Below are 57,671 nucleotides of genomic sequence, written 5' to 3'. Positions count from 1 at the left end.
GAAGCGCGGATAGAGATGCAGGTTTCGGCCGATTATGTCGAGGGGCTGACCGGCATCCGCCCCGATACGATCGCTTATCCCTACGGCACGCCGCAGGCTGCCACCGTTCGCGAGGCGCGGATTGCCGGCGATCTCGGCTTTTCGGTCGCCGTCACCACGCAGCCCGGCCTGCCGGCAGCCGCCAGCACCGCCTATCTGCCGCGCATGTCGCTGAACGGCTTCTACCAGAAGCGACGCTACGTCTCGGCGCTTGCCTCCGGCATACCGCTGAAGCTCATGGGCAGGTAGGGTTCTCAAGGATACATCCGCACCTTTTCCCACGCCCCGACCGGCGTGGGTCGGCGGAATTCGATGCGGTCGTGCAGGCGGAATGCCTGATCCTTCCAGAATTCGATCGAGGTCGGCCGAATGCGGAAGCCCGACCAGTGGGAGGGCCGCGGAATATCGCCGATGGCATATCTGGCGGTATATTCGGCCACCGCCTTCTCGAGCGCGAATCGGCTTTCGAGCGGGCGGGATTGTTTGGAAGCCCAGGCGCCGATGCGGCTACCGCGCGCCCGTGTTTGGAAATAGGCGTCGGCCTCGGCGTCGCTGACGATCTCGACCGGGCCGCGCAGCCTGACCTGCCGGCGCAGGCTTTTCCAGTGGAAACACATGGCGGCTTTCTTCTGACCCAAGATTTCGTGACCTTTCCGGCTCTCGAAATTGGTGTAGAAGACGAAACCGTCGTCATCGAATCCCTTCAGGAGAACCATGCGGACATTGGGAAGACCATCCTCGTCGACCGTCGCCAGCGCCACGGCATTCGGATCGTTCGGCTCCGAGGCCTCCGCCTCCTTCAGCCATTCGGCAAAGAGCTTGAAGGGCTCGCCACTTTCGGTAAAGTCACCGCTTGTTAACTCGTTTGCCGACATATTGGTTCAAATGCCCCGGATTGTTCAAAACTCGCCCAGCTTTTCATAACTGGACAGGATGCAGGGTGGAAGTCATAGCAAAGTCATATCGCCATACAAAGGGTCTGCGGCAACGCAGCAGCGCCTTCCTGATCCTCGGCGTCGCAATGCTGTCGCTTTCCGGTTGCGTTGGCGGCGGCATGGATTTCTTGAGCGAAGCCAAGGTCGATCGGTCGGTGGCAACAGGCACGGTGCCGCAGACGCCGCCGAGCACCGACACGCTCTCGGACGAGATGACGGTGCGCAACGCCGTAACTTCGGCAGATGTGAACAGGCTCGAAGGCCAGCCGCTTCCCTGGGCGAATGCATCGACCGGCAGCGCCGGCGTCATCGATACGATCGTCGAGAATAACGAATCCGGCCAGGTCTGCCGGCAGTTCCGCACCACCCGGCATTCTTATGTCGGCATTGCCAAATTCTACGGCAAGACCTGCCTCGTCGGCGGCGGCAATTGGCAACTCCTGAGCTTCCAGCCGGAAAGCTGACGCTAATCCGGCGGGAAAGCTGACACTAATCCGGCGCGCCGACAGGTTAACGCCTGCCGGCTTTCCGCCGAATGCTTAGCAAAGAGCTAACCATTTCCGGCAAAACACTCCCAATCCCTCCACAGAAATAAGAAGTGATTAGCAACTCGGCCGCACGATCGGCGTTGAGAGTGGCTCCCCTGCCTTTGCGGCCGGTGGCGCCTCACGGCGTTGATATTGGACTTTGATATTGGGCGGGGATGCCGGGCAAGGACAGGCGCCCGCATCGCAACACCGGCGGTTTTGACATGCGCGATCCTTACAAAATTCTGGGCGTCAAGCGCGACGCGGCGGCGGACGAGATCAAGGCGGCCTGGCGCAACATGGCCAAGGCTGCCCATCCCGACCACAACCAGGATGATCCGACGGCGACGGCCCGGTTCGCCGAGATCGGCCGCGCCTATGAAACGCTGAGGGATCCGCGCAAACGCAGCCTGTTCGACAATGCCGTGCGCATGGCGGAAGCCAAGAAGCAAGAACAGACGATCATGCAGCAGCGCCAGGCCGCACGTGAGGCCGCGGCCCGCGCCAGGGCGGCGCAGGCCAATGCCGAGCGGGTGATGGAAGAGCTTGCCCGGGCTGCCCAGAAGACCGCGGCCGAAGGCTCCAGGCAGCAGGCGGCCGCCGGCGAAGGCGCCGAAGAGATGGTGGAACGCATTTTCGGCGCGCAGGCCCGCGCTGCGGCGGGCGGCCAGGCGCAGGGTCGCGCCCAGCATGCCCAGAATCAGCAAACCCAGCATCAGCAGACTTACAATCAGCAGACGCAGGGCCAGACACAGGCCGAAGCGGGCAAGCGCGCCGAGGGCGACGCCGCCGAAGCCGAGGAGGAAGCCGGCGAGGCGGCCAACAATGCCGGCGCCAACCTGCCGCTGCCGCTCAGCATACTGACATCGCTGGTGCGCCGTTTCACCGGCGCCAAGGATACCGGCCTCGAAAAAGCGCCCGACGAGGTGACGACGGCGACGGTGACGATCGACGATGTGCTGAAGAGCGGCTGGATCACCGCATCGCTGCCGGAGGGTCGCGAAATCGGCTTTGCATTGCCGGCGGGCACGACGGATGGTCACGAGATCCGGCTCAAGGGACAGGGCTTCAAGCTGCCGGGCATGCAGCGCGGCGACGCCGTCGTCAATATCCGCATCGCCCCCGACCCGCGCTTCACCGTCGACGGTTTCGACCTGCACGCCGTGCTGCCGCTCAGCATCGAAAATGCCGTGCTCGGCACCGAAGCGCGCATCGACGGACCGGCTGGGCCGCTTGATATCACCGTTCCAGCCTGGTCGGGCTCGGACAAGACGATCCGGATTCCTGCTCAGGGATTGCCGCGGGAAGACGGCAGCAGAGGCGATCTCGTCGTCGAATTGCGCATTATCCTGTGGGAAAAACCAGACGACAAAGTCACCGATCTCATGCGCAGCATGCGCGAAGGTCTGTTTCTATGAAATTTTTATGACTTTCGCACCCTTTGTTACGATCCCTAACAGTTGATGATCCAGGCCAAGCTTGAACCGATTAACGGCCTATGCCATAGGCAGGATCGATCAGAATCCTAGGGAGCGAAATATGGCTCAAGCATCCGGCCTCATGGCAGGCAAACGCGGCGTCATCATGGGTGTCGCCAACAATCGTTCGATTGCGTGGGGTATTGCCAAGGCCATTCATGCGCAGGGCGGAGAAGTTGCGCTCACCTATCAGGGCGATGCGCTGAAGAAGCGTGTCGAGCCGCTCGCCGCCGAAATCGAAGCGACGCTCGTCGGCCACTGCGACGTCGCCGATGAAGCCACCATCGACGCGGTCTTCGAGAATGTCGAAAAGCTCTGGGGCAAGATCGATTTCCTCGTGCATGCGATCGGCTTTTCCGACAAGGACGAGCTGACCGGCCGCTACATCGACACATCGCCCGACAATTTCAACAAGACGATGCAGATCTCCGTCTATTCCTTCACCTCGGTCGCACGCCGCGCCGAGAAGCTGATGACGGAAGGCGGCTCGATGCTGACGCTGACCTATTACGGCGCCGAGAAGGTGATGCCGAACTATAACGTCATGGGTGTCGCCAAGGCCGCGCTCGAAGCCAGCGTCAAATATCTCGCCGTCGACCTCGGGCCGCAAAACATCCGCGTCAACGCCGTTTCGGCCGGACCGATCAAGACACTTGCCGCCTCCGGCATCGGCGATTTCCGCTACATTCTGAAGTGGAACGAATATAACGCCCCGCTGCGGCGCACCGTCACCATCGAAGAAGTCGGCGATGTCGGCCTCTATCTGCTGTCCGACCTGTCGCGCTCGGTCACCGGTGAAGTGCACCACGCCGACAGCGGCTATCATGTCATCGGCATGAAGGCGGTCGACGCGCCGGACATTTCGGTCGTCAAGGACTAAATGCCGCCGGAGTCTTGACCGTGCTTATCTATGTGATCAGACACGGTCAGACGGACTGGAATGCCGAGCGCCGCCTGCAGGGCCAGAAGGACATTCCGATGAACGCCATCGGCCTGGAACAGGCCCGGCGGAACGGCATTGCTCTGGCGGAGATTCTCGGCGATACGGTCGGCTCGTTCGATTTCGTCGCCAGCCCGCTTGGGCGCACGCGCGCGACCATGGAGATCATGCGCACCGCCATGGGCCTGCCGCCGCTTGCCTATCGCACCGATCCGCGGCTGGTGGAGATTTCCTTCGGCGATTGGGAGGGTTCGACGCTCAAGGAGCTGAAGGCGACGCAGGCCGAGCGGGTGGCCGAACGCAATGCCTCGAAATGGGATTTCATCCCGCCCGGCGACGATGCGGAAAGCTATGAGATTCTCTCCTGGCGCACCGGCGCATGGCTGCGCTCCGTCGATCGCCCAACCGTCTGCGTCACCCATGGCGGCGTCATCCGCACGCTTTTCCAGATGATCGCCGACCTGCCGAAGAGCAGCGCGGCCGAAGGCGGCATTCCGCAGGACCAGATCGTCAGGATCGACACCAATGACCGGACGATCGTCTGGCTGTAGGCCGTCACCAGCCAGCTTTCGCTCAGTAGGTCGGCTTGCGTTACGAGCAAGTTGTTAGGCCCAAGAGATCGCCGATATGTGCCCCTCATCCGGCTGCCGCCACCTTCTCCCCGCGCGCGGGGCGAAGGGACATGCCGCACTCTCTCGCTCCCCTCGACCTCTCGCAGGGCACGTCCCCTCGCCCCGTTTACGGGAAGAGGGTTAGGGTGAGGGGCCGCGATCGGCGCGAACCTCGCCGGATCATTCGCCAGAAACCTCTTACTTGACGATGTCGAGATCGTTGATGACGCGCTTGCCGTCGACTTCGGTGTAGAAGACGATCACTTTGACGCCGGCTTCGAGGCCGTCGAAGTTGAATTCCTCAGGCGCCTGATAGGTCTTGCCGTCGTCGAGCATCAGCACGAGATTGGCCGTGTCGACCTTCTTGATCGTCGCCTCGACGTCGGCGCTCTCGGCAAAGCCGCTCATCGGCGACAGGAAACTTGCTGTGGCCAAAAGCGTGGCGACGACGAAACGCATGGCAACAATCCTTTTGAAACGCTGCACGAGAAGACTGGCCACAGATAAGCTCCTGAATATGGCGAAAATTGCCCGTAAGAATGGCTTTTCCCGCCTCATTGATGAATAGGATTTTAAATATAATCAAGACGCCGCGTTTATCATGGCGGCCGGCGTCGTGGCGGCCATCCCTGTTGCAGCACGGAACAGGATTTCGGCAGCGGCCGGATTGACGCAAAGAAAGGCTTTTGCCTCAGCAGCTTTTTGGCCTATGAGTGTCGCGCCTTTTCAAGCAATGGCGCGGCCGGCGGCGACCGGCCCTGGCGCCGCCGTGGGAACACATGTCGCACAATACATTCGGTCACCTTTTCCGCGTAACCACCTGGGGTGAAAGTCATGGTCCGGCGCTCGGCTGCGTCGTCGACGGCTGCCCTCCGGGGCTGCGCTTCAAGCTTGAAGATCTCCAGGTCTGGCTCGACAAGCGCAAGCCCGGCCAATCCCGCTTCGTCACGCAGCGCCGCGAGGACGATCTGGTGAAGGTGCTCTCAGGCGTCATGCTCGATGCCGACGGCGAGACGATGACGACAACAGGCACGCCGATCTCGATGCTGATCGAAAACACCGACCAGCGCTCCAAGGATTACGGCGAGATCGCCCGACAATACCGCCCCGGCCACGCCGATTTTACCTATGATCTGAAATACGGCATCCGCGATTATCGCGGCGGCGGCCGCTCCTCGGCGCGCGAGACCGCCGCACGCGTAGCCGCCGGCGGCATCGCCCGCCTCGTCGTGCCGGGTGTGACGGTGCGCGGCGCCTTGGTGCAGATCGGCAAGCACAAGATCGACCGGCGCAACTGGGATTGGGACCAGGTCGGGCAGAACCCGTTCTTTTCCCCCGATGCGGCGATCGTGCCGGTCTGGGAGGAATATCTCGACGGCATCCGAAAGGCCGGCTCGTCGATCGGCGCGGTCATCGAAGTGATCGCCGAGGGCGTGCCGGCCGGCCTCGGCGCGCCGATCTATGCCAAGCTCGACCAGGACATCGCCTCGCTGCTGATGTCGATCAATGCCGTCAAGGGCGTGGAGATCGGCAATGGTTTTGCCGCTGCCGAGACCTCGGGCGAAGATAATGCCGACGAGATGCGCATGGGCAATGACGGTACGCCGATCTTCCTTTCCAACAATGCCGGCGGTATTCTTGGCGGGATATCGACCGGGCAGCCTGTCGTGGCGCGGTTCGCCGTCAAGCCGACTTCCTCGATCCTGACCGAACGCCAGTCGATCGACGCCGACGGCAAGAATGTCGATGTCCGCACCAAGGGCCGGCACGACCCCTGCGTCGGCATTCGCGCCGTGCCGATCGGCGAGGCGATGGTCGCCTGCGCCATCGCCGATCATTATCTTCGCGACCGCGGCCAGACCGGCCGTCTGAAATAGGAGCGTCCATGTCTTACGATCAGAAACGCGTCGTCGACGCCATCAGGGCCTTCGAGGCCGGCGAAATCGTCGTCGTCATGGACGACGATGACCGCGAGAACGAGGGCGATCTGATCGTCGCCGCCGTGCACACCACGCCGGAAAAGATGGCCTTCATCGTCCGCCACACCTCCGGCATCGTCTGCGCGCCGATGCCGAAGGAAGAGGCCAAACGCCTCAACCTCAACGCCATGGTGGCGGAAAACGATTCGGCCCACACGACCGCCTTCACCGTCTCGGTCGATTTCAAGCACGGTACGACGACCGGCATTTCCGCCGACGACCGGACGCTGACGGTGCGCAACCTCGCCAACCCGAATGTCGGGGCCGCCGATTTCGTCCGTCCCGGCCACATCTTCCCGCTGGTTTCGCGCGAAGGTGGGGTGCTGATGCGCTCCGGCCATACGGAAGCCGCCGTCGACCTCTGCCGGCTCGCCGGCCTGCCGCCGATCGGCGTCATCTCCGAACTCGTCAACGATGACGGCACCGTCACGCGCGGGCCGCAGGTGGTCGATTTCGCCGAAAAGCACGGCCTGAAGCTCGTCTCCGTCGCCGACCTCATCGCCTATCGCCAGCGCAAGGAAACGCTGGTCGAGCATGGCGCGAGCTTCGACATCGACACGGCCTTCGGCAGGGCCAGGGCCCATACCTATGCCCTGCCCTGGGATCCGATGCAGCATCTCGCCGTCGTCTTCGGCGACATCCGCGACGGCATCGATATCCCGGTGCGCCTGCATCCGGAAAATGTGGCGGAAGACCTGTTCGGCAGGAAGAGCCCGGTCGATTTCTACATGGAGAAGATCGCAGCGGAGGGGCGCGGCGTCATCGTTTATCTCCGCGAGGGCTCCGTCGGCGTCGGCCACTACGACAATGGCCGCAAGGCCCGCAACCAGGGCCGAGAAGCCCATGCCGAAGCGCAGAGCCGCGAAAGCGAATGGCTGGAAATCGGCCTCGGCGCCCAGATCCTCAAGGACCTCGGCGTCAGCTCGATCAAGCTGCTGACCAGCCGCGAGCGCCACTATGTCGGCCTGGAAGGTTTCGGGATCAAGATCAGCAAGACGGAGATCTGCTAGTCCAGGCCGTGCCCCCATAAACGCGAGCGGCTGAGATCGGTGGAAACTGACCCACCGATCGTCGCCAGCGAAGGACAATTAGCTAAAAACTCTCTTTGCCCGAGCGAGGTGCAGCCTCCTTAGCCCGTGTGACGACGACCGGCGGCTCGCGCTGTGAGTTGTGTTGGTTCGCTGCAAGCTCGCGCGGCACCCAGCCCGCGACCGCGTCGATGAAAGCGCGCACTTGAGGCGGCAGGAACGCGCGCTCGGGGTAGACGAGCGCGATCTGCATTTCGGCGCCGACGACGCCGGCAAGCACCTGCACGAGCGCGCCGCTTTCGAGGTGCGGCGACACGAGACCACGCGGGAGGAGCGCGATGCCAAGTCCGCTTATGGCGGCGTCGCACAACAGGGCGATGTCGTTCGAAAAGAACGCGCCGTCGACGTGGAGCTTACCGCCAGAGGCCAGTGGCCAGTGGGTCTCCGGCAGCTCGCCGCGCGCAAAGCCAAGAAGGCAGCGATGGGTCCGCAGATCGCGTTGCGTACGCGGCGTTCCGCGACCGGCCAGATAGGCGGGCGCCGCGACAGCGATCATCGGGTCGCGGAAAAGCGTGCGCGCGATGAGGCCCGGCTGGAGCTGGCTGCTGGCACGAAGCGCGACGTCGTAGCCGCCGTGGAGGATATCAACGAGCTGGTTCGAGATGTGAACATGGACGCGCAGCTCGGGGTAGCGGCTGGCGAATTCGCAGAGCATCGCATGGAAGCTCACGCTCATCATCGGCGGCACCGAGACGCGTAGATCGCCGCGAATGACATCGTCGGTCATCCGCACGCTCTGTTCGGCGTGCCGCACGGCCTCAAGCGCGATGCAGGCCTGCCGATAGAACACCTCTCCGATATCCGTGAGGACAAGGCTGCGCGTGGTGCGGCGCAGCAGCCGCGCGCCCAGACGCTCCTCGAGGCGAGCGAGACGGCGGCTCACGGTCGCGCGGGGAACGCGCAGTTCGGCGGCGGCACGAGAGAGGGACTTGGCGTCGACCGTCTTGGTGAAGGCGACGAGTTCGGCGGTTTCCACGGGATCGCTCATATGGATCAAATCCTGGCAAATGATGTCAACTGTTGAAGCATTGTTACGAATTTCGATCCGCCGCAAGATGGTGCCGCAGATGATCGAGAAGGCCGGTTCCGCATCAGCGCGGCGCGCCTCAAGCTGAAAGTGAAAGAGCTACAGATGGTATCCAACGGAAAGAAACTGATCGCCGTGTTCGGTGCTACGGGTAACCAGGGCGGCGGCGTTGTGCGGGCCCTGAAGACGAGCGGCCAGTTCAATGTGCGCGCGCTCTCGCGCGACCCGGGAAAGTACAAGGGCGTCGCAGACGAAGTCGTCGCGGCAGATCTGGACCGGCCGGAGACGCTTGCTGCGGCCCTCGAAGGCGCGCACGGCGTCTTTCTCGTCACCAACTTCTGGCAAGACGGCACCGACGAGATCAAGCAGGCAACAGTGGCAATTCAGGCCGCGAAAGCTGCAGGCGTCAACCATCTCATCTGGTCGACCCTTCCAAACGTCGAGTCGATCAGCGATGGCAAGTTCAACGTTCCCCAGTTCACTGGGAAGGCTAAGGTTGACTCGTTTGTGAAGAATGCTGGATTTCCACGGCATACCTTTGTCATACCGCCCGCCTACTATCAGAACTTCGCGGGACCATACGGTCCGCAAGTGCAGCAGGATGGAAGCTTGGGTTGGACGCTGCCTATCGATCCGACGGTACGTTGCCTTCACACTGGTGACATCAACGAACTGGGCAACATCGTGGCTGGTGCATTCGCACATCCGGAAGAAACCGGCAACGGCGCGTATCTGCCGCTGTTCGGCGCCTTCCTGAGCTTCAATGAACTCGTAGAAACGTTGAATCAGTTGGGCCACAAGGTCTCGTTCACACAGGTTCCTCGGGAGGTATACGCAGGCTTCTTCCCCGGGGCTGACGCGTTAGGTGATACGCTGGCCTACTACGAGACCTACACCTATCTTGGACCGGGCTCACACGACGATCAGATCGCGCTCGCGAACAGGGTAGCAGGCAAGACGCCGACTACATTTGCATCATGGGCTCGGGACAATTTCCGGCTCGGCGCAGCCTCCCCGGCTTGAACATCACGTCACTTAAAACCGGGCACTAGAGCATTTCTGAACCGCGCGTCTGCGCCGTGAATGGTCTCTCCTGCCTACCCACCTTCGGTCATGCTCGGCCTTGAGCCGAGCATCCACGCCGCATCCACCGGCAGTCGTGGCATGGATCCCAGGCTCAAGGCCTGGGATGACGGAGAGTGTGGTTGGCGTTGTTGCCAAACTCGCCGTCGGCGTACAGAGGCGCACCGCTGCTGGCGTTACATTCGGCCGGCACTTATTACGGCTTCGCTTGCGAGGGCGCTGTAACGGGCAGCGGATAATTCACTTACCCTCTCCACCCGTCGAGCAACACCACCTTTTCCACACCCGCGAACCGCGCCACCCGATCGAGCTCCGCTTCCAGCCGCTCCAGCCGTCCTGCCGATGGCTTGACGCCCGGTTCCAGCCAGAGCCGCCTGACATCGAGGGTCGATTTCTTCCGGTCCGCCTTCATGTCGATGCGGCCGACCAGTCGGTCGCCTTCGAGCAGCGGGAAGACGTAATAGCCATATTCGCGCTTCGGCTCGGGCACGAAAACCTCGATGCGGTAGAAGAAGCCGAACAGGCGTTCGGTGCGGTTGCGGTCGCGGATCATCGGGTCGAAGGGGCTGAGCACGCGGATGCGGGGCGGTGCGTCGGGATGGCTGTCGAGCGTCGAGAAGAAATCGGCAAAGGCCCAGGAGGCGCGCGCCTTGTCGCCGGTCGCCGGCTCGATCAGCACTTCGGTCAGTTCATCGCGATGGGCCGATACCCAGGCCTTGGCTTCATCGGGCGAGACAAGGTTCCAGAAGGCCGATATTTCGCCATGGGTGGCAAAGCCGAGGCGGGTGAGCGCGCTGCGGCAGGCCCAGTCGACGAAGTCTTCGCGGCCGACCTCCTGCTCGCGGAATTCCGCCGGAATGACCCGCTCCGTGAGATCATAGATCTTCTGGAAGTTCGAGCGGCCGGCGATGGCGAGCTTGCCGGTGTGCCAGAAATATTCGAGCGCCGTCTTGTTCGGATGCCAGTTCCACCAGCCGCCGGAGACATGGCCGTCGGCCTTGACGTCGCGCGCCAGCATCGCCCCATCGCGACGCACACGCTCATAGGTCTCCTCGAAGGCCGCCTCGAAACCCTCGCCGCGCCATTTGCGCCAGCGCTCAATCAAGACCTTTTCCTGGTGGCGGAACTTGTGCTTCCAATAGACGAAGAAGGCGCTCGGCAGGATCGAGGCATCGTGCGTCCAGTGCTCGAACAGCGCACGTTCCTTTTCGAGCAGCGCCGTCAGGTGCTCGCGCCTGTAGGTCTGGTTGCGGGAAAACAGGATCTGGTGATGCGCCCGCTCCACCGTCTGGATGCTGTCCACCTGGACGAAACCCAGCTCATGGATGAGCTGCAGCAGGCCCTGCTTGGTCAAGGCGCGGTTCGGCGGGGCGCTGAGGCCCTGCTTGGCGAGGAAGACCCGGCGGGCGTCGGCATTGGAGAGCAGATTCGTCATGGATGCATCATACCGCGGAAAATCTTCCTAGCCACCCGATATAGCGATTTGCTCTTCATCACCCTGGATTACCCGTATAGAAGCGCTGCTGTCAGGTTGGCGCGAATGGCTGCCCCTCACCCTAACCCTCTCCCCGCTCGCGGGGAGAGGGGACGTGCCAAACGCAGCGTCGAGATAGAGGGAGACGGTGCGGCGAGCGGGGGTCCGAAAGGACGGGTCGAGACGCGTGGCTCGACCCAGGCAGGGTGCCGGCAGGCGGATGAGGGGCTGGTGCGGCAGCACGATCGCATGGATGCGAGGAACTGAGTTGGACATACAATTCGAAGGCGCCGGGGTCAGTTTCGGAACGCGGGTAGCGCTGGAACCACTAACGCTTGGCGTCAGCGGCAAACGCATCGGCGTCATCGGGCTCAACGGTTCGGGCAAGACCACCTTCGCAAGGCTGATCAACGGGCTGACCAAGCCGACGGTCGGGCGCGTCATCGTCAACGGCCGCGACACGGCTGACGAAAAGGCGGCGGCGGCCGATGTCGGTTTCATCTTCCAATCGCCGCAGAACCAGATCATCCTGCCGATCGTCCGCGACGACATCGCCTTCGGGCTGAAGCGGCGCGGCTTCAGCAAGGCGGAGATCGAGGCCAAGGTCGAGGGTGTGCTTGCCCGCTTCGGCGCCGAGGCACTCGCCGATCGCCGGGCGCATGAGCTTTCCGGAGGCGAGTTGCAGGTGGCGGCGCTCTGCTCGGTGCTGGCGACGGGGCCAGGTATCCTCATTCTCGACGAACCCACAAATCAGCTCGACCTCAAAAACCGGGCGCTGGTCGAGAACATCATCGCCGGCCTGCCGGAAAGCGCCATTGTCATCACCCATGATCTCGACCTGATCGCCGGGTTCGAGCGGGTGCTCTTGTTTCACGAGGGGCGGCTTGCCGCCGACGCGCCGGCGACCGAGGCGATCGCCCGCTACAGGGAGATCGCCGCCTGATGCAGTCGCTCTATGTCGAAGGCAACAGCGTGATGCACCGGCTTTCGCCGCGACTGAAACTCTTGTCGCTGACGACCTTCGGCATCGTGCTGTTCATCACCGACAATCTCGTTCTGCTTTCGATCGCCGCGCTGATAACGGCGGTCGTCTACCGCATGGTCGGCCTGCCGCTCGGCGAGGCGCTCAGGCGGCTGCGGCCGGTCTTCCTGACGATCGCCGTCGTGGCGCTGTTCAACCTGATCTTCAATCCGTGGCAGCAGGCGCTCGTGCCGTTGTTGCGGCTGACGGCGCTGATGCTGCTGGCCGCCACCGTGACGGCGACGACTTCGATCACAGAGTTCATCGACGAGGTGACGGCGCTTGCCCGCCCGCTCGAGCGCACCGGCCTCGTGCAGGCGGACGATATCGGCCTGGCGCTTGGGCTGGTGCTGCGCTTCGTGCCGGAGATTGTCGAGCGTTATCAAGCGATCCGCGAGGCGCACAGGGCACGCGGGCTGAAGGTCCGGCCGACGAGCCTGCTGGCGCCGCTGATCATCCTGACGCTGAGAGATGCAGATAATATCGCCGCGGCGATTGACGCGCGTGGCATTCGGCGGCATGGAAGTTAACCGATTTTAACCACGGAAGTCATGATGAGCACCCGCGATCTCGTTCTTACCGCCCTCTTTGCCGCGATCATCGTGGCGCTCGGCCTGCTGCCGCCGATCTCGCTCGGCTTCATTCCAGTGCCGATCACCGCCCAATCGCTCGGCGTCATGATGGCGGGTGTCGTGCTCGGCGCCCGGCGCGGCGCGATTGCCGTGCTGATCGTGCTGCTGCTCGTCGCCATCGGCCTGCCGGTGCTTTCCGGCGGCCGCGGCGGGCTTGCCATCTTCGCCTCGCCTACGGCCGGCTTTCTCGTCGGCTGGATCTTCGGCGCCTTCGTCACCGGCTATCTCAGCGAGCGCCTGGTCAATCACGGCCAATCCGGCCTGGTGCAGACGGTCAGCTTCTTCCTCGCCGCCATGGCCGGCGGCATCGTCGTGCTCTACGCCTTCGGCATCGCCTATCTCGCGACCGTCGCCGGCCTCGGCTTCACCAAGGCCTTCGTCGGCTCGATGGCCTTCATCCCGGGCGACGTCATCAAGGCTTTCGTCGCAGCCCTGCTCGGCCGCGCGGTCATGGTCGGCTATCCCCTGCTGCCGGCGCGCGCGTAAGGCGCCTCGATCGCAAATACATGCAGTGGCCGTCTTCACCCGAATGCGGCCATTTGCGTTTGCGGCAAGCAAGACCGCTTGCTGCGGCGCAGGCTCTGTGTCTCGATGCTGATGGATTGCGAGAGAAAGCCTTGCTGCGAGCAAGGTACGCCTGGAACACAGGCAACAAAAAACCGCCTTGAGGCGGTCGGGCATTCTATCGATTTCAGTTTGATCTAGTCTCCTCCACCTCCGTCGCCGCCGCCGTCACAGCCGCCATCGTCCGAGGCTTGGAACCAGCCTCCCCCGCCATCGCCGGAGCTTTTTGACCTTCGCTTGCCACTCGCAACGAGCAGGGCGCAAATCAGGGCGAAATAGGCCATGAGGAAGACATTCGTGAAAAATGTGACCAATCAGTATCCTTTCGTTTGCTTCAGGAAATCTTGTTTCCTGATAAAAATTGTAGATTATTTTTCGATTTTCGCAATGGCTTCAATATGAAAGTTTTGTGACATTCTAGTCGGCGATATCTATGTCCTCGACAAACACGATCGACACTATTTGCGGGGCGGCAAGGACGAGGATCTCATCCTCGTCAGCGTCTTCAATCCGCCGCTCAAGGTGACGGAGCGTCACGATCTGAACAACAACAGCGGTTCGGAATATTGAGCCTGGCGCGATCCCGCGCACGGATGAAGGCCAGGTTTGCGCCTCCAGAATTCACCGCATCAGCAGCGACACCAGGCCGACCCGGGAATTGACCCCGAGTTTGGCATAGATGTTTCTCAGGTGGGTTCTGACGGTCTCGTAGCTGATATCATCGGCCATCGCCACTTCCCTTGGGGAATGACCCGATGCGATGCTCGACGCGATCCTGATTTCCGTTGCCGTCAGCTTATAAAGCTGCATCAGCAAATCGCGCCGCTCGTTGAGCGGCGTCGCCACGATCGGCTCGACGATCACCGCCACGGTCGGCCCCTCCAGAAACTCTGTGAACGTATCGGAGTGCAGCCGGATGAGGGTGATGCGGTAATTATCCTGGTTTCGGCCCTTGACGATCGCCGCGTGCGGTTTGGTCTGCAGGCCGTTTCTGGAGGTCAGGAATTCGAGAACCGCAGCCGTCTTCTCGCATTGAAGTGCGAGCGTGCCGTCGGCGCCGATCCGCACCGGCAAGCCGGCGGCCAGCAAGGCCTCTGCGCTTTTATTCCAGCGACGGGCTTTGCGTTGCTCCGAGACATAGATCAATCCGACGCCGATGCTGTCGAACAGGGTCTGCGTCGCCTGTTCGTGCGGTGCGCAGAGATCGCGCTTGCGGATGAAGTCGAAGGCCCTCTTCAGATGCGGCGCGAGCTGCGTGTAGAGCTTGGCCACCTCGCTGTTGAGATCGGGGTCGGCGGAAGATGTGCAGGCCGACAGGATGAAGGTGCGGTTCTCCTCGCGAATGATCGAGACGCCAATGCTCGTCTCGCAGCCGGTCTGCCGCATCAGCCAGTCATTGTAAAATTCCGATCTGATCAGCTCCTCGCGTGGAACGATCTCGTCGCCGCACAGGCCCTGGCCGACGGGCACGAGATCCAGTCTCGGAATCCAGGGATTGACCGAGGCGAAGTGGCTCACGAACTGATCGATCTCGGACTGCGAAAATCCCGACATGAAGGGAACATGGGCAACGGACGCGGTCAGATCATGATAATGTAGCGCCGCCTTGCCGCCCGGCGACGTCTGTGCAAGGCGATCGAGGAAATCCTGCCAGCTGCACTCGCCGAAGAGACTTCCATAAATCATATCCGTCAGAAGAGATGAGACGTCGGTCGATTGAACCATGATCAATTTTCAACATCACAGAATGAAAGCATCTTCAAATATTGAATAGTGTCAGCTCTCCAAATGCAACGAAATTCAAACATTAATTATCGACAACTTTTACTCCGCGAGGCGATCAATACTACAACTCCAGCATGTTATAGCTTCGCCGGCTTTGGATTTTCCGCTCAACGCCTTCGGCCGGGGATGAGTGGAACTCGGAAGGCCTGCTCACAGCGTGAATGCCTTGACCGCCGCGGGCGATGGCCCACGGCGGAAAGCAATGGTTCGCTAGCCCGTCGTTAAACCAGCCCCGGCACGACGAAGACCAACCAGGCGACGATAGGGCCGATGATGGCAATCAGCGCGCTGTAGACCAGCAACTGCTTGAGGACCTGCTCGCGCCTTTCATCCGGCGCATTGGCGACGACAAGCGCACCATTGGTGGAGAATGGGCTGGTATCGACGATCGTCGTCGAGATCGCGATGGCGGCGACGACGCCGATGGCGCTGACATGTCCCTGCATGAGGAACGGGACGGCGAGCGGGATGATGGCGCCGAGCAGCGCGGTCGACGATGCGAAGGCCGAAACGATGGCGCCGGTAAAGCAAAGCAGGAGCGCCACCAGCAGCGGCATGCCGAGGCTGGATATGCCGTTTGCCACGTAGTCGACCGTACCGGCCTTCTCCATGACGCCGACATAGGTGATGATGCCTGATATCAGCAGCACGGTCGACCAGCTGACCTTGTCGATTGCCGCCTTCTGGGTTTTCGGCGACAAGAGCGCCAGGGCGACGGCGACGGTCATGGCGACGAGGCCGACATTGAACTTGAAAACCAGCGCGCCGATGCCGAGCGCGACCAGTCCGACCAGCGTGGTCATTCGCTCATTGTTCAGACGCAGCGTCGCAGCAGTATCGGCCGCCGTGCCGTAGGCATGTTCCCGGATCGGTTTTGCCGGCGTGCCGCCGTGACCTCTGATCGACGCCGACACGCCCTCGGGGTGCAGTTCGGGCAAGGGGCCAAGCGATGCTGCGGGCACTTGCTTCATGACCTTCGCGCCGCCGAAAACGAAGAAGACCAGCACCGCAATCGCAAGATTGAAGAAAAAGCTGGAGAGAAACAGGGATGTCGGCGCGAAGGGCAGACCGGCCTTGGCAACGATCTGGTTGGTAATGCCGCCATAGATGCTGATTGGCGAAAAGCCACCCGCCTGCGCGCCGTGGATCACCATCAGGCCCATCATGACTGGGTGAATGCGGTACTGGATGGCAAAGCTCAGCGCGACCGGCGCGAGAATGGCGACGGCAGCAGGTCCAAGAGCGCCGAAACCGGTAATGACGGCGGCGACGAGGAACATTACCCAGGGGATCAGGCCTATGCGTCCACGCACCAGCCGGACGGCGCATTCGACCAGCCAGTCGATGGTGCCGTTGATCTGCGCGATGGCGAAGAGGTAGGTAACGGCGACGAGCGTCAGGAACAGGTCGCTCGGAAAGCCCGCGAAAATATCGGTGGTTTTCATGCCGATCGTCATGGAGCCGAGCACGAAGGCGCCGGCAAAGGCGAGCGCGCCCATGTTGATCGGCTGGATCGTCGCAACGATGAACATGGCGACTAGCAGGCCTATGGCCAGTATTTCAATACCCATGATTCCCCTCCCTCCGACGCCTCCAGCGCCGTGGTTGCTGTTTGCAAGATTGATGCAGAGGCCGCCGACCCTCCTCCCAGAGGGCGGCTGCTTACGTCCTGGTGTAAAGGTCGGCGTATTGCTGCCGCAGGATGTTCTTCTGAACCTTGCCCATCGTGTTGCGCGGCAGGTCCTCGGCGAAGATGATGCGTTTGGGCTGCTTGTAGCGCGCGAGACGATCCTGCAGGGCGCTGACAATGGTCTTTTCATCCAGCACGGCGCCCGGCTTGCGCACCACGACGGCTGTTACGCCTTCTCCGAAATCCGGATGCGGCACGCCGATCACGGCGCTCTCGACCACGCCCTCGATCTGGTCGATCTCGCTTTCGACCTCTTTGGGATAGATGTTGTAGCCACCCGAGATCACCAAGTCCTTGCCGCGGCCGACGATGTGGACATAGCCGTCGCTGTCGATCTTGCCGAGGTCGCCGCTGATGAAGAAGCCGTCGCCGGTGAATTCGGCAGCGGTTTTTTCCGGCATGCGCCAATAGCCCTTGAAGACATTCGGCCCCTTGATCTCGATCATGCCGGTCTCCTCCGGCGGCAGCACTTGTCCCGTGGCGGGATCGGTGACGCGAACCGTCACGTCGGGCAGCGGAAAGCCGACCGTTCCGGCGATGCGTTTGCCCTCATAAGGGTTGGAGGTGTTCATGTTGGTTTCCGTCATGCCGTAACGCTCGAGAATCGCGTGACCGGTCCGGGCCTGGAACTCGGTATGTGTTTCTGCAAGCAGCGGCGCCGAGCCTGATATAAACAGGCGGATGTTGGCTGCCGCCTCCTTGCCGAAGCGCGGGCTTTGCAGGAGGCGCACATAGAAGGTCGGCACGCCCATCAGCATTGTTGCCTGCGGCATCAGTGAAATGACCTCGTCGGCGTCGAATTTCGACAGCAGGAACATCGAGGCGCCGGCGAGCAGCGTGACGTTGGTGGCGACGAACAGCCCATGCGTATGGAAGATCGGCAAGGCGTGGATCAGCCGGTCGTCTGATGTAACGCGCCAATAGTCCCGCAAGGTCAGGGCGTTCGAGAGCAGGTTGCCATGGGTGAGCATCGCCCCCTTGGAGCGCCCCGTCGTTCCCGAGGTGTAGAGGATCGCGGCGAGATCGTCGGCGGCGCACGAAGCGTCGACAAAGTCGGCCGGCTCGTCGCGCGCAAGATCCAGCAACGAGCCGCTGCCGTCGGTGTCGAGCGTTTCGACGATCGCCCCGTGACGCTTGGCGATCGTCTCCACGCCTTCCCGAGCGGCCGAGGCAACCACCACCAGACGCGGCTCGGCATCGCCGATGAAGTAATCTAGCTCGGCCAGCGTATAGGCGGTGTTGAGCGGCAGGTAGACCGCGCCGCTTCGAACGCAGGCGAGGTAGAGGATCAATGCCTCGGCGCTTTTCTCCACCTGCACCGCAACCCGGTCGCCGGGGCGAATGCCGAGCGTGTCCATCGCGCCGGCAATGCGGCCGGAAAGGGCGAAGGCCTCCTCATAGGTCCATGTGCGGGTGCCATCGATCCGGATGAACGGTGCGTTATCGGGTGCGGCGGCCCGCATGGCGTCGAAAAGATGGTTGCTCACTTTCGCCCTCCTCCAAGCGTGGAATTCATCAGTTGCGCGAATGCTCGAGAACCTTGCTGGCCATTGCCGCCACGGCGGCCTTCGTCGCTCTGGCTGAGCAGGCTCCTGACGGCGGGCGAGGCGATCACTTCGCCGCGTTGCGCTAAGGCCTCGTGGTTGGCCACGATGTCATCGAGCTTGTAGAGGTAGTTGACCATCAGACCGTGCGCCTGCTGCAGCGCCTTGGGCGAGCGGTCGCCGAGAAAATTCACCCTTTCGAGCCGGGCGCCATTGCCGAGATGGAAGCGGGCGACGGGATCGACGGGGCGGCCTTCCGGCGTCCGTTCGGTCAGGAAATAGCGGGCCGCCAGCGGCAGCAACACACGCTCCACGTCGGCCGCGCTGCTTTCGCTGCCCGGCCAGTTCGGATCGTCGAGCAAGCTCAGCGTTCCCAGGGCTGCTTCGGATAAGGGCCGATCGCCGGTCGCGGCGCGCATCTTGACAAGCCAACGGGCAAAACCCGGGACGGGCGACAGCGTGACGAAATTCTTCAGGCCGGGCAGGTCCTTGCGCAGATCTTCCACGACCTGCTTGATCAGGAAATTGCCGAACGAGATGCCGCGCAAGCCATCCTGGCAGTTGGAGATCGAATAGAAGACCGCCGTCGTCGCCTCGTCGGCATTGATCTGCTCCCTCCCCTCGTCGAGCACATCCGCGATCGCCTTCGGCACCGATCGGGTGAGCGCCACCTCGACGAAGACCAGCGGCTCGTCGGCCAGCCGCGGGTGGAAAAAGGCAAAGCATCGACGGTCGGCCGGCGCCAGACGACGGCGCAGCTCCTCCCAGCCGGCAATCTCATGCACGGCCTCATATCGGATGATCTTTTCGAGGATATAGGCCGGCGTCGTCCAGTCGATCGGCCGCAGCGTCAGAAAGCCGCGATTGAACCAGGAACCGAACAGATGCGTGAAGTCGGCATCGAGCGCATAATAGGCCTCGGACCGGTCCTTGGAAGCAAGCAGCTGCTGACGCATGCGGACGAGCCTGGCGGTGCCGTTCGGCGCGTGATTCAACCGGCGCAGGAGCTCCTGGCGCCGCGGCTCCGCGGCCTGATGGAGCGCAATGGCCGCAGCAGAGCTTTTGTCGGTGCGGTAATTTTCCATTGCCTGATCGAGCCTCACCGTGTCCGGCCCGAACTTTTCGTGCAGCATATGGAAGAATGTCTGCGCGCCCTCGTCCTCGAGCGCGCCCCAGCGATCGAGAATCTCGGCGGCAAGGGCCATGCCGGATGCTTCACCGCGGCTCGACAACAGCATCTCACAGAGGGTCTCAAGATCGGCTTTGGCGGCGGCCTGCGTATTGCGCGAACCGGAAAACAGGAGCTGGCGTCCGTGATCCGTAATGCTTTGCAGCATGTCGGTGAAGAAAGACGCCTCAGGCATGCCATTCTCCTTCTGAAGGTCGGGCGCTGTTCACGCCGGTGGACACCGCTTCCCCTCGCGGGGCTTCGTCTGTAGTATGTACATTGGCACTCTTCGTACACGACGTCAACGTTTGTGTATACAAGAATGGCATTTATGTATGAAGGAAGCGAAAGAAATGTCCGAGAATGTCGGCCGGTGGCTCCGCGATGAGATTGAAAATGCGATACTTTCCTACGAGTTCGCCCCCGGCGAGCGGCTGGATGAAACCGTGCTTGCCAATCGCTTCGGCGTGTCGCGGACGCCGGTGCGCGAGGCGCTGATGCAGCTTGATGCCATCGGCCTCATCGAAATCCGTCCGCGCCGCGGCGCCATCGTGATCGATCCAGGCCCGCACCGCATTTACGAGATGTTCGAGGTCATGGCCGAGCTCGAGGGGCTGGCCGGATCGCTCGCCGCCCGCCGGCTGGACAAGGCGTCACGCGAGGCGATCACCGCCACCCACAGCCGCTGCGAACAATCCGCCGCGGCCGGTGACAGCGATGCCTATTATTACGACAATGAGGAATTTCATAAGGCCATCTACGCCGCGAGCCGCAGCGATTTCCTGCAGGAGCAATGCGTGCAGCTGCATCGACGCCTGCGGCCCTATCGCCGTCTGCAGTTGCGGGTGCGTAACCGCCTGTCGACGTCCTTCTCGGAACATTGCGCCATCGTCGACGCGATCTTTGCCGGAGACGGAGATGAAGCCCGCCGCCTGCTGCGAACGCATGTCGGCATTCAGGGAGAAAGATTCAGCGATCTGGTCGCAAGCATGGCGGCGAGATAGAATTGCCTAATCCAAGAACCGATAAAGCCAATCGCGCGTTTCCTCCGGCAGCGAGACCGGCTGCTGATCTTCGCGGCTGCGGGCCTGCCAGATGATCTCGACCTCGGCGGCGCGCTCCTCGCCGGTGTCGATCGAAACGAGGAAGCCGATCGAGCGCACGCCGATCTTGTCGACGGCGGCGGTGAAAATCGCCGGCTCGTCGTAATGCAGCGGGCGGTGAAGCATGCAGGTGATCTTGCTGGCGCTATAGACCGGCTCGTCCTCGACTTCAGGCCGCGCCAACCAGAAGCTCGCAATGACGGACTCGGCATAGGAAATATAGGAGGCCAGGAACATCCGGCCATTCATATCGACATCGCGAAACGGCACATGTATTTCCGTCACACCCGGGCGTTTCGACTGACTCATCAACAACTCTGCCTGCAAAATTCCCCTTTAACGACAGTAGCACGAGGTTTTTCGAAGTAAACGGCTGAGATGACAGGAATTTATAATGCCGCCGTCGGCGAGATGATGCGGCAGAGCGCTTGTTGAAATCGTCGGGCGATGCCCCATCTGCTGTGGAACATGGCACAAGCAGCCGATAGAGTGTTTCCATGAGCACCCGTCTTTATGAACACCCGATCTTCCTGGAACATGTGACGCCTTCCGGCCATCCGGAGCGATCGGACCGGATCCGCGCCATCAATGTGGCGCTGGAACATCCGAATTTCGAGCGGCTGGAGCGCCGGCAGGCGCCGCAGGCGAGCGAGGATGCGGTGCTGCTTGCGCATCCGGAAGAGCATCTGATGGCCGTCATGCGGGAAATTCCGGAGGAGGAAGATCGGATCAATCAACTGGAAGCCGATACCTATGCCAGCGTCAAAAGCCTGCAGGCGGCGCTGACCGGGATCGGCGGCGCGATGGCGGCGGTGGACGACGTCTTTTCCGGCGCCGCCGACAATGTCTTCGTTGCCGCCCGCCCGCCCGGGCACCATGCCGAGAAGACGACGGCGATGGGTTTCTGCTTCTTCAACAATGCGGCGATCGCCGCCCGCCACGCGCAGAAGCGGCATGGCGCCGAGCGCGTCGCCATCGTCGACTGGGACGTGCACCATGGCAACGGCACCCAGGACATCTTCTGGGACGATGCTTCCATACTGTTCTGCTCGACCCATCAGATGCCGCTTTATCCCGGCAGCGGCGCCAAGGAGGAGAAGGGCAAGCACAACACCATCGTCAATGCGCCGCTTTCGCCGAATGTCGGCAGCGACCATTTCCGCGAGGCGTTCAAATCGCGCGTGCTGCCGGCGCTCGACGATTTCCGGCCGGATCTGATCATCATCTCCGCCGGTTTTGACGCGCATCACCGCGACCCGCTGGCGCAGATCAACCTGACCGGCGAGGATTTCGACTGGGCGACCGGCCGCGTGCTGGAGCTCGCCGACCGGCACGCGAAGAACCGGGTCGTCAGCCTGCTCGAAGGCGGCTATGATCTCGAGGGGCTCGCCGAATCGGCGGGCATGCATATTCTGCGAATGATGAAGGGTTGAGAATGACTGACAGCGCCAAGCCTGAGGTGTCGGGCCTTTCCTTCGAAAAGGCGGTCGCCGAACTCGAAAGCATCGTCGCCCGGCTGGAGCGCGGCGACGTGGCGCTGGATGAATCCATCGAAATCTACGAGCGCGGCGAAGCGCTGAAGAAACATTGCGAGACGCTGCTTTCGGCCGCCGAAAACCGCATCGAAAAGATCCGCCTCGACCGCGCCGGCAAGCCGCAGGGCGTCGAGCCGCTGGATGGCGCCTGAGCGCATCGGAGCAGCCTTTCGAAGGCGCTTGTAGATCGGCTCGCGGCCGATCTATGATCCCCCAGAACCATGAGGGGACGGACAAATGACGGACAGATTGAAGGGCAAGGTCGCCATCATTTCGGGCGGCGCCACCGGCATGGGCGGCGCGGCCTCAAAGCTGTTTGCGGGGGAAGGCGCGCGTGTCGCGGTCATCGACCGCAATGGCCAGGCGGCGGCCGAGACCGTCAAGGCAATCCGCGATGCCGGCGGTGAGGCCGACCACTGGACGGCCGATGTCTCCGACGAAGCCGCCGTCAATACAGCCGTCGCCGGCGTCGAGGAACGCTACGGCGCGGTAACGGTGCTCTTCAATCATGCCGGCACCATCGTCATCAAACCGTTCCTGGAAACGACGCTTCAGGAATGGGACTGGCTGCACGCCGTCAATGTGCGCTCGATGTTCCTGATGACCAGGGCCGTGCTGCCGAAGATGATAGAAGCCGGCGGCGGATCGATCGTCTGCACCTCGTCGATCTCGGCGGTTGCCGCAACCCCGATGGAAGTGCTTTACGACACGACCAAGGGCGCCGTGCATATGTTTGCCCGCGCCATCGCGGTCGAATTCCGCGACCGCAACATCCGCTGCAACGCCGTCTGCCCCGGCTTCATCCGCACGCCGCACGGGTTGCGGGAGGTGGCCGACCTGCAGGCGCTTGGCGTTGATGTCTCCGATGCCGCCATCGCCGCCCAGCAGGGGCGGATCGGTGAGCCCGAAGACGTGGCGCGCGCCGCCCTTTATCTCGCCAGCGACGAGTCGAGCTTCGTCAATGGCGCCCACCTCTTCGTCGACAACGGCTTCACTGCGATCTGAGCCCATTCCGCCGGCAAGAGGTCCTGTTGGACGCGCGGTGCTCCAGGCGCTATCTGTGGTCGACGTCCTTACCAACGGAGCTCCGCCATGTCCTTCTTTCCCGGTAAAGATCCCCTGCCCGGCGATGCCTTCGCCTGTAATGCGATCGAGAATCTCATCATCCCGCGCAGCAGCGACATCGGCGGCTTCCAGGTGCGGCGCGCCCTGCCGACGCGGCAGCGGCGGCTGGTCGGGCCGTACATCTTCTTCGACCGCATGGGACCGGCGATCCTGAAGCCCAACGAGGCGCTCGACGTGAAGCCGCATCCGCATATCGGGCTGTCGACCGTCACCTATCTCTTCGATGGCGAGATCCGCCATCGCGACAGCCTCGGCACCGAAAAGGTCATCCGTCCCGGCGATATCAACCTGATGACGGCGGGGCGCGGCATCGTGCATTCCGAGCGCACGCCCGACAATCTGCGCGGCCACCCGCTGCTGATGTCGGGACTGCAGACCTGGCTGGCGCTGCCTGACGACAAGGAGGAGATCGATCCCTCTTTCGCCCATACGGAAAAGTCCGAAATGCCAGTGATCGAGACATCAGGCGTGCGCGGGCGCGTCGTCATCGGCTCGTTCGAAGGCATGACATCGCCGGTCGGCACCTTCTCCGACACGCTCTATGTCGATCTCAACCTGCAGCCCGGCGTGCGCTTTCCCTTCGGCGCGGGCCATGAGGAGCGCGCCGTCTACGTGCTCTCCGGCGAGGTCGTCATATCGGGCGACCGTTTCGCCGCCGATCAGCTGCTGGTCTTCCGGCCGGGTGATCCGATCACGCTCGAAGCCGGCAGCGACGGCTGTCACCTGATGCTCTTCGGCGGCGCGGCGCTGAACTCGAAGCGCTATATCTGGTGGAATTTCGTCTCTTCCTCGAAGGAACGGATCGAAAAGGCCAAGGAGGAATGGCGTACCGGCCGCTTCGATATCGTTCCTGGCGACGAGGAGGAATTCGTGCCGTTGCCGGAAGGCTGACGGCGACAGGCAATTCAACCCGCCGCGAAATAGCGCATCAGCGCACCCTTGGTGCGGTTGACGTAGCGGTCCTGCCAGCTGTCATCGACGTTGAGAAAGCCCGACCAGCCCTTCTTGCCCTGACGCTTCAGCTCCGCCTCGACGGCACGGAAGCGGTAGTGATCATAGACATCGAGAATATGGACGGCATAGGCCTCGGCCAGCGCCCGGTCGCCCTTGACGATCAGCATGTTCTCGTCATTGGCGTAGGAGGCCTTGAAGCCGAGATTGTGGCTGCCGAGCACGACGGCGCAATCGTCCGACAGGGGATCGATCACCAGCACCTTGTCGTGAATGATGGCGCCGACCTTCTTGGCCGTCAGGTCCTCGGCGCCGAAATCCGCCAGCAGCTGGCGGTCGTCGATGCGCGATGCCCGGACAATGGAGACATTGGCCTCGTCGAAGGTATGAGGCGAGATGGACTCGGTATCGTCGTCCTCGTCGTCGGGATCGTTCTTCTTGCCGGCGACGTAATTAGGCATGGCCTGAGCGCTGGACACGGCGCCGGTGACGATCAGCTTCTGATCCTTGAGGCCGATGTCGATCGCCTCGCCGACGATGCAATCCCGGCCCGACTGGCCGGGATAGAAGGCCAGAAACAGCACCGCGTGCTCGGCACGGCGCATCAGCCGGTAGACCTCGCGAAGATCCGGCGGCGTCTCCTTGCCCTTTCTGCGGCTTTGCATGTTCGGCGAGAACCACGTTTCGACCGAAGCGCCATTGCCGGTGGGCACAATGGACGGCGCCTCGTTCGAGTGCCGGAACGCCTTGCTCTGCTGGTTGTCGGGCATGCCGTCATCGAATTCGACTGGTGCTTCCAGCGTCGCATTGTCCTGCAGCATCCGCTCCCAATAAGCGACATAGCCCGCGGCAACCGCATCGTTGCGGACGATCAAGGCGTTGTTGGATTGGCCGGCAAGTCCCGTGGCCGTCCAGTTGGTGCTGCCGGTGAAGACGCTGCGCTCAGTCCCGTCCGATGGGATGTGCACGACAAATTTGTTATGGCCGATCTGGCTCGAATTGTTGAACATCCGATGGTGAATTTCGACGCCGGCATCGATCAGCGCCTGGCGCGCATGGGCATTGCGCACATCCCACTCGTCTCCGACCTTTCCGGTGTTGGCGAGAATGATTCGCAGCTTGTCCTTGTTGGCAAGCAGCAGGTCGAGCAGTTCCTTGTCCTCGAGCTCGTAGAGCGCGACAAGGAACCGGCCGGGCGCATTCAAGTATTCCCTGAGCATCGGAATGACATCGCCGGCCAGATATTTGCGGATGCCGTTCGCCGGGTTGGAGATCATGTCGATCAGCTCGTTCGGCTGTTTTACACCGTCTTCCAGCAGGACGTTTCGCAGCCACTGGGCGGCCAGGATGCCGTTGGTGAAGGTGGATTCGAACTGGCCGCGTTTGCGCGTCACATGGACGGGATTGGAGGCGACCGCCGGCCCGAGATAGCCGAGCGGCCGCGGCGGCCCGTCATAGGCCTTGACTGCGATTTTCTCGAAGGTGCCGTCAGCCTTCTTGATCGGCCTGCCGTTGTCGTCCCGCTTGTTGATCTCGACAAGCGCCGGCGTCGGGTCGGGGCCCGCCGGCATGCCCGGCTTCAGATCGCCGAGCGGGCGGATTTCGTAACGCACCCGCACCTCGTCCGGCCGCCGCCGCATCTCGTTGCGCCGCTTGCGCAGCGTCAGATCGCGCCAGGAAAGCTTCTGCACCGGCCAGAGCGACGTCGTCTGAGGCAGCCAATGCGGATTGCGCTGTCCCTTGAAGGCGACCCAGGCGGCGCAGGTCACACGGTCCTCGCTGCCATCGGATCTTCTTGCCACGTTTCCCTGCTCGTCGAGATAGACGCGGACGACCTCGAAGCCAAGGCATCCGTCGATCTTGGCGTCGATGTCCCAGGCCACATAGGCGACCTCGTTGTTCACATAGGCATGCGCTGCAACAATCGTTCCCATGACCTGATCCCCCAGCCCGGCGTGGCAACAGTGCTACCATTCCGTGTCATATTCAAGCCGCTCGCCGCGCTTTGGCGCGTCCGATTGGCGGCGGAAAACCGGCGCGCGACGCGGCCAAGAACAGGCGAATGCAACTCACGGAAATAGAATGTGATATCTCCCGAAACCCCTCACACATTTTTCCGCCATGCTCTAAGGTGAAAACCTTCGGTTCCTGAAATCACTTGTTTTGCCTCGTTCTAATCGAATAAAGCGGTACAAGGAAAAGTAAGAAAGAGCGCCGCCCGTGACACATCCGCCGAAGACCCCTCTGCTCGACCAGGTCACTTACCCTGCCGACCTGCGCAAGCTCGAGGATCGCGACCTGCCGCAGCTCGCCCGCGAGGTCCGCGACGAAATGATCGACGCGGTGTCGCGCACCGGCGGTCATCTCGGCGCCGGTCTCGGCGTGGTCGAGCTGACGATCGCCATTCACAGCGTCTTCGACACGCCTGACGACCGGCTGATCTTCGATGTCGGCCATCAATGTTATCCGCACAAGATTCTGACCGGCCGGCGTGACCGCATCCGGACCTTGCGCCAGGAAAACGGGCTTTCCGGCTTCACCCGCCGGGCCGAAAGCGAATATGATCCGTTCGGGGCGGCGCATTCCTCGACCTCGATTTCGGCCGGCCTCGGCATGGCGATCGCCGCCGATCTCGACAAGAACGACCGCCGCGTCATCGCCGTCATCGGCGACGGCGCGATGTCGGCCGGCATGGCCTATGAGGCGCTGAACAATGCCGGCGCGCTCGATGCCCGCCTCATCGTCATCCTCAACGACAACGACATGTCGATCGCGCCGCCGACCGGCGCAATGAGCGCCTATCTCGCCCGCCTCGCCTCGGGGCGCACCTATATGGGCTTCCGCGATTTCGGCAAGAAGCTGACGGCCTATCTCGGCAAGAACATCGATCGCGCGATCACCCGCGCCGTCGAGCATGCGCGCGGCTACGTCACCGGCGGCACCATGTTCGAGGAGATGGGCTTCTACCATATCGGGCCGATCGACGGCCATTCCTTCGACCATCTGCTGCCGGTGCTGCGCAATGTGCGCGACAATGCCCGCGGCCCGGTGCTGATCCATGTCGTCACCCAGAAGGGCAAGGGCTATCCGCCGGCCGAAGCCGCCGCCGATAAATATCACGGCGTCAACAAGTTCGATGTCATCACCGGCGCCCAGGCCCGGGTCAAACCAAACGCGCCGAGCTATACCAGCGTCTTTGCCGAGGCGCTGGTGCAGGAAGCCGCCCTCGACGACAAGATCGTCGGCATCACCGCCGCCATGCCGAATGGTACCGGCCTCGACAAGTTTGCCGAAGCCTTTCCGTCGCGTTGCTTCGACGTCGGCATCGCCGAGCAGCACGCGGTAACCTTCGCCGCCGGGCTTGCGGCGGAAGGCTACAAGCCGTTCGCAGCGCTCTACTCCACCTTCCTGCAGCGCGCCTATGACCAGGTCGTGCACGACGTGGCGATCCAGGGACTGCCGGTGCGTTTTCCGATCGACCGCGCCGGCTTCGTCGGCGCCGACGGCCCGACCCATGCCGGCTCCTTCGACACCGCCTTCCTCACCACCCTGCCCGGCTTCGTGGTGATGGCGGCTGCCGACGAGGCCGAACTCAAGCATATGGTGCGCACCGCCGTCGCCTATGACGCCGGACCGATCTCGTTCCGTTATCCCCGTGGCGAAGGTGTCGGCGTCGACATGCCGGCACGCGGCGAAATCCTGCAGATCGGCAAGGGCCGCATCGTCAGGGAAGGCAACAAGGTGGCGCTGCTTTCCTTCGGTACCCGGCTTGCCGATTGTCTGCTTGCCGCCGAGGACCTCGAGGCCGCCGGCCTGTCGACAACGGTCGCCGATGCCCGCTTCGCCAAGCCGCTCGATCACGACCTGATCCGCCAGCTCGCCCGCCACCACGAGATGGTGATCACCGTCGAAGAAGGCTCCGTCGGCGGCTTCGGCAGCCAGGTGATGCAATATCTCTCAAGCGAGGGCCTGCTCGACAACGGCCTGAAGATCCGCTCGCTGGTCATGCCTGATATCTGGATGGAACAAGCCAAGCCGGAAGCGATGAACGCGCATGCCGGGTTGGATCGTGCAGGAATCGTCTCGACCGTGTTCCGGGCGCTGGGCCGCGGGGTTGCGGTTGGGGTGGCGGGGTAAGTGACTTTGTGAGGGTGCGCCGTGTGGCCCCCTCATCCGCCCTACGGGCACCTATGCCTGGGCCGAGCCACTCGTCTCGGCCCGTCCTTCGGACCCCCGAGGGGAGAAGAGGGAATCGAGACGTTGCGGCATATCTCTTCTCCCCTCGGGCAAAAGGTGCCGGCAGGCGGATGAGGGGGCCGCGGGTACTCCGCCGTCCATCGCTGTACTTGCTCCAGCAGCCACCCCACCCTCCGTCATGCTCGGCCTTGAGCCGAGCATCCACACCGCATCCACCAGCGTGGGTGGCATGGATCCTCGGCTCAAGGCCGAGGATGACGGAGAGTGAGGAGATGCCCCAGCCAAACTCGCCGTCGACAGAGCGGATGACACTACGTTTCTCGAGCTGATCATACCGGTTCGTCCACCAACGAAAAAAGGGCGGCGCATCACTGCACCGCCCTCTTCATCTAACGTCCCATTCTGAGCGCCCTCAGAACTCCGTCCAGTCTTCCTGCACCGCGACCGCGGCACTCGCCTGTCTTCCGCCGAAGGCCTTGGTGACCTTGCCGGCGAGTGCGCGGGCCGGAGAGGCGACCGGGCGGGAGGCCGGCGTTGCGGCGGCGGTCTTCGGGGCCGGAGCGGCCAGCTGGGTGCCGAGCTTGAACTGGCGCAGCAGTTCATCCAGGGCGCTTGCCTCGCTGGCAAGCGCATGGCTTGCCGCGGTCTGCTGTTCGACCATGGCAGCATTCTGCTGCGTGCCCTGATCCATGTTGTTGACGGCGGTGTTGATCTCCTGCAGCCCGATCGACTGTTCGCGCGTGGCGGTAACGATCGCGTTGACGTTACGGTTGATCTCCTGCACCTCGGCGACGATCGCTTCCAGCGCCTTGCCGGTTTCGCCGACCAGCGACACACCGGTCTGCACATGCGTGCCTGACGTGGTGATCAGGTCCTTGATCTCCTTGGCCGCCTTGGCGGAACGCTGGGCGAGCTCGCGCACCTCCTGGGCGACGACGGCAAAACCCTTGCCGGCCTCACCGGCACGCGCCGCCTCGACGCCGGCGTTCAGCGCCAAGAGGTTGGTCTGGAAGGCGATGTCGTCGATGACGCCGATGATGTTGGAGATCTCGCCCGAGGATTTTTCGATCTGCTGCATGGCGGAGACCGCCCTGCGGACGACGTCGCCGGATTTTTCGGCGCCGAGGCGGGTGCGCTCGACAAGATTGCCGACATCCTCGGCGCGTTTGGCGCTGTCGCGCACCGTCGTCGTTACTTCTTCCAAGGCCGCGGCTGTCTCTTCGACGGCGGCAGCCTGCTGCTCGGTGCGGTGGGCAAGATCGTCGGCGGCCGAACGGATCTCGCCGGCGCCGGCATTGATCGCCGAGGCGTTGCGGCCGACCGACTGCAGTGCCGCCTGCAGCTTTTCGACGGCATTGTTGAAGTCGTTGCGCAGGCTGTCATATTGCGGCGCGAACGGTGTCTGGATGCGGGCGGCGACATCGCCGACGGCAAGGCCGGCAAGGCCGCCGGCCAAGGCGTCGACGGCATAACGCAGCTCGCCTTCCTCGCGCGCCTTCTGCTCGTCGCTTGCCCGGCGCTGGCGCTCGGCGTCATCACGCATGCGGTCGGTCTCGCCGGCAAGGCGCAGCTTCTCGATCGCCGCCTGCTTGAAGACCAGGACGGACTGGGCCATGCGGCCGATTTCGTCACCGCGCTCGACGGCCGGCACCTCGATATCGTTCTGACCGCCTGCAAGGCGATCCATGGCCGCGGTCATGCCGACGACCGGGCGGACGATGGTGCGCGACATCAGCCAGGCAAGCACGGCGGCGGCAAGCGAGGCGACGATGCCGCCGGCAATCAGCGTCATCGTCAGTTCGCTATTGGCATCGGCCCGGATGGCGGCGAGCGCATTCGACTGTTCGCGGGCGGTAGCCTTGATCTTGGCGGACGCCTGGCGGAAACCGTCGAGCTGACCCTTGGTGGCGTTGACACCGATCTTGACAACCTCTTCGATCGGCATGTCGGTTTCCTTGCGCGCCTTGGTCTGCGGCTCGGCAAGTTCATGGAAATAGAGGTCGGCGGCCTTCTGCATGCCGTCGATCATCTCGACCAGCTGCGGCTCGCCGGCGGCCGTCTGCTTGGCGGCGGCGATCGCCTTCAGCATGCGCTCGCGGTTGGCGAAGAGGTCGCCATAGGTGCTGTCGCTGCGGAAGAGGATGAAGCCGCGCAGGTTGACCGCCTGCTCGAGCATCGCCTGCAGTGCATCGTCGATCTGGTTGACGAGCAGCACTGATTTTTCCTGCTCGGCGGACGCCGCCGCCGACGCCGTTGCCTTGGAATAGACGAAGGCCGAGACGGACATGAAGATGAGGATGAGGGCTGCGAACGTGGCCGCAAGCTTCCCGTTCAAGGATATGTTTTTAGCGGACATCGGTGAATTTCTCCTGACGACAGTCGACGCGGCGAGAGACAGGTCGCGCCAATGCGCAACCGCCAAGACTTTTCAATAGGAAACATGATCGGCGTAATGACGCCCTGCGCCTTCATGGCGCCAGAGAGGTTCGGACGAACCGCTGCAATCGAGCCGACCCTATGCGGGCAGACTTTAAATTTGCTTAAATACGCGCGGCAGCAACGGCGAGCCCGACGATTATCTGCCTCCGGCGTCCGAAAGCTCCGACGGTCATGGCGATCCTGGAACAAAATGCTTGCAACCGGCGGCTTTGCCGGTCATTCACAGCCGATGTCCGATCAAAACAGCCAACGCCTCGACCAGCTGCTCGTCTCCCGCGGCCTCTTTGCCAGCCGCTCGCGGGCGCGCGACGCCGTGCAGCGCGGCACGGTGCGGATCGCCGGCCAGGTGGTGACGAAGGCCGGCGCGCTCTTCGGCGTCGACGCCGATATTGCCATCGACGATCCGGCGCAGGATTACGTCTCGCGCGCCGCATTGAAGCTTGCTAGCGCCCTCGACCATTTCCGGCTCGATCCGGCCGGCCATCACTGTCTCGATATCGGCGCGTCCACCGGCGGCTTCACCGAGGTGCTGCTGCAACGGGGCGCTGCACATGTCACGGCGATCGATGTCGGCCACGGGCAGATGCATCCGCGCATCTCAGGCGATCCGCGGGTGACGAACCGGGAAGGCCTCAACGCCCGCAACCTGACGGCTGACGATATCGGCCAACCCGCCAGTTTCATCGTCTCCGACGTCTCCTTCATCTCGCTGAAGCTGGCGTTGGCGCCGGCCCTTGATATCGCCGAGCCGGGTGCCATCGCCGTGCTGCTGGTCAAGCCGCAGTTCGAAGCGGGGCGCGAGGCGATCGGCAAGGGCGGATTGTTGAAGGATCCCTCGTCTGCGCCCGCCGTCGCTGCGGAATTGGAGCGCTGGTTCATCGAGGATCGGGGCTGGAATAGCCTCGGCCTCATCCCCTCCCCGATTGCCGGCGGCGACGGCAATCAGGAATTTCTTTTGGCAGGATTGAAACCGTGAGCACCGAAACCGTCACGATCGAGAAGCTCGGCGCCCAGGGCGACGGCATTGCAGGCAGCGCCGGCGGGCCGGTCTACGTGCCCTTTTCCCTGCCCGGGGAAACGGTGGCGATCGCCCGCGTCAAAAGCCAGGGCACGATCATGTCGATTGCGACGCCCTCGCCCGACCGACAGGAGCCGCCCTGTCGGCATTTCGGCCCGGACGGCGTCAACGGCACCTGCGGCGGTTGCACGCTGCAGCATCTGGCGGATGCCCCCTACCGCGCCTTCAAGCGGCAGCTGGTCGTCGATGCGCTGAGATCCAAGGGGCTGACGCCTGAGGTCGGCGACATCGTTCCGGCCCGGCCGGGCGAACGCCGGCGCGTGGTGTTTGCGGCGCGCAAGACCGAGAAAGATATGTTGATCGGTTTCAATCAGGCCGAAAGTCATCATATCGTCGCCATCGAGGAATGTCCGATCTCATCGGCCGGGATCGTCGCCCGGCTGCCGGCGATCAAGGCGATTGCCGCCGCGCTGGCGATCAGCGCCGAACCCTTCCGGGTGGCGGTGCTCGAAACGCTCTCCGGCCTCGACCTGGCCGTCGACGAGATCAGAAAACTCTCCGACCCGCAGCGGCGCAAGGCGATCGAAACCGTGCTCGGCCTGCGCGGCATCGCCCGCGTGACGCTGAATGGCGAGATTCTCGTCGAGCCGGCCAAGCCGATCGTCGATTTCGGCGGCGTCGAGGTTTCGCCGCCAGCGGGCGGATTTGCCCAGGCGACCAAGCCGGCGGAAGAAGCGATGGCGGAGCTGGTGCTTGCCCATGCCGGCAAGGCCAAGCGGATCGCCGATCTCTTTGCCGGCGCCGGCACGTTTTCGCTCAGGCTGGCGCGGATCGGCCGCGTCCATGCGGTCGAGGCCGAGGCGGCGGCGCTCGCCGCCCTCGACCAGGCCGCCCGCAAGACACAGGGGTTGAAGCCGGTCAGCGTCGAAAAGCGCGATCTCTTCCGCCGCCCGCTGATGACGCAGGAGTTCAAGCCCTTTGACATGGTCGTCTTCGACCCGCCGCGGGCGGGTGCCGAGTTTCAGTGCAAGGAGCTCGCCCGCTCAGGCGTGAAGAAGATCGCAGCCGTCAGCTGCAATCCGCTGACGCTGGCCCGTGACCTTCAAATCCTCGTCGAGGGCGGCTACCGCATTACCGGGGTGACACCGATCGACCAGTTCCTCTGGAGCTCGCATGTCGAGGTGGTAGCGACGCTGGAAAAATAAGCCGCGGCCTCACACTTCGCGGCCGAAGCGATCGCGATATCCAGAGCGTCAGGAACATCTTATCGATCGCCCGGCTCGCTTTCGCGCTGCAAACTCATGCGAATTGGTCGCGTTCCGAGCTTTGCGCCGGTGACGGCATCGATTGCGACCGGCTCGATCTCTGATCCTGCCTCGACGTCGATATAGCGGGCGAGTTCGCCATCGCAATGGCGGTGCGCCCAAGCCCCGATCATCATCAGCACAGGCAGAAAATCCCGACCCGCTTCCGTGAGGACATATTCTTCGCGGGGCGGCCGTTCGGAATAGAGGCGCTTCTCCAGCAGACCATCCTCCGTCAGCGCCTTAAGCCGCTTGGTCAGCATGGTCGGCACGATGCCGAGGCTCTTCCTGAACTGGTCGAAGCGGGTGAGGCCCGAATGGGCGTCGCGCAAGACGAGAATGCTCCAGGCGTCGCCGACGGATTGAAGGCCGCGGGCGACCGGACATTGAGGAATCGGATTATTTTTCATTTAGTATCTTTTCGATAGTGACACGATATCGAAAAGATAGTAACAGATCGGCCAACGATGATCCACTCTTTTGAAAGCTGATAATATGACCGACAAAAACAGAAGCGTTGCACTGGTCACCGGTGCGTCCTCAGGCATCGGCCTTGCAACGGCGGAGTCTCTGGTCAAGGCCGGTTACCGCGTGTTCGGGACCAGCCGCAAACCGGTCGCCAACAGGCCCGGGATAACGATGCTGATCTGTGACGTGGCCGATGAAGCCTCGGTGCAGGCGGCCGTTGCGGAGGTCGTCCAGCAAACCGGCCGGCTCGACCTCGTCGTCAATAATGCCGGCATCGGCCTCATCGGTGGTGCGGAAGAATCCTCGATCGCCCAGGCCCAGCGGCTTTTCGACGTCAACGTCTTCGGCGTGGCGCGCGTCGCCAATGCCGTGCTGCCGGTCATGCGGAAGCAGAAGAGCGGCCGGATCATCAACATGAGCTCGATCCTCGGCCTCATCCCGGCTCCGTACAATGCCTTCTATGCTTCGACCAAACATGCGCTCGAGGGCTATTCGGAATCACTCGATCATGAAGTGCGCAATTTCGGCATTCGTGTCGTCCTCGTCCAACCCGGCGTCACCAGAACATCCTTCGAGGAAAACCTGACGCGAGCAGACCAACCTCTTCCGGTCTATGCTTCGGAACGCGCCCGCAGCGAAGCGCTGATGCGCAAATGGGTGGAGACGGGCGATGCCCCCCAGGTCGTCGCCGACATGGTGGTGAAAGCCGCAATGGCAAAGAAGCCGAAGCTGCGCTATTCCGCCGGCAAGCAGTCGCGTCAGGTCCGCTCGCTTCGCCGCTACCTGCCGGAGCGGCTGGTCGACAGCCTGCTGCGTAAGGTCAACGAGTTTCCGGCCTCAGCCTGACTCATTCATCGAGGATAGGATTCAGATTTCAAGCCGACAGGCTTAAAGTCATCCTATCCTCGGCCAAGGAAACCGATTCCGAATGCGCAAGACCAAAAGACGCAACCCTTACTATGCGGGCCCGGTGTCCGATCACTTCGACGGCACGTACTTCTTCAATCCCGAAGGCATCGAGCCGCTTGGTTTCCGCGAGCTCTTGCGGTGGCAATTCGGCGGCGGCCGTGAGCGCTGGCCGCGGTCGGTCCCAAGTCCATTTGCGGCCGCCAAGCCGGATCCCCGTGTCGACGGCGAGGATCTGCGGGTGACCATGGTTGGACATGCAACAATGCTGGTGCAGGTCGCCGGGCTCAATATTCTCACCGATCCGGTGTGGTCGGAGCGCGTCAGCCCCTTCACCTTTGCCGGACCCAGACGCGTCGTCGAACCGGGCATCGCGTTCGATGATTTGCCGCCGATCGATCTCGTGCTGGTATCGCACAATCATTATGATCATCTCGATATTGCGACGCTCAAACGCTTGCATGCTAGGCATCGGCCGCGTGTCGTGACGCCGCTCGGCAACGACACGATCATCCGCCGCGCCGTGCCCGATCTGCAGACGACATCGATGGATTGGGGCGAGCGCATCTCTCACGCCGGAATAAGCATCGATGCGGAGCCTGCCCATCATTGGTCCGCCCGAGGCGGCGCCGATCGCCGGATGGCGCTCTGGGCCGCGTTCGTCTTGTCGACACCCGCCGGCAAGATCTATCACGTCGGCGATACGGGCTTTCACCGCGGCATCAATTACAAGGCGGCACAGCGGAAGCACGGCGGTTTTCGCCTGGCGATTCTACCCTTCGGCGCCTATGAGCCGCGATGGTTCATGAAAGGGCAGCACCAGAATCCTGAGGAAGCGGTGATCGGGATGAAGCTCGCAAATGCGGCCTATGTGGCGGGGCATCACTTCGCAACGTTCCAACTGACGAATGAAGCGGTCGACGCGCCGGTAAGAGCGCTGCAAGAGGCGATGAGAGAGCACGCTATCCCCGCGCACCGATTCCGGCCGCTCAGGGCCGGCGAGGTATTCGATGTGCCGCCGGCCTGATCGGAGGTCGGCATTCCATAGGTTTTCGGCAGCGTTCAGCGACGCATGAAGGCTTCGAAGGCCGCGCGGGCTTCGGCGCTTTTCAGCCGCGTGGCGAAATGGCGGGCCTCGACATCGATGCGAGCGATGACCTCTTCCCTGGAGCCGCAAATGAGATCGCGGGCGATCTTCAAGGCTTCCGGCGGCTTGGCGGCGAGTTTCGTGGCCGCGGCAAGGGCGGCATTCTCCACCTCGACCGGCGTCGTCACCTTCCAGATGAGGCCGGCCTCGCGGGCTTCTTCGGCGCTGAAGGCCTCGCCGGCGGCCAGCATGGCAAAGGCGCGCTGGTGACCCATGATGCGCGGCGCAATCAGGCTGGAAGCCGCTTCCGGCACCAGCGCCAGATCGACGAAGGGCGTGCGGAACTGGCTGCGGTCGGAGGCGATCGTCAGGTCGCAATGCAGGTTGAGGGTGGTGCCGATGCCGATCGCCAGACCGTCGACCCCTGACACCAGCGGCTTTTCGGATCTGGCGAGCGCGTAGAGGAAATCGATCAGCTCGTCTCCCATGCTGCCGCCCATGGCAGTGGCAAGAAAATCGCCGATGTCGTTGCCGGCCGAGAAGCTGCCTTCGGTGCCGAGAAAGACCGTCACTTTGATATTCGCGTCCGCGTTGGCGGCGGTTAGCGCATCGGCCATGGTGCGATACATCGCGCGTGTGAAGGCGTTCTTCTTTTCCGGCCGGTTGAAGCGGATCAGCTGAACGCCGGGATGGGCGGAAGGCTGCTCGACGATGATGTGGTCGGTCATAGGATCTCCTCAGAACTCATGGGGCCTGGTCAGGCAAGCAGGATGCGGGCGGCGGCGAGGCTCGCCGCGCCGTTGACGACCCGGTCGCGCAAGGCCGCGGTCTCGGCCAGCAGGTTTTCGGCGGCAAAGCGGCAGAGCGCGATACGGCTCTCGCCTTTGCCGTCACCGCTTTCGGCCAGAGCACCCTTGGCGAGGTAACAGCCGGTGAGCACAAGGCCGAACAGGCGCTGATAGGGGCTGGCGCCGGCAAGCGCCTCGGCAGCCCTCCCGTCGGCAAGCGCCTTCAGCAGCCAGGCGGTCGCCGCGTCGAGATCCGCGATGGCGACGGCGAGTCTCGCGGCAGTCTCGCCGAAACCATCGAGATTGGAACGGCCGACAGCCTCGGCGATCGCCTTCAATTCAGCGATGAACCCCGTGACCTGATCGCCGCCGGAGAGCGGCAGCTTGCGGGTGACGAGGTCGATCGCCTGGATGCCATTGGTGCCCTCGTAGATCGGCGCAATGCGGGCATCACGGAGATAACGCGCGGCACCCGTCTCCTCGATGAAGCCCATGCCGCCATGCACCTGGATGCCGAGCGAGGCGACCTCGACGCCGGCATCGGTTGAAAACGACTTGGCGATCGGCGTCAGAAGCGCGGCGCGCTCCTGCCAGTGGCGGTTATCGCCTGCCCGGCGCGACATGTCGAGCGCATGGGCGCAGGCATAGGAGATGGTGCGCGAACCTTGGGTCAGCGCCTTCATCGTGAGCAGCATACGGGCGACGTCGGGATGTTCGACGATCGGGCTCATGCCGGCGCCGGTCGAATCTGGCGCCCTGCCCTGCGTGCGCTCCCTGGCATAGGCGAGCGCCTTCTGGGTGGCCGCCTCCGAGATCGCCACGCCCTGCATGCCGACGGCGAGACGCGCATTGTTCATCATCGTGAACATGCAGGCGAGCCCCTTGTTCTCCTCGCCGATGAGCCAGCCGATGGCACCCTTTTCGCCGCCGAACCGGCCGTCGCCATAGATCATCGTGCAGGTCGGCGAACCGTGGATGCCGAGCTTGTGTTCCAGCGAGTGGCAGAAGAGATCGTTGCGGGGCCCGAGCGAACCGTCGTCGTTCACCAGGAATTTCGGCACGAGAAAGAGCGAGATGCCGCGTGTCCCGGCTGGCGCATCCGGCAGCCGGGCCAGCACCAGGTGGATGATATTGTCGGCCGCGTCGTGCTCGCCCCATGTGATGAAGATCTTCTGGCCAAAGATGCGATAGCTGCCGTCGTCGCGCCGCTCGGCGCGGGCTTTCAGCACGCCGAGATCGGAGCCGGCGTGCGGCTCCGTCAGGTTCATCGTGCCGGTCCATTCGCCGGACACCATCTTTGCCAGATATTTGTCTTTCAGTGCAGCGCTGCCATGGGCGCTGACCGCCTCGATGGCGCCCATCGTCAGCGTCGGGGCGAGCGCAAAGGCCATGGAGCCAGAATTCCACATTTCCAGCGCCGCGACATTCAGCATATCAGGCAGTGCCTGGCCGCCGAAGGCTTCCGGCGCCGTCAGGCCGTTCCAGCCGCCGGCAATCCAATTGCGGTAGAGCTCGCGCCAGCCATCCGGCAGCCGGACTTCGCCGTCGACGAGGCGGGCACCCTGGCGGTCGCCGATCTCGGCGAGCGGCGCCACCTCCTCTGTGGCAAAACGTCCCGCCTCGGAGAGGATGGCGTCGACCAAATCTTCGCCGAGATCGCCGAAAAGACCGTTCGACAGCGCCTCGCCCATGCCCGCTACATGCTTTAACGTGAACGCGATTTCCTCGACGGGCGCCTTATACATGCTTTCTCCTCCATGGGACCGGCCTGCACCTCGCGCAAAGCCCCTCCGAGGCAAGGGCTAATTGATTTTTACGTAAACGTCAATTTCGATTTCCCAGGCCGCCGTGCGATAGTTTACCCGACATGGCGGTTTGCTCTTGCACAGTTGCACAAATGGACGTCATGGAGAATTTCTAATACATGTCGCCCGGAAGTGTGCAGCGGTTCCGGGACAACGACATGCATCAAAACAATGGGCTAAAGCGCGTCGCATGAATCAAATTTCATGCGACGCGCTTTAGAATGACATCGCCTTCGCAAAGGACCGGCGAACAATGGATACATTGCCCGTCAACATACCCGGTTTCGTCTGGGCCTATCGTTTCTCGCCGGATGACAAGACGGCGGTACGGCTGAACAACAGCGCGACGGTGGCGGATCTGACCGCCGACAACTGTTTCTACTGGCTGCATCTCAACCTCGTGGACGCCCGGGTGCCGGCCTTGCTCGAGACGCTCGACGGGCTGACCGAGGACGCCAAATCGGCGCTGACGACGCATGACACGCATGCGGCGCTGACCGTCGACGAGCAGATGCTCTACGGCACGCTCGTCGACTGCCAGCGTGATTTCGCCCAGGACACCAACAATCTCGGCTGGCTGCATTTCGCCATGTCGGACCGCTTCATCATCACCACCCGGCTGCAGCCGCTGCGCAGCGTCGAGCGCGCGCGCGCGCTGATCGAGAAGAACCCGGGCAAAATTGCGCTGCCGGTCGATCTCTTCGAACTGCTGGTGATCGAATTTCAGCGCACGCTGATCGCCATCGTTATCGAACTCACCGAAGAACTGAACCAGATCGAGGATATCGTCTACGACAACGCCCCGCGCGACGAGCGCCGGCGGCTGGCGCCGGTGCGGCGAACCGTGGTCAGGCTGCACCGGCACCTGCGCACGGTGCTGGCGCTGATGCGCCGGGCGGCGGCGGCCGACGACGACGAGATGCCCTTCGGCTTCGACGACGTGGCGCGGCGGCTGACGAGCCGGCTGGAAACGGTCGACCACGATATCTACGCGCTGCAGGACCGGGCGCGCCTGCTGCACGAAGAAATCGATTCGAAACAATCCTCCGAAACCAACCGCCACCTCTACCTGCTGTCGATCATGACGGCCTTCCTGCTGCCGCCGACGCTGGTGACCGGCTTTTTCGGCATGAACACCGCCAACCTGCCCTTCTCCGTCGGCGATTACGGCACGGAATACGCCGTCATCCTCATAGTCGGCTCCGTCGCGCTTGCCTGGTGGCTGCTGAGGCGGGTGAATATTCTTTGAATGTGTGGGTGGGCGCTGCCGACCTTTCTCTCCATACATTGCGGCATCTATCACAGGGCTCACCCCATTCTCCGTCATCCTCGGACTTGACCTGGCTTGACCCGAGGATCCATGCCCGCTGCGGTGGAGGTCAATGGATCCTCGGCTCAAGGCCGAGGATGACGGAGGATGGGGTGACGTTCCGGCCAAACTCACCTTCGGCACACCGCAATTGCGCGACGCTGCGCACACCGCCACCTCGCCCGGAATGGTTCTTGCACGGTTACTAATATATTTACCGTGGGGAGACCTAATGTCATGAAATGGTGCACATCCGGAGAGTTTGCCCCTCTGATGCTCGTTTTGAGTGGGCCGGAAAAATACAAGCTTGTTGCAACTCTCGTGCAGGCCGCCGAGATGCTGACCGTTGGCTGGCCAATCGACGATGGAGAAGAATACCTCACGGCAATCATTGCTTGTCGGGACGCAATACACGGGGAGATTCCGGCTCAGGCCGCACGAGCAGCGCTCATCCGTGCCGCCGACGAAGCGGGCATTTCGGTTATCACTGTCGTTCACTGAGCTTCGCAGCCGACGATGAAACGGAGTCGCGGCCTCTTGCATGCCGCCGCCCTCTCGTTCCGCTGCACGCGCAGGTCCAGCGGCTGCTGGTACCGTCCGGCGTGGGGAATTTGGCTTGGTAGACCTTGCGGATAGTGATGCTCTAACGAAGCCGATTGACGGAAGCGGCCGACACAGTCGCCGCGCGATCGTGTCTCCCGCCACAGGCGCTCCTAACCTGCATATCTGTAACTAGGCGCAAAGCTTCCCCCACGCTCCGTCAACCTCGGGCTTGACCCACTGCTGTCCGGTTTAAATTTTCCCTTTTTAAATGCTTATAAAACAATCCGTTATTGGGAAATAGGTATCGATTTTATAGTACGTGATGCAGGCTGAAATCGAATTTTTTGCACAATTTCCGCCTCGGAACTTTCTCTGACGCGGATGCCAAGTCTCGCCATCATTCGTCTTGTCGCGAAAATAACGAGTCAAAACAGTAAAGCGGCACATCTACTGCGAGTCTCGGAATCCTCTGCAACCGTTTTTGCTAAACCGGACAGCAGTGGGCTTGACCCGAGGATCCACCTTGGCCTCCATCAGCAGCGGCATGGATCCTCGGCTCAAGGCCGAGGATGACGGAGAGTGGGGTAGCGTTCCGGCCAAACTCGCCGTCGGCGCTCGTATTGCGCAGCCCTGCGCTTCCCTTGCCTCACCTCAATACGGTGAATAGCACTGCTGGCGCGGGCCGTTATAGGGCTGGAAGGTGTTGTCGTAGGCGCGATAGGAGCGGTAGCGGTTGGCGCACCAGGCGACGTGGCTTGAGCCCATCCGGGGTGCCGGCGCGACGTAGCGCGGCTGCGCCGCAATGGCGCCACCGATGACCGCGCCGGCGCCGAAGGCGGCGAGCGGGTACCAGTAGCCATTATAACGGCGATAACCCGGACGATAGTAACTATAGCCGCGATAGCCGCCGTAATAGCCGGGGCGGTAATAGGCGCCGGGGCGATAGCCGGGCCGGTAATAGTCGCGGCGATAGTAGCGGCGGTATTGGACCTCCTCGACGGCGGAGGATTTCTCCACCTTCGGGGTGGTGGGCATCTGGATTGCCTGCGACGGGGCAAAGCCCGTCAGCACGACGGCGGCAGTGAGAATTGCAGTCGCGATTTTGCTTTTCAGCCCGATCATTCTTCTCTCCCATTCAACGGCGATCACCGCCTGCCACGCAACGCGTTCGTGGCTGAATGGTTCCGAAAGCAGCCGAGGACCGGCTGCTTTTGTTTTCGATCGGCGGACCTGAACCGGCCTTAATTGCAGGCGACATACATCAGGCGACGGCGGAGATCTTCGCCTGGTCGCCCTGCAGGCGGTTCACCATGAAGTTCGAATACCATTCGAGGAACTGCATGACGCCGCCCTCGTGCAGGGAAGAATAGGGGCCGGGCTCGTAGGCGGGCGAGTGGATGCCGAAGGCATTCTCTTCGACGATGCGGCGATCCTGATCGTTGGTCTCGGTCCAGACATGCGTCAGTTCCTCGAGATTGTAATCCACGCCTTCGACCGCGTCCTTATGGACGAGCCACTTGGTCGTCACCGCCGTCTCATTGGCGCTGAGCGGCAGCACGCGGAAGGAGATGGCATGGTCGCCGAGCAAGTGGTTCCAGGTCGTCGGATAGTGGAAGAGCAGCATGGTGCCGATATGGCTGATCGAGATATCGTCGGCGATCCGGCGCTTGACGGCCGGCTTGCCGGACATCGTGTAGCTCTCGGCATCCTCGATCAATGGCATGCGGGCGGTGCGGAACTGACCGTCCGGTGAAATCTGGAACTTGCTCGGCAGGCCGGCGGCCTCGCAGCGCGACCAATGGCCGGCGATCTCCGGGTCGTCGGCGCCGCCATCGGTGCCGGTAACGCTCGGCGCTTCCGGATAGGTGCGGCAGAGTTCCGGGTGATTGGCGGCGCAGTGATAGCATTCGCGGTTGTTTTCCCAGACGAGCTTCCAGTTGCCCTTCTCGATGATCGTGCTCTGGAAGGCGACCTTGGTCTCGCCGATGCGATGCGGCGCCATGTAGGGCTCGATCTTGTCGCGCACGGTCTGGAAATCCGGGGCGGTGTCGGCAAGGCAGATGAAGATATAGCCGGCCACGCTTTCACAATGGACGGGCTTCAGGTTGAAGCCGGTCTTGTCGAAATCATCGCCCATGTGGCGGGCGAAGGCGAGCTTGCCGTCGAGATCATAGGTCCACTGATGATAGGGGCAGACGAGACGCACGGAGGAGCCATGCTCCTTGGTGCAGACGCGCGAGCCGCGATGGCGACAGCTATTGTGGAAGGCTCGGATGACATTGTCGCGACCGCGCACGATGACGACGGGATAGCGGCCGATCTGGACGGTGAAATAGGCTCCCGGCTTCGGCAGCTCGCAATCATGGCCCATGAACAGCCAGTCGCGATAATAGATCATCTCCATGTCGAGCTGGAAATAATCCTCGTCGATATAGAACGGCTGCTCGAGGCTGAAGCCCTCACGGCGGTTCTTGAGCTGACGCAAAACGTTGCTGCGAATATCCATCTTCATATCCTCGTGCATCCGGTACCGTTCAGCGGAAAAACCGCGGAAGCGCGCCCGCTTCCTTCTCCTTTTGGAGAATTGTTCATGGCGTCATTTAATCACCGAGCCCGGCCGCTGCTTGGTTGTAATGCGACATCGGCTTCGAAATTGACGACAGGATGCGGCAAGGCTGTGGCGGCCCGCCCCGATCAATCGCATCGCCGACTCTCCAGGCAATTATCGTCAATTGCGACATGGCGTAAAGCCCCGTTTTGCAAAGAGCTCGGCTGCCGGATGCCGATCACCGTCGCATTTGCGACATCCTCTTGCATCTGCCGGCAGCCGTGGCGCAGCCGGAACCGCGTTAACACCGCCTTAAGCATAGGACCCTATCCTTGCGATGAATCAGACCGACCGAAGAACGCGAACCATGGCCAGACTCCGCTATTTCGATGCGAAGGACACCAGCAGATTGCGGGAGCGGCAGCCGATTGCCGCCCATTCCGAATTCCTGCGCACCGGCCGCATCCCTCGCGAACGGCGGCACTGGCTGGCGGAGGAAAAGCGCTACCTTACCCATGACGAGGTCGCGGCAAAGACCGGCCGCAAGCTGCAGGTGGCCGGCGAAAAAACGCATCAGCACATCAACGGCTTTCACCACTCGATCCAGTTTCCGAAGATGGTCTTCCACCGGACGCTGGAGGACAGCCCACATCTCGGCTATTGCCATGTCACCGCCGCGCGCACGAAGTTTGCCCATTATGAAGACGTCAGCTGGGCCTTCTATATCGCCAACTTCTACTCCGACATCGGCGACAACGACAATTTCTTCCAGCGGATCGACGTCGGCTATTCCCGCATGTATTTCGCCGTCGCGATGAAGCCGGGCGAGGATTCCTCGGAAAAGATGACCATCGACCGGTCGGTGCGCGGCAATGGGTTGCTCTTCCGCACCCACGACCCACAGGCGGCGATCCGCAACGTCCTGTTGCTCGGCGCCCGCAACGAACAGCTGCGCGAAATCATCCGGCAGCTATAACAGCGATTGATCGGCGGCGGCGGAAAGCCTAATGACCTGCCGGGATCAATCCGGGCAGCACATGGCACGCATCATCGACATCAAGGCAGACAGGCAGGCGGCGCTCGAAGCGGCCTCAGCGGCTCTTGCCGACGGCTTCGCCATCGCCATGCCGACGGAGACCGTCTACGGCCTTGCCGCCGACGCCACCAACCCCGCCGCCATCACCCGCATCTACGAGACGAAGGGCCGGCCGCGCTTCAATCCGCTGATCTGTCACATGGCCGACCTTGCCATGGCCGAACATCATGCCGAGTTCGATCCGCTGTCGCGGGCGCTCGCCGAAGCCTTCTGGCCCGGTCCGCTGACGCTCGTGCTGCCGCTCAAGGCCGAAAGCCCGATCCATTCGCTGGCGACTGCCGGTCTCGACAGCGTCGGCGTGCGCGTGCCGAAGGGTTTCGCCGGCGCCCTGATCGGCGCTTTCGGGCGGCCGCTCGCAGCCCCGAGCGCCAATACCTCGGGCGCCATCAGCGCGACGAGTGCCGCCCATGTCGAGGCCGATCTCGGCGCGAAGATTCCGTTGATCCTCGATGCGGGCCCGAGCACGGTCGGCGTCGAATCGACGATCGTCAAGGTGGAAGGCGACCGGGTTAGGCTGCTTCGGCCCGGCGGCCTTGCGGCGCGCGAGATCGAGCATGTCGCCGGCAGGCCGCTGCTGCGCGCCAAAAAGGCATCGGCGGCCATCGAGGCGCCGGGCATGCTCGCCTCGCATTATGCGCCGGGCGCCAGCGTGCGTCTCAATGCGAGCGCCGTGGAACCCGGCGAGGCGCTGATCGCCTTCGGCGGTGCGGCGGTCGCGGGCGCGCGCGACGCACGCATCGTTCTCGACCTCAGCCCGCGCGGCGACCTTGCGGAAGCGGCGGCCAACCTTTTCGACTACATGAAGCGGGCCGATGCCAGCGGCGTTTCGAGCATCGCCTTTTCGCCCATTCCCGACGACGGCCTGGGCGAAGCGATCAACGACCGCCTGCAAAGGGCTGCCGCTCCCCGCGCGACTGACAAAGCTGATAGAAGCGACAGAGGATCGACCCGATGAGCAACCCCGGCATTTCAACCGATCTTCTCGACCGCTTCGCCGCCATCGTCGGCGACAAATACGCGCTGCGTGGCGAGGCCGACCTGGCGCCGCATCTCATCGAAAACCGCGGGCTCTATCACGGCTCCTCCCCTCTCCTCTTAAAGCCCGGCTCGGTCGAGGAGGTCTCTGTAATCATGAAACTCGCCACCGAGACCGGAACCGCAATCGTGCCGCAGACCGGCAATACCGGCCTCGTCGGCGGCCAGACGCCGCGCGCGGGCCAGTCCGATATCATCCTGTCGCTGGAGCGCATGAACAGGATTCGCGACGTCGATCCGGTAGCCAACGTGCTGGTCGCCGACGGCGGCGCCATTCTGGCCGATGTGCAGAAGGCGGCCGAGGCGCATGGGCGGCTGTTTCCGCTGTCGCTCGGCTCGGAAGGCTCCTGCCGCATCGGCGGCAATCTCTCCACCAATGCCGGCGGCACGGCGGTGCTTGCTTACGGCAATATGCGCCAGCTCTGTCTCGGCCTCGAAGTGGTGCTGCCGACCGGCGAGATCTGGGATGGCCTGCGTCGGCTGAAGAAGGACAATACCGGCTACGACCTCCGTGATCTCTTCATCGGCGCCGAGGGCACGCTCGGCATCATCACCGGGGCGGTGCTGAAGCTGTTTCCCCAGCCGCTCGGCCATCAGGTGGCATTCGCCGGCCTTAATTCGGTCGAAGACGCGCTCGGTCTCTTCAACCTTGCCGCCAGTCTCTGCGGCACCTCGCTCACCGGCTTCGAGCTGATGCCGCGTTTCGGGGTCGAGATCACCACGCGCCATATCGACGGGGTGCGCGATCCGCTGGAAGCGGCCTATCCCTGGTACGTGCTGATCGATATTTCGACGTCGGATTCGGCCGAGACGGCGGAGCGGATGATGAACGGCGTGCTCGAACAGGGTTTTGAGGCCGGTCTGGTGCTCGATGCGGCGATCGCCTCATCCGTCGCCCAGCAGAAAGCCATCTGGCACATGCGCGAGAGCATGTCGGATGCTCAGAAGCCGGAAGGCGGATCGATCAAGCACGACGTGTCCGTGCCGGTGTCGAGGATCCCGCATTTCATCGCCGAGGCCGAAGAGGCGGTCATTGCGGCCATGCCCGGAGCCCGCATCTGCGCCTTCGGCCATATGGGCGATGGCAATATCCATTACAATATTTCCCAGCCGATCGGCGCCGACAAAGCCGCCTTCATCGCCCGCTGGCGCGAAATGAACCACATCGTGCACGGGCTGGTGCTCGCCCATGGCGGCTCGATCTCGGCCGAACACGGCATCGGCCAACTGAAGCGCGACGAACTGGCGGCGATCCGCCCGGCGATCGAAATCGAGCTGATGCGCCGCATCAAACGCGCTTTCGATCCGGCTGGTGTCATGAATCCGGGGAAGGTCGTCAGCCTCGACGTTTAAAGGTGGCGGTCGGGGGCGCCGGCGAGCCCGCCCCTCATCCGGCTGCCGCCACCTTCTCCCCGTAAACGGGGCGAAGGGACCGAGCCGCGACCTCTCCGGTCCTCGCGACGCTGTCGCAGCGCACGTCCCCTCGCCCCGCGAGCGGGGAGAGGGTTAGGGTGAGGGGCAGCCATCAATAACGAAGCGTCGGGAACCCGCAACGCGATTTACTGAAATCACCTTTAGACGACCGCTATCAACCGCCGCCGGTCAGGATCTGCAGCGCCGGCGATTGCTGGGCGCTGTTCTGAACATCGTACATCGCGGTGAAGCGGCGCAGCAGCTTGTCGACCTTCTTCGGATCCTGGAGATCCTCGAGCTTGACGAAGCGGTTGATCAGATCGGCCTGCTTGGTGACGTCCATGCTCGATATCTGAGCCGGCAGGCTGTAGGCCGTCGTGATCACCTGATAGAGCGCCTTGTCGCCGAGGATTGAATAGATCGAAGTGATGCTCGGGGCCTTGCGGCTGAAATAGAGCGCCAGGCGCACACCGTCGTTGGTTTCGCCTTGCTGGGCTTCCAGCGTCTGCCTGACATAGAGCTCCTGGGTGTTCTCCTCGGCCGCCTTGTTCTGGATCGTGCCGATCTTGGCGCGGGTCAGATTGCCGTCCTTGTCGAAGTTGAAGGCGGCGACGATGTCCTGGAAGCGCGCATCGGCTTTGCTGTTCAGGTAGCTCTTCTTGTCGTCGGGGTCGGAGGTGAAGATCTTCTTCAGCGTCGCCTTGTCGTAATCCTTCGGGTCGAGGTTGTTCGCCTTCAGCACCAGATCGGTCAGGCGGCTGTCGTCGAGGAAATCGTCGAGCGACTTCACCTTGGCCATGCCCTTGGCAAAATAATCGACTTCGGCGGTCGCGTCCTTCGACGCCTTGTCCTTTACCGGGCCGGCCTTCAGCAGCATGGTCATATGCGCCTTGTAGTCGGTGGCGTATTTGGCCAGGGTCGCGTCGGGAAGCGCCTGGAAGGGTGACGCCGCCTTGCCGTCCGGTCCAAAATTGAAGGCGCGGGCGAGATTGGTGATGCGTTCGTCCTTCAGTGAGGCGATATAGCCATCCGGGTCATAAGCATCGCTCGTCAGAATCTTGCGCATCATCGAGCGCGGCACGTCCTGGTCGGTCAGGCCGAAGGCCTGCAGCGCCACATGATAGGGGTCCGGCAGATTGTCGTTGCTCTTCTTGAAATCGGCCGCGGCATTGGTGCGCAGGAAGTCGTTGACGCTCTTGATCTCGGCAGTATCGAGCAGGCTCGTGCTGTCGGCCATCATGCTCGAGTAGTTGTCGGCGACCTCCTCGATCGCCTCGTCGCGCTCGTCGTCATAGCGCGCCATATAGTTGTCATTGGTGGTCTGCGCCTGATCGGCCGTCTGCACCGAGCTGACGGCCGGCAGCGATCCATCGGCGGCGAAATTGAAATCGGCGTTGAGGTCGGCATGGCCGGCGGCTGCGGCAGCCGTCGCATCGGTCAGGATGCTCTTCAGGTCGGCGTCCGAGATGTTGAACGGCAGATTGTAGGTGCTCTTCAGGAAATTGGTGATGGCGGGATCGGCGATGAGCTCGTCGACATTGGCGATCGTCGCCATCCGGGAAGAATAATCGTCGGTGCGCGCTCCGGCGGCAATTTTCGTGTTGGTGATCTGGCTGGACGTCTGCGCAGCCAAGCCATCCTCGAGCGATCCGTCGGCCTTGAAGTTGAAGGCGGCGGCAACGTCGGCATAGGTGCCGGTGCCGCTCTGATCGGTCAGGATGTTGCGAAGATCGACGTCCGTGACGGTAGACGGGATGCCGTAGGCATTGCGCACGAAGTTGTTGAGCTTCTGGTCCGCCAGCAACTGATCGACGTTCGAGATTCCGGCGATGGTCGACTGGTAATAGACGGCCGCATTGTCGGCCTTGCTTGTCGTGTTGGCGCTTTGGGTGGCGGTCTGCGAGGCATAAAGGGTGGCGACAGACCCGTCCGTCTTGAAATTGAAGAGATCGTGAACGTCGCTATAGCCCTGGGCGCTGGCCGCCGCCGGATCGACGAGGAAAGTCCTCAGCGTCGCATCGGAAACACTGTCGGCGATCTGCATGCTTGTTCTGAGATAGCTGACCGCAACGGGATCGGACATGAGGTCGTCGACATTGGTGACATTGTCGATCATGGCGTTGAAGTGGGCGGCATTCGCCGCCGACTTGTCGGTCGTCGATTTCCGCTGCGTCTCTGTCTGGATCACCGAACCGTTGATCGAGCCATCCGCCTGGAAGTTGAAATCGGCATTGATATCGGCATGGCCCTGCGCGGCGGCATAGGCCGGGTCGGTCAGGATGTTCTTCAGATCGGCATTGCTGAAATCGGTGCCGAGACCATAGGCATCCTTGATGTAGCGCGCCATGTTTGCGTCGGCGAGCAGGTCGTCGACATTGGTGATGCCGCTCGATTGCGAGGTCACCTTATAGTAGTTGGCGGTCTGCGACGCCGCCGACGACAGCTTGTTCGCCTGCTCGATCGTCCGCACACGTGCCGTGTTCGAGGTCGAACCATCCGCCTTGAAGTTGAAGGCGTTGTAGACGTTGGTAAAGCCCATCAGCTGGGCATATCCGGGATCGGTCAGGACCGTGCGCAGTGCCGCAGCGGTGAAATCGGCGCCCATGCTGTAGGCGGTCTTGATGTACGAGGTCAGGCGGCTGTCGGCGACCAGATCGTCGACATTGGTGATCGTGCCGATCTTGGCGGTATAATAGGCCTTGTTGTATTCGGCCGCCGTCTTGCTGACATAGACAACGTCCGAACCGACCGAATTGTCGATGATGACGGACTGGGAATTCAGTGTGTAGGTCTCGATGACGGAGGCCTTCTGCGCCGCGGTCTGGGCGGTGCCGGTGACGGTGCCGTCGGCATTGAAGCTGAACTGGGCGGCAAGCGCCTTGTACTTGTCGCCGCCTTGCGTATTGACGACGCTTGCGGGGTCGCTGAGATCGCTCGTCAGCACCTGGCGCAGAAAATCCTTCGACGCATAGGTCGGATCGATTTTGAAGGTCTTCAGCACATAGGTGCGCAGCCTTGTGTTGTTGACCAGATCGTCGACGGTCTGCACGCTGTCGATATTGTTGCTGTAATAGGTGCTCTCGGCGGCCGACGCCTTGTCGGCATCAACAAAGGACTGCTTGTAGAGGCCGATGAGCTCGTCCTCCTGGGCGTCCGTCTGCACGTCCTTCTCGGGTGCGTTGAAATTGAAGGCGGCGGCGAATTCGCGGTAGCGCGCATCGGAGAGCTTGTTGGCGTAGCTGTTGGGATCGGTCAGATCGCTCTCCAACACCTTCTTCATGAACGCCTTGGCGTAAGTCATATCCTCGAGACCATAGGCCTTCATCGCATAGCTGTAGAGCTTGTAATCGCCGAGAAAGTCGTCGACCGAGGTGACCTTGTTGATATGGTCGGCGTAGTACTGCGCATCCTTCTTGACCGTCGCCTGCGACGCGACCTTGTTGAGGCTCGACGTCATATCCTTCGACAGGATCGAATAAGCGAGGGAAGCCGTAATCATCAAAAGCGCCCTTTTGGCAAAATCTCTAAAAGAACGACGAACTGCCGGTAAGCCCATTTTGCCACGCAAAACTTACCCGAGACTTACCTCTGGGTTGCGTCATTTCGGGACGGCACAGCGTTCACCTTCCGGAAACCCTGCCGGATTCGGTTTTGATAACCATCAGGGGAGGCAAAGTTTTCTTAACCGCAATTTTTAAGCTGTACGGAAGGGCGCCCGCCTATTGTCGGCCATAGAGGACGAAAAGTCCCGAGGAGAAGACCGCAAACCGGCTCTCAGGTAAGACAAGGGTAGAATGAAATGAACAATCCCGTTTTGAAGCCCGCTTGGGCTGGCACGACGCTGCGTCTCGATCCGTCCCGCTTCCCGCAGCAGGTCAGCTACGCCATCCATGATTGTTCGGATGACGTCAGCATCACCATAGACGAACGCGGCGCGGTCCTGCGCAAAGTCCTTCCCTCCAGCGGCCTGCCGCTCTCGATTGCCCTGCCGAAGCGTGTCTTCAAGGGTGTCGCCGCCCGCGCCATCGACCATGGCGACGGCGAGGTGACCGTCACGCTCGAACTCCACCATGCCGACCCGGAGCTCTGCATTCCGCTGCTGGTTGCCCATGATCTCAGCGATATCGCCGCCGACTGGCGCAGCTGGTCCGAGGCCTTCCGCATTCCGATGCTGATGGTCGAGGCCGACGGCGTCGCGCGGCCGCTCGAAGACCACATCGGCGCCCTGCGCACCGGCGATCTGAAGCCGCGCCGTCGCCATTCCTACTTCGCCAATCGTCGTCCGCGCTTCCTGGTGCGCCGCACCACCGGCCAGCTCGGCGTCGCCATGCGGATCGAAGGCAAGGAAATCATCGCCCGCAATTGAGCGGCATCGCGACGCTTGGTTTTCGCAAACATTAAGACCCGGCGCCCGCGCCGGGTTTTGTCGTTTCACTCGCCGTTCCATTCAGGGAATGGCGAAGAGCAGCGAGATGAACAGGCCGAAGAAGATGATCAGGCCGACGCGGTTGTTCGACTTGAAGAGCGCCAGGCATTGGGCGGCATCCTCGATATCGAGCCGGACGATCTGCCAGGCGAACATGCCGGCCGCGCCGAGCAGCGCCAAGAAAGCGATGAGATTGGCGCCGGCAAGCGCGAAGGCGACAAACATCAGCACCAGCGTCAGCCCGTAAAGGCCGATCAGCCACGCCCTCGTCCTATCGCCGAACAGCCGGGCGGTGGAGCGGACGCCGATCAGCTCGTCATCCTCCTTGTCCTGATGGGCATAGATCGTGTCGTAACCGATCGTCCAGGCGACGGAGGCGGCATAAAGCAGGACGGAGGCGAAGGAAATCTCGCCCAAAATGCCGGCCCAGCCCATCAGCGCGCCCCAGGAAAAGGCAAGGCCGAGGTAGAATTGCGGCCAGTCGGTGAAACGTTTGGCGTAGGGATAAAGCGCAACGATGCCGAGCGAGAGCAGACCCAGGAAGACGGTGAACCAGTTGAACTGCAAGAGCACGAAAAGCCCGACCAGCGCCTGCAGGCCGATGAAGATTTTCGCGTGGGCGCGTGTGACGCGGCCGGAAGGCAGCGGGCGCGAACGGGTGCGCGCCACCTGCATGTCGATCTCGTGATCGACCAGATCGTTGTAGGTGCAGCCGGCGCCGCGCATGGCGACGGCGCCGATGAAATAGAGGATAAGGTGGGAGACCAGCAGGCTGCCGGAATAGAGCCCCTCGTCGATCGCCGCATTGGCGGCAAGGGTCGCCGACCAGAAACACGGCCACATCAGCAACTGCCAGCCGATGGGGCGGTCCCAGCGGGCGAGCTGCGCATAGGGCCAGAGCCATGGCGGCAGGATCCGGTAGACCCAGTTGTCGGAAGGCGCGTCGGAAACGCGGTCGTTGAAGTCGCCAGTATCTTGCATGCCGCCATCTAGCGACCGGCCGGCGATGCGGTCAAGAAGCATTGCCGCCTGTCACGTGCATGCCTTTTGGATCGGACTCGAGTTCAGGGATTAATTTTGCGGCGATTCAAGATCCTACAGCGCTCGCGCACCTGAAGAGACGCGCGGGCGGCGGCAATCACTGCAGCGAAAAATTGAACTTGTAGGTCGCCGAAACGCCGATCAGGAGCTGGTTCTTCGAGCCGCGCTCGCGCACCAGGCTGCTGTCGGCGGCGGGACCGGCCAGCCGCTTGTACTCAAGGAAGGAGCTTGCCGACAGGTTTTCCGTCGCCTTCCATGTCAGCGCCGTGCCGGCGCCATAGGATTGAATGCCCGAGGAGGGTTTGTAGGGATCGAGGCCGCTTGCCGCGGCGTGCTTGGCGCTGACACCGTAATAGGCGTCGTAATAGCCGCTTGTCGCAAATGTCGCGCGCGGACCGCCCGACAGCTGCAGGTCGGGTGCAATATCGGTAAAGGCATCGACGGCAAGATCGGCGACGACGCCGTCATGGGAGCGGATGCCCTGGCGGACCTCGGCGCGGGCGCGCAGGAAATCGGTCGGATAGACCTCGACGAAGCCGCCGGCCTCGGCACCCCACTTGACCTTCCTCAAGCCCTTGAGCTCATGGCCATCGCCGTCATCGCGCGACGGCACGAACCTGCCGACGATGCCGGCGCGGAAGGCGCCCTTGTCGATCAGGGCGAAGGAGGGATTGTCGTTGCGCGAGGAAAAGCGCGGGCCGGCGCCCTGGCGGCCCACCGAGATCAGCGGGCTGAACTTGAACTCGTTGCGCGACGCGCCTTCGAATTTCGGGGCGGAAAAGCCGGCGACGCCGACGTTCAGGTACCAGTCGCCCGACCAGAAATGCTTGCCGCTGTCCTGCGCGGCCGCGGGAGCGATGGATGAAAAGGCAATAAGGAAAGAGATCGATACGACTGATCGATGAAACACGTCCACACTCCAGAAAACGCAAAAACAAAGCCGCGGAGGGCGGCGGTGGCTACACTTATCGTGAGGTCGTTACGCCAATGTTAACCACGGCAAGCAAAGGCTGCTATTGAAAGCTGTGCCGTGCGGCCCCCTCATCTGCCTGCCGGCATCTTCTCCCCGAGGGGAGAAGGGAATCGCGGCAACGTCTCGTTCCCCAGGACCTTAGCTAGGAGTGACGGCGGTGCCGCTCGCTCCCTCTTCTCCCCTCGGGGAGAAGGTGGCCCGAAGGGTCGGATGAGGGGGCCGCAGGCACGGCGCCAACGACGATTTGGTCATCCTGAACCGACCTCACCGCAGTCTCGCTCCGCAGCCGGTCTATCTCTGGTTCCACCGGCGAATGACCGGCTCTGTCAGATCGTGCTCAAAACCGAGCACGCTGATAGAAGCAGTATCAAGCACGAAATTTGCACCGCCTTCAGGCGGCAGGCCGAGCCAGCGGGCGGCGAGCACGCGCAGGAAATGCGAGCTCGAGAAGATCAGGATGTTCGCACTCACTTGGCGAAGCGCCTCGACGACGGCGTCGGCGCGGGCGCCGACATCGGCGGGTGTTTCGCCGTTCGGGCAGCCATCGCGAAAGAGCTGCCAGCCGGGGCGGCCGGCCAGGATTTCCTTGGTGGTGATGCCTTCATAGGCGCCGTAGTCCCATTCGGCGAGATCGTCGCGGATCACCGCGCCCGATCCAAAGCCGGCGAGCGCACAGGTCTTGCGGGCGCGCACGGAGGGGCTCGACCAGACGGCAGCGAAGGATAGGCCCGAGAGCCGCTCGGCAAGCTTGCGCGCGGCGGCCTCGCCCACCTCAGTCAGCGGAATGTCGCTGCGTCCGGTGTGACGCCCCGACCGGCTCCACTCGGTCTCACCGTGGCGGACCAGATAGATCTCGGGAAACGCACTGCTCATCCGCATGTCCTTTCATAGCGTCCGGCTGCCACCGCTCAGAATGTCACCTTTTCCAGCGGCGGGCGCCGCGCCTCGAATTCCTTCAGCCTGGCTTCGTTCTCGGCGATGTAATTGCGATTGTCGGGAACGGCGAACTGGTTCTTGGCGATCTGGATCTGCAGGATGAAGAGCTCGTCCCAGCGGAAGCCCATCTCGGAACCGGCGAGATAAAATTCCCACATGCGGAAGAACTGCTCATCGTAAAGCGCCACCGCTTCGGCCTTGCGCGCCACGAAACGCTCGCGCCAATGGCGCAGCGTGTAGGCATAATGCATCGGCAGGATCTCAATATCCTTGACCAGCAGCCCGGCCTTTTCGAGCGGCGGCACGACTTCGCCGACCGACGGGATATAGCCGCCGGGGAAAATATACTTCTCGATGAAGGCATTGGTGCCGAAACTCGGCTTCGGACGGCCGATCGAATGCAGCACCATGACGCCATTGTAATCGAGGAGATCAGAGACCTTGCGGAAGAAATTGGCGTAATTGCCGATGCCGACATGTTCGAACATGCCGACCGAGACGATGCGGTCGAACTTTTGGCCGGTCATGCTGCGATAGTCCTGCAGCTCGAAACGCACGCGGTCGGCAAGGCCGCGTTTTTCGGCGCGCGTACGGGAGACCTTGAGCTGTTCTTCGCTGAGCGTAATGCCGGTAAACTCGGCGCCCTCCGTCGCCTCGGTCAGATACATGCCCATGCCGCCCCAGCCGGAGCCGATCTCCAGAATGCGCTGGTTCGGCGCAAGCAGGAGCTTGGCGGCGATATGGCGTTTCTTGGCGAGCTGCGCCTCGTCGAGACTGATGCCCGGCGGTTCGAAATAGGCACAGGAATATTGCCAGTCCTCGTCGAGAAAAAGATCGAAGAGCTTGGCCGACAGGTCGTAGTGATGGGCGACGTTGTGCTTGTTGCGATTGACCGGCAGGCGGCTCTTCAACTGCTGCCAGGCAATGCGGCCGACGAGCAGTGCTGCCATCTTGAAATCGAAGATCTCGTTGGTGGTGTTCTGTTTCACCAGCGACAGGAAATCGTAGATGTTGCCCTGTTCGAGAATGAACCGGCCCTGCATGTACATTTCGCCGAGCTTCATCGTCGGGTCGCGCCGGATGGCGTCCTCCGCCTCCTGGTCGGCAAGGCGGGCGACAACGGTCTCACCCGTGCCGTCGCCGATATCATGGGTCTCGCCATTGGCAAGGGTAAGCTTTAACGAACCCTTGCGGATGATTTGCTGCACGATCGATAGAAATGCCGACGCCATGGACGCCTCGCAGATGTGACAGGATAGTCACATCAACTTAAGCGATCTCTTTCGCCTTACAAGCTCCGGATCTAGCACTCCGTTCAGAACGCTGCCAAATTGTTGCATTTTTGCCGATATGCCGGCTAAACCCTTATTTTCGCTTCATCGCTTCGGCCAGTGCGGCGCCGAAGGCACCCTGGCTCTCCTGTTTCGGCGCAGCAGGCCGGCGCTCGTTCTGAGGCCGCGAGCCCTGGTTTCCGCGAGAATCACCACGCGGCGGCGGCGCTGCGGAACCATCATCTCGTTTCATCGACAGAGCGATGCGCTTGCGCTTGGCGTCGACCTCGACGACCCGCACCTTGACGACATCGCCGGCCTTGACGACCTCATGGGGATCCTTGACGAAGCGGTCGGCGAGCTGGGACACGTGCACGAGGCCATCCTGGTGCACGCCGATATCGACGAAGGCGCCGAAGGCGGCGACATTGGTCACCGTTCCCTCGAGCACCATGCCGGGCTTGAGGTCGGAAATTTCGTTGACGCCCTCGGCAAAGGTGGCGGTCTTGAAGCTCGGACGCGGGTCGCGGCCGGGCTTTTCCAGTTCGGCGATAATGTCGCGCACCGTCGGCAGGCCGAATTTCTCGTCGATGAACTGGCGCGGATCGATCGCTTTCAGCGCGGCGCTGTCGCCCATCAGCGCCCTGAGATCACGGCCGCAGGCGGCGACGATCTTCTTGGCGACGCCATAGGCCTCCGGATGCACCGAGGAGGCATCGAGCGGCTCCTTGCCGTTCGGGATGCGCAGGAAACCGGCGCATTGCTCGAAGGTGCGGCCGCCGAGCCGGGCGACCTTCAGCAGATCCTTTCGCGTCTCGAAACGGCCCTCACTGTCGCGGTGGCGGACGATGGCGTCGGCGATCGAGGGCCCGAGGCCGGAAACGCGGGCGAGCAGCGGCGCCGAGGCGGTGTTGAGATCGACGCCGACGGCGTTCACCGCGTCTTCGACCACGGCATCGAGCGAACGCGACAGCTTCTGCTGGTCGACATCGTGCTGATACTGGCCGACGCCGATCGACTTCGGCTCGATCTTGACGAGTTCGGCCAGAGGATCCTGCAGACGCCGGGCAATGGAGACGGCGCCGCGCAGCGACACGTCGAGATCGGGAAACTCGGCCGCTGCGGTCGCCGAGGCGGAATAGACCGAGGCGCCGGCTTCCGAGACGATGACCTTGGTCGGCTTCGGCGCCGGCAGTTCGGCCAGCATGTCGGCCACCAGCTTTTCCGTTTCGCGGCTGCCGGTGCCATTGCCGATCGAGATCAGTTCGACATTGTGCTTGTGGATCAGCGAGGCGAGTTCGACCTGGGCGCCGCGCACGTCGTTCCTCGGCTGGAAGGGATAGACGGTCGAGGTCGCCACCACCTTGCCGGTGCCGTCGACGACGGCAACCTTGACGCCGGTGCGGATGCCCGGATCGAGACCCATCGTGGCGCGCGAGCCGGCGGGGGCGGCGAGCAGCAGGTCTTTGAGATTGCGGGCGAAGACATGGATCGCCTCCTCTTCTGCCCGCTCGCGCAGCTCCCGCATCAGATCGAGCGACAGCGACATGGAAAGCTTGACGCGCCAGGTCCAGCTGGCGACCTCCATCAGCCAGCGGTCGCCGGGACGGGTCGCGCTGATTTCGTAGGCGGCAGCGATCATGCGTTCGACCGGCTTGTTCGGCGAGGCGGTCTCGGCATCGGCTTCGATCGTCAGTGTCAGCACTTCCTCATTCCAGCCGCGCAGCATGGCGAGCGCGCGGTGGCCGGGCGCGGTCGCCCAGCGTTCGGAATGGTCGAAATAGTCGGAAAATTTTTCGCCCGTCGCCTGCTTGCCGTCCGCGACCTTGGCCTTCAGCAGCGAGGCCTGGCGCATATGGGCGCGCAGCCTGCCGAGCAGATCGGCATTTTCGGCAATGCCTTCGGCGATGATGTCGCGCGCCCCTTCGAGCGCCGTCTTCACATCGGGCACGTCAGCGGTGACGAAGCCCTCGGCGAGCGCCGCCGGCTCCCGGCTGCGGTCGGCAAGGATCACTTCGGCAAGCGGGCCGAGGCCGCGTTCGCGGGCGATTTCGGCGCGGGTGCGGCGCTTCGGCTTATAGGGCAGATAGAGATCCTCGAGCTCGGCCTTGGTGTCGGCGCCGGCCACTTTGGCCATCAGCTCGTCGGTCATCTTGCCCTGGCCGTTGATCGATTCGACGATCGCGGCGCGCCGGGCTTCAAGCTCGCGCAGATAGACCAGCCGCTCGGCGAGATTGCGCAACTGCGTGTCGTCGAGCCCGCCGGTCACTTCCTTGCGGTAGCGGGCGATGAAGGGCACGGTGGCGCCCTCGTCGAGCAGCTCGATGGCGGCCTTGGCCTGATCCGGCCGGGCGTTGATTTCGGCCGAAATGCGGGCTGCGAGAAAACGGAGGTCAGCGGCCATGGGATTCCCTGTGTCGACGAAAGTTGCGGGACCATAGCGGCGAAAAGCGGCAAGGCAATGCCCGACTGTGGTTTCCACAGCGCAAGTTGAGTGATTGGGGGATCGGCAGACGTGTTGCTGCGTGGCCCCCTCATCCGCCCTGCCGGGCACCTTCTCCCCGATGGGTAGAAGGGGAGGTGCGGCAGCGGCTTATGCTTGCCGCTGCTTTACGATGGAGGAAAAGCGGTGCGGCATATCCCTTCTCCCCGCTGGGGACTGTTGCATAACCGGCGTTGCAGCTTGGGTCAGGCGATTGCCGTCATCTGTGCTTGCCCCGCTTCGGTGTGTGGCGGGGTGATGGTGGCTGAATTTGATGATTTGGCAGG

The 57,671-nt window shown here is 62.7% G+C and carries 49 protein-coding genes and 1 pseudogene (1 of these 50 running past the window's edge); 28 read left to right on the top strand and 22 right to left on the bottom strand.

Going from position 1 to position 57,671, the window contains the following annotated elements:
- Positions 1-288, top strand: the final stretch of a protein-coding gene (locus C4N04_RS24025; RefSeq protein WP_106797191.1) for a polysaccharide deacetylase family protein. It extends 750 nt beyond the left edge of the window; 288 of the gene's 1,038 nt are visible here — the last part of the coding sequence; the start codon falls outside the window, past its left edge; it ends in the stop codon at positions 286-288.
- 5 nt (positions 289-293) lie between these two features.
- On the opposite strand, the gene pdxH is transcribed toward C4N04_RS24025, so the two are convergent.
- Positions 294-914 carry a pyridoxamine 5'-phosphate oxidase gene (pdxH, locus tag C4N04_RS24020; protein WP_038687300.1) on the bottom strand — a complete coding sequence of 207 codons (621 nt, stop codon included), beginning with the start codon at positions 912-914 and terminating at the stop codon, positions 294-296.
- A gap of 65 nt (positions 915-979) precedes the next feature.
- On the opposite strand from pdxH, the gene C4N04_RS24015 reads away from it, so the two are divergent.
- The 4 genes from C4N04_RS24015 (at position 980) to C4N04_RS24000 (ending at position 4,470) form a co-directional block, all read left to right on the top strand.
- A complete protein-coding gene (locus C4N04_RS24015) occupies positions 980-1,438 on the top strand; it encodes an RT0821/Lpp0805 family surface protein (protein ID WP_106797190.1) in 459 nt (152 codons plus the stop codon).
- A gap of 287 nt (positions 1,439-1,725) precedes the next feature.
- Entirely contained in the window at positions 1,726-2,919 is a 1,194-nt protein-coding gene (locus C4N04_RS24010; RefSeq protein ID WP_106797239.1) for a DnaJ C-terminal domain-containing protein, read from the top strand.
- A gap of 121 nt (positions 2,920-3,040) precedes the next feature.
- Positions 3,041-3,859: an enoyl-ACP reductase FabI gene (gene fabI, locus C4N04_RS24005; protein WP_038687296.1), complete on the top strand. Its 819-nt coding sequence runs from the start codon at positions 3,041-3,043 to the stop codon at positions 3,857-3,859.
- Positions 3,860-3,879: 20 nt separating this feature from the next.
- Complete coding sequence (locus tag C4N04_RS24000; protein ID WP_106797189.1) at positions 3,880-4,470, top strand: histidine phosphatase family protein; 591 nt, start codon at positions 3,880-3,882, stop codon at positions 4,468-4,470.
- Positions 4,471-4,728: 258 nt separating this feature from the next.
- Here C4N04_RS24000 and C4N04_RS23990 read toward each other — a convergent pair whose 3' ends face one another.
- Positions 4,729-4,989, bottom strand: coding sequence for a DUF1344 domain-containing protein (locus C4N04_RS23990; protein ID WP_106797238.1), 261 nt, complete (start codon positions 4,987-4,989; stop codon positions 4,729-4,731).
- Positions 4,990-5,309: 320 nt separating this feature from the next.
- On the opposite strand from C4N04_RS23990, the gene aroC reads away from it, so the two are divergent.
- Positions 5,310-6,407 carry a chorismate synthase gene (gene aroC / locus C4N04_RS23985; protein ID WP_106797188.1) on the top strand — a complete coding sequence of 366 codons (1,098 nt, stop codon included), beginning with the start codon at positions 5,310-5,312 and terminating at the stop codon, positions 6,405-6,407.
- Positions 6,408-6,415: 8 nt separating this feature from the next.
- The gene (gene ribB, locus C4N04_RS23980) at positions 6,416-7,519 is read left to right on the top strand and encodes a 3,4-dihydroxy-2-butanone-4-phosphate synthase (RefSeq protein ID WP_106797187.1); all 1,104 of its coding nucleotides are present in this window, start codon (positions 6,416-6,418) and stop codon (positions 7,517-7,519) included.
- An 82-nt stretch (positions 7,520-7,601) separates the two neighbouring features.
- On the opposite strand, the gene C4N04_RS23975 is transcribed toward ribB, so the two are convergent.
- Positions 7,602-8,585 carry a LysR family transcriptional regulator gene (locus C4N04_RS23975; protein WP_106797186.1) on the bottom strand — a complete coding sequence of 328 codons (984 nt, stop codon included), beginning with the start codon at positions 8,583-8,585 and terminating at the stop codon, positions 7,602-7,604.
- Between the two features lie 144 nt (positions 8,586-8,729).
- Here C4N04_RS23975 and C4N04_RS23970 point away from each other — a divergent pair, with 144 nt between their 5' ends.
- Positions 8,730-9,647 carry an NmrA/HSCARG family protein gene (locus C4N04_RS23970; protein ID WP_106797185.1) on the top strand — a complete coding sequence of 306 codons (918 nt, stop codon included), beginning with the start codon at positions 8,730-8,732 and terminating at the stop codon, positions 9,645-9,647.
- Between the two features lie 304 nt (positions 9,648-9,951).
- Here the strand turns inward: C4N04_RS23970 and C4N04_RS23965 are convergent, their stop codons facing one another.
- Complete coding sequence (locus C4N04_RS23965; protein WP_106797184.1) at positions 9,952-11,142, bottom strand: winged helix-turn-helix domain-containing protein; 1,191 nt, start codon at positions 11,140-11,142, stop codon at positions 9,952-9,954.
- 307 nt (positions 11,143-11,449) lie between these two features.
- Between C4N04_RS23965 and C4N04_RS23955 the strand changes: the two genes are divergently transcribed.
- From C4N04_RS23955 to C4N04_RS23940, 4 genes and pseudogenes are all read left to right on the top strand, one after another.
- Positions 11,450-12,124: an ABC transporter ATP-binding protein gene (locus tag C4N04_RS23955; protein ID WP_106797182.1), complete on the top strand. Its 675-nt coding sequence runs from the start codon at positions 11,450-11,452 to the stop codon at positions 12,122-12,124.
- Entirely contained in the window at positions 12,124-12,732 is a 609-nt protein-coding gene (locus tag C4N04_RS23950) for an energy-coupling factor transporter transmembrane protein EcfT (RefSeq protein ID WP_106797181.1), read from the top strand. Before C4N04_RS23955 ends, C4N04_RS23950 begins: the two co-directional genes overlap by 1 nt.
- 24 nt (positions 12,733-12,756) lie before the next feature.
- Complete coding sequence (locus C4N04_RS23945; RefSeq protein ID WP_038687284.1) at positions 12,757-13,320, top strand: biotin transporter BioY; 564 nt, start codon at positions 12,757-12,759, stop codon at positions 13,318-13,320.
- Positions 13,321-13,821: 501 nt separating this feature from the next.
- Positions 13,822-13,968, top strand: a pseudogene (locus C4N04_RS23940) (ectoine synthase); the annotation flags it as partial.
- A gap of 51 nt (positions 13,969-14,019) precedes the next feature.
- On the opposite strand, the gene C4N04_RS23935 reads toward C4N04_RS23940, so the two are convergent.
- The 4 genes from C4N04_RS23935 to C4N04_RS23920 form a co-directional block, all read right to left on the bottom strand.
- Complete coding sequence (locus C4N04_RS23935) at positions 14,020-15,123, bottom strand: helix-turn-helix transcriptional regulator (RefSeq protein WP_106797180.1); 1,104 nt, start codon at positions 15,121-15,123, stop codon at positions 14,020-14,022.
- Positions 15,124-15,404: 281 nt separating this feature from the next.
- On the bottom strand, positions 15,405-16,754 hold the full coding sequence (locus C4N04_RS23930; RefSeq protein ID WP_106797179.1) for an SLC13 family permease: 1,350 nt from the start codon (positions 16,752-16,754) through the stop codon (positions 15,405-15,407).
- 91 nt (positions 16,755-16,845) lie between these two features.
- Positions 16,846-18,360 (bottom strand): malonyl-CoA synthase, encoded by a 1,515-nt coding sequence (locus tag C4N04_RS23925; protein ID WP_106797178.1) that lies wholly within the window; start codon positions 18,358-18,360, stop codon positions 16,846-16,848.
- Positions 18,357-19,781 (bottom strand): malonyl-CoA decarboxylase, encoded by a 1,425-nt coding sequence (locus tag C4N04_RS23920; protein WP_106797177.1) that lies wholly within the window; start codon positions 19,779-19,781, stop codon positions 18,357-18,359. Before C4N04_RS23920 ends, C4N04_RS23925 begins: the two co-directional genes overlap by 4 nt.
- A gap of 157 nt (positions 19,782-19,938) precedes the next feature.
- Here C4N04_RS23920 and C4N04_RS23915 point away from each other — a divergent pair, with 157 nt between their 5' ends.
- Positions 19,939-20,589, top strand: coding sequence for a GntR family transcriptional regulator (locus C4N04_RS23915; RefSeq protein ID WP_106797237.1), 651 nt, complete (start codon positions 19,939-19,941; stop codon positions 20,587-20,589).
- 6 nt (positions 20,590-20,595) lie between these two features.
- Here the strand turns inward: C4N04_RS23915 and C4N04_RS23910 are convergent, their stop codons facing one another.
- The gene (locus C4N04_RS23910) at positions 20,596-20,997 is read right to left on the bottom strand and encodes a thioesterase family protein (RefSeq protein WP_106797176.1); all 402 of its coding nucleotides are present in this window, start codon (positions 20,995-20,997) and stop codon (positions 20,596-20,598) included.
- A gap of 188 nt (positions 20,998-21,185) precedes the next feature.
- On the opposite strand from C4N04_RS23910, the gene C4N04_RS23905 reads away from it, so the two are divergent.
- The 4 genes from C4N04_RS23905 (at position 21,186) to C4N04_RS23890 (ending at position 24,239) form a co-directional block, all read left to right on the top strand.
- Positions 21,186-22,121 (top strand): histone deacetylase family protein, encoded by a 936-nt coding sequence (locus C4N04_RS23905; RefSeq protein WP_106797175.1) that lies wholly within the window; start codon positions 21,186-21,188, stop codon positions 22,119-22,121.
- 2 nt (positions 22,122-22,123) lie between these two features.
- Positions 22,124-22,375: an exodeoxyribonuclease VII small subunit gene (locus tag C4N04_RS23900; RefSeq protein WP_003545921.1), complete on the top strand. Its 252-nt coding sequence runs from the start codon at positions 22,124-22,126 to the stop codon at positions 22,373-22,375.
- An 85-nt stretch (positions 22,376-22,460) separates the two neighbouring features.
- Positions 22,461-23,228 (top strand): SDR family oxidoreductase, encoded by a 768-nt coding sequence (locus C4N04_RS23895; RefSeq protein ID WP_106797174.1) that lies wholly within the window; start codon positions 22,461-22,463, stop codon positions 23,226-23,228.
- Positions 23,229-23,315: 87 nt separating this feature from the next.
- The gene (locus C4N04_RS23890) at positions 23,316-24,239 is read left to right on the top strand and encodes a pirin family protein (protein ID WP_106797173.1); all 924 of its coding nucleotides are present in this window, start codon (positions 23,316-23,318) and stop codon (positions 24,237-24,239) included.
- A 14-nt stretch (positions 24,240-24,253) separates the two neighbouring features.
- Here the strand turns inward: C4N04_RS23890 and C4N04_RS23885 are convergent, their stop codons facing one another.
- Positions 24,254-26,233 (bottom strand): phospholipase D-like domain-containing protein, encoded by a 1,980-nt coding sequence (locus C4N04_RS23885; RefSeq protein ID WP_106797172.1) that lies wholly within the window; start codon positions 26,231-26,233, stop codon positions 24,254-24,256.
- A gap of 286 nt (positions 26,234-26,519) precedes the next feature.
- Here C4N04_RS23885 and dxs point away from each other — a divergent pair, with 286 nt between their 5' ends.
- A complete protein-coding gene (gene dxs, locus C4N04_RS23880) occupies positions 26,520-28,436 on the top strand; it encodes a 1-deoxy-D-xylulose-5-phosphate synthase (protein ID WP_106797171.1) in 1,917 nt (638 codons plus the stop codon).
- 472 nt (positions 28,437-28,908) lie between these two features.
- Here dxs and C4N04_RS23875 read toward each other — a convergent pair whose 3' ends face one another.
- Positions 28,909-30,852 carry a methyl-accepting chemotaxis protein gene (locus tag C4N04_RS23875; RefSeq protein ID WP_106797170.1) on the bottom strand — a complete coding sequence of 648 codons (1,944 nt, stop codon included), beginning with the start codon at positions 30,850-30,852 and terminating at the stop codon, positions 28,909-28,911.
- 312 nt (positions 30,853-31,164) lie between these two features.
- On the opposite strand from C4N04_RS23875, the gene C4N04_RS23870 reads away from it, so the two are divergent.
- Both C4N04_RS23870 and C4N04_RS23865 read left to right on the top strand, forming a co-directional pair.
- Positions 31,165-31,911 (top strand): TlyA family RNA methyltransferase, encoded by a 747-nt coding sequence (locus tag C4N04_RS23870; protein WP_039623052.1) that lies wholly within the window; start codon positions 31,165-31,167, stop codon positions 31,909-31,911.
- Positions 31,908-33,158 carry a class I SAM-dependent RNA methyltransferase gene (locus C4N04_RS23865; protein ID WP_039618206.1) on the top strand — a complete coding sequence of 417 codons (1,251 nt, stop codon included), beginning with the start codon at positions 31,908-31,910 and terminating at the stop codon, positions 33,156-33,158. The genes C4N04_RS23870 and C4N04_RS23865 overlap by 4 nt, the downstream gene beginning before the upstream one ends.
- Positions 33,159-33,217: 59 nt before the next feature.
- Here C4N04_RS23865 and C4N04_RS23860 read toward each other — a convergent pair whose 3' ends face one another.
- Positions 33,218-33,667, bottom strand: coding sequence for a helix-turn-helix domain-containing protein (locus C4N04_RS23860; protein WP_106797169.1), 450 nt, complete (start codon positions 33,665-33,667; stop codon positions 33,218-33,220).
- An 85-nt stretch (positions 33,668-33,752) separates the two neighbouring features.
- Here C4N04_RS23860 and C4N04_RS23855 point away from each other — a divergent pair, with 85 nt between their 5' ends.
- Both C4N04_RS23855 and C4N04_RS23850 read left to right on the top strand, forming a co-directional pair.
- Complete coding sequence (locus C4N04_RS23855; RefSeq protein ID WP_038687237.1) at positions 33,753-34,571, top strand: oxidoreductase; 819 nt, start codon at positions 33,753-33,755, stop codon at positions 34,569-34,571.
- Between the two features lie 82 nt (positions 34,572-34,653).
- Positions 34,654-35,658, top strand: coding sequence for an MBL fold metallo-hydrolase (locus tag C4N04_RS23850; protein ID WP_106797168.1), 1,005 nt, complete (start codon positions 34,654-34,656; stop codon positions 35,656-35,658).
- A 35-nt stretch (positions 35,659-35,693) separates the two neighbouring features.
- Here C4N04_RS23850 and C4N04_RS23845 read toward each other — a convergent pair whose 3' ends face one another.
- The gene (locus C4N04_RS23845; RefSeq protein WP_077991016.1) at positions 35,694-36,446 is read right to left on the bottom strand and encodes a crotonase/enoyl-CoA hydratase family protein; all 753 of its coding nucleotides are present in this window, start codon (positions 36,444-36,446) and stop codon (positions 35,694-35,696) included.
- Positions 36,447-36,475: 29 nt separating this feature from the next.
- The gene (locus C4N04_RS23840) at positions 36,476-38,251 is read right to left on the bottom strand and encodes an acyl-CoA dehydrogenase (protein ID WP_077991017.1); all 1,776 of its coding nucleotides are present in this window, start codon (positions 38,249-38,251) and stop codon (positions 36,476-36,478) included.
- A gap of 313 nt (positions 38,252-38,564) precedes the next feature.
- On the opposite strand from C4N04_RS23840, the gene C4N04_RS23835 reads away from it, so the two are divergent.
- Positions 38,565-39,560, top strand: a complete 996-nt coding sequence (locus C4N04_RS23835; protein ID WP_106797167.1) for a transporter — start codon at positions 38,565-38,567, stop codon at positions 39,558-39,560.
- A gap of 297 nt (positions 39,561-39,857) precedes the next feature.
- Complete coding sequence (locus tag C4N04_RS23830) at positions 39,858-40,121, top strand: DUF982 domain-containing protein (RefSeq protein ID WP_038687228.1); 264 nt, start codon at positions 39,858-39,860, stop codon at positions 40,119-40,121.
- 693 nt (positions 40,122-40,814) lie between these two features.
- Here the strand turns inward: C4N04_RS23830 and C4N04_RS23825 are convergent.
- Positions 40,815-41,285: a BA14K family protein gene (locus C4N04_RS23825; RefSeq protein ID WP_077991020.1), complete on the bottom strand. Its 471-nt coding sequence runs from the start codon at positions 41,283-41,285 to the stop codon at positions 40,815-40,817.
- Between the two features lie 139 nt (positions 41,286-41,424).
- Complete coding sequence (locus tag C4N04_RS23820; RefSeq protein WP_077991123.1) at positions 41,425-42,669, bottom strand: aromatic ring-hydroxylating dioxygenase subunit alpha; 1,245 nt, start codon at positions 42,667-42,669, stop codon at positions 41,425-41,427.
- A 409-nt stretch (positions 42,670-43,078) separates the two neighbouring features.
- Between C4N04_RS23820 and C4N04_RS23810 the strand changes: the two genes are divergently transcribed.
- From C4N04_RS23810 to C4N04_RS23800, 3 genes are all read left to right on the top strand, one after another.
- On the top strand, positions 43,079-43,687 hold the full coding sequence (locus tag C4N04_RS23810; protein ID WP_077991022.1) for a DUF6656 family protein: 609 nt from the start codon (positions 43,079-43,081) through the stop codon (positions 43,685-43,687).
- A gap of 61 nt (positions 43,688-43,748) precedes the next feature.
- Positions 43,749-44,762 (top strand): L-threonylcarbamoyladenylate synthase, encoded by a 1,014-nt coding sequence (locus C4N04_RS23805; RefSeq protein WP_077991125.1) that lies wholly within the window; start codon positions 43,749-43,751, stop codon positions 44,760-44,762.
- Complete coding sequence (locus C4N04_RS23800; protein WP_106797166.1) at positions 44,759-46,195, top strand: FAD-binding oxidoreductase; 1,437 nt, start codon at positions 44,759-44,761, stop codon at positions 46,193-46,195. Before C4N04_RS23805 ends, C4N04_RS23800 begins: the two co-directional genes overlap by 4 nt.
- A 235-nt stretch (positions 46,196-46,430) precedes the next feature.
- Here C4N04_RS23800 and C4N04_RS23795 read toward each other — a convergent pair whose 3' ends face one another.
- Positions 46,431-49,754: a DUF1217 domain-containing protein gene (locus C4N04_RS23795; RefSeq protein WP_077991024.1), complete on the bottom strand. Its 3,324-nt coding sequence runs from the start codon at positions 49,752-49,754 to the stop codon at positions 46,431-46,433.
- A 300-nt stretch (positions 49,755-50,054) separates the two neighbouring features.
- Between C4N04_RS23795 and C4N04_RS23790 the strand changes: the two genes are divergently transcribed.
- Complete coding sequence (locus tag C4N04_RS23790; RefSeq protein WP_038687219.1) at positions 50,055-50,621, top strand: DUF6101 family protein; 567 nt, start codon at positions 50,055-50,057, stop codon at positions 50,619-50,621.
- A gap of 81 nt (positions 50,622-50,702) precedes the next feature.
- Here C4N04_RS23790 and ubiA read toward each other — a convergent pair whose 3' ends face one another.
- From ubiA to C4N04_RS23765, 5 genes are all read right to left on the bottom strand, one after another.
- Entirely contained in the window at positions 50,703-51,662 is a 960-nt protein-coding gene (ubiA, locus tag C4N04_RS23785; protein WP_038692274.1) for a 4-hydroxybenzoate octaprenyltransferase, read from the bottom strand.
- Between the two features lie 157 nt (positions 51,663-51,819).
- A complete protein-coding gene (locus C4N04_RS23780; protein WP_106797165.1) occupies positions 51,820-52,632 on the bottom strand; it encodes a MipA/OmpV family protein in 813 nt (270 codons plus the stop codon).
- A gap of 354 nt (positions 52,633-52,986) precedes the next feature.
- Positions 52,987-53,568, bottom strand: a complete 582-nt coding sequence (locus C4N04_RS23775) for a histidine phosphatase family protein (protein ID WP_106797236.1) — start codon at positions 53,566-53,568, stop codon at positions 52,987-52,989.
- A 35-nt stretch (positions 53,569-53,603) separates the two neighbouring features.
- Positions 53,604-54,863, bottom strand: coding sequence for a cyclopropane-fatty-acyl-phospholipid synthase family protein (locus C4N04_RS23770; protein ID WP_106797164.1), 1,260 nt, complete (start codon positions 54,861-54,863; stop codon positions 53,604-53,606).
- 133 nt (positions 54,864-54,996) lie between these two features.
- Entirely contained in the window at positions 54,997-57,306 is a 2,310-nt protein-coding gene (locus C4N04_RS23765) for a Tex family protein (protein WP_106797163.1), read from the bottom strand.
- Between the last annotated feature and the right edge of the window lie 365 nt (positions 57,307-57,671).

Origin of the sequence: Rhizobium sp. H4 (assembly GCF_003013335.1) — a bacterium.
GTDB classification, from domain to species: domain Bacteria; phylum Pseudomonadota; class Alphaproteobacteria; order Rhizobiales; family Rhizobiaceae; genus Rhizobium; species Rhizobium sophoriradicis.
The sequence above is the reverse complement of the archived record's forward strand: the minus strand, read 5'-3'. Positions and strand labels throughout refer to the sequence as shown.

Coding starts and splice junctions, on each gene's coding strand:
- pdxH (WP_038687300.1), bottom strand. CDS start 914: ATGTCGGCAAACGAGTTAACAAGCGGTGACTTTACCGAAAGTGGCGAG.
- C4N04_RS24010 (WP_106797239.1), top strand. CDS start 1,726: ATGCGCGATCCTTACAAAATTCTGGGCGTCAAGCGCGACGCGGCGGCG.
- fabI (WP_038687296.1), top strand. CDS start 3,041: ATGGCTCAAGCATCCGGCCTCATGGCAGGCAAACGCGGCGTCATCATG.
- C4N04_RS23990 (WP_106797238.1), bottom strand. CDS start 4,989: ATGCGTTTCGTCGTCGCCACGCTTTTGGCCACAGCAAGTTTCCTGTCG.
- aroC (WP_106797188.1), top strand. CDS start 5,310: ATGTCGCACAATACATTCGGTCACCTTTTCCGCGTAACCACCTGGGGT.
- ribB (WP_106797187.1), top strand. CDS start 6,416: ATGTCTTACGATCAGAAACGCGTCGTCGACGCCATCAGGGCCTTCGAG.
- C4N04_RS23975 (WP_106797186.1), bottom strand. CDS start 8,585: ATGAGCGATCCCGTGGAAACCGCCGAACTCGTCGCCTTCACCAAGACG.
- C4N04_RS23970 (WP_106797185.1), top strand. CDS start 8,730: ATGGTATCCAACGGAAAGAAACTGATCGCCGTGTTCGGTGCTACGGGT.
- C4N04_RS23965 (WP_106797184.1), bottom strand. CDS start 11,142: ATGACGAATCTGCTCTCCAATGCCGACGCCCGCCGGGTCTTCCTCGCC.
- C4N04_RS23950 (WP_106797181.1), top strand. CDS start 12,124: ATGCAGTCGCTCTATGTCGAAGGCAACAGCGTGATGCACCGGCTTTCG.
- C4N04_RS23945 (WP_038687284.1), top strand. CDS start 12,757: ATGAGCACCCGCGATCTCGTTCTTACCGCCCTCTTTGCCGCGATCATC.
- C4N04_RS23935 (WP_106797180.1), bottom strand. CDS start 15,123: ATGGTTCAATCGACCGACGTCTCATCTCTTCTGACGGATATGATTTAT.
- C4N04_RS23930 (WP_106797179.1), bottom strand. CDS start 16,754: ATGGGTATTGAAATACTGGCCATAGGCCTGCTAGTCGCCATGTTCATC.
- C4N04_RS23920 (WP_106797177.1), bottom strand. CDS start 19,781: ATGCCTGAGGCGTCTTTCTTCACCGACATGCTGCAAAGCATTACGGAT.
- C4N04_RS23915 (WP_106797237.1), top strand. CDS start 19,939: ATGTCCGAGAATGTCGGCCGGTGGCTCCGCGATGAGATTGAAAATGCG.
- C4N04_RS23910 (WP_106797176.1), bottom strand. CDS start 20,997: ATGAGTCAGTCGAAACGCCCGGGTGTGACGGAAATACATGTGCCGTTT.
- C4N04_RS23905 (WP_106797175.1), top strand. CDS start 21,186: ATGAGCACCCGTCTTTATGAACACCCGATCTTCCTGGAACATGTGACG.
- C4N04_RS23900 (WP_003545921.1), top strand. CDS start 22,124: ATGACTGACAGCGCCAAGCCTGAGGTGTCGGGCCTTTCCTTCGAAAAG.
- C4N04_RS23895 (WP_106797174.1), top strand. CDS start 22,461: ATGACGGACAGATTGAAGGGCAAGGTCGCCATCATTTCGGGCGGCGCC.
- C4N04_RS23890 (WP_106797173.1), top strand. CDS start 23,316: ATGTCCTTCTTTCCCGGTAAAGATCCCCTGCCCGGCGATGCCTTCGCC.
- C4N04_RS23885 (WP_106797172.1), bottom strand. CDS start 26,233: ATGGGAACGATTGTTGCAGCGCATGCCTATGTGAACAACGAGGTCGCC.
- C4N04_RS23875 (WP_106797170.1), bottom strand. CDS start 30,852: ATGTCCGCTAAAAACATATCCTTGAACGGGAAGCTTGCGGCCACGTTC.
- C4N04_RS23870 (WP_039623052.1), top strand. CDS start 31,165: ATGTCCGATCAAAACAGCCAACGCCTCGACCAGCTGCTCGTCTCCCGC.
- C4N04_RS23860 (WP_106797169.1), bottom strand. CDS start 33,667: ATGAAAAATAATCCGATTCCTCAATGTCCGGTCGCCCGCGGCCTTCAA.
- C4N04_RS23855 (WP_038687237.1), top strand. CDS start 33,753: ATGACCGACAAAAACAGAAGCGTTGCACTGGTCACCGGTGCGTCCTCA.
- C4N04_RS23850 (WP_106797168.1), top strand. CDS start 34,654: ATGCGCAAGACCAAAAGACGCAACCCTTACTATGCGGGCCCGGTGTCC.
- C4N04_RS23845 (WP_077991016.1), bottom strand. CDS start 36,446: ATGACCGACCACATCATCGTCGAGCAGCCTTCCGCCCATCCCGGCGTT.
- C4N04_RS23840 (WP_077991017.1), bottom strand. CDS start 38,251: ATGTATAAGGCGCCCGTCGAGGAAATCGCGTTCACGTTAAAGCATGTA.
- C4N04_RS23835 (WP_106797167.1), top strand. CDS start 38,565: ATGGATACATTGCCCGTCAACATACCCGGTTTCGTCTGGGCCTATCGT.
- C4N04_RS23830 (WP_038687228.1), top strand. CDS start 39,858: ATGAAATGGTGCACATCCGGAGAGTTTGCCCCTCTGATGCTCGTTTTG.
- C4N04_RS23825 (WP_077991020.1), bottom strand. CDS start 41,285: ATGATCGGGCTGAAAAGCAAAATCGCGACTGCAATTCTCACTGCCGCC.
- C4N04_RS23820 (WP_077991123.1), bottom strand. CDS start 42,669: ATGGATATTCGCAGCAACGTTTTGCGTCAGCTCAAGAACCGCCGTGAG.
- C4N04_RS23810 (WP_077991022.1), top strand. CDS start 43,079: ATGGCCAGACTCCGCTATTTCGATGCGAAGGACACCAGCAGATTGCGG.
- C4N04_RS23805 (WP_077991125.1), top strand. CDS start 43,749: ATGGCACGCATCATCGACATCAAGGCAGACAGGCAGGCGGCGCTCGAA.
- C4N04_RS23800 (WP_106797166.1), top strand. CDS start 44,759: ATGAGCAACCCCGGCATTTCAACCGATCTTCTCGACCGCTTCGCCGCC.
- C4N04_RS23795 (WP_077991024.1), bottom strand. CDS start 49,754: ATGATTACGGCTTCCCTCGCTTATTCGATCCTGTCGAAGGATATGACG.
- C4N04_RS23790 (WP_038687219.1), top strand. CDS start 50,055: ATGAACAATCCCGTTTTGAAGCCCGCTTGGGCTGGCACGACGCTGCGT.
- ubiA (WP_038692274.1), bottom strand. CDS start 51,662: ATGCAAGATACTGGCGACTTCAACGACCGCGTTTCCGACGCGCCTTCC.
- C4N04_RS23775 (WP_106797236.1), bottom strand. CDS start 53,568: ATGAGCAGTGCGTTTCCCGAGATCTATCTGGTCCGCCACGGTGAGACC.
- C4N04_RS23770 (WP_106797164.1), bottom strand. CDS start 54,863: ATGGCGTCGGCATTTCTATCGATCGTGCAGCAAATCATCCGCAAGGGT.
- C4N04_RS23765 (WP_106797163.1), bottom strand. CDS start 57,306: ATGGCCGCTGACCTCCGTTTTCTCGCAGCCCGCATTTCGGCCGAAATC.